50 protein-coding genes and 1 tRNA gene (2 of these 51 only partly in view) are annotated in these 56,768 nt (G+C 67.1%); 23 read left to right on the top strand and 28 right to left on the bottom strand.

From position 1 onward, the window contains the following. Window positions 1-81, bottom strand: the beginning of a protein-coding gene (locus LZD57_RS12480; protein ID WP_233718875.1) for a DUF177 domain-containing protein. The gene continues 498 nt to the left of window position 1, outside the view; only the first 81 of its 579 coding nucleotides appear in the window; the start codon lies at window positions 79-81; its stop codon lies beyond the left edge, outside the window. Between the two features lie 17 nt (window positions 82-98). Continuing rightward, on the bottom strand, window positions 99-617 hold the full coding sequence (locus tag LZD57_RS12475; protein ID WP_233718874.1) for a ubiquinol-cytochrome C chaperone family protein: 519 nt from the start codon (window positions 615-617) through the stop codon (window positions 99-101). Between the two features lie 119 nt (window positions 618-736). On the opposite strand from LZD57_RS12475, the gene LZD57_RS12470 reads away from it, so the two are divergent. Further along, complete coding sequence (locus LZD57_RS12470) at window positions 737-1,270, top strand: outer membrane protein assembly factor BamE (RefSeq protein ID WP_420844769.1); 534 nt, start codon at window positions 737-739, stop codon at window positions 1,268-1,270. 101 nt (window positions 1,271-1,371) lie between these two features. Here LZD57_RS12470 and LZD57_RS12465 read toward each other — a convergent pair whose 3' ends face one another. The 3 genes from LZD57_RS12465 to LZD57_RS12455 form a co-directional block, all read right to left on the bottom strand. Continuing rightward, entirely contained in the window at window positions 1,372-2,493 is a 1,122-nt protein-coding gene (locus tag LZD57_RS12465; protein ID WP_233718872.1) for an anhydro-N-acetylmuramic acid kinase, read from the bottom strand. A gap of 88 nt (window positions 2,494-2,581) precedes the next feature. Further along, the gene (locus LZD57_RS12460) at window positions 2,582-4,378 is read right to left on the bottom strand and encodes a TRAP transporter permease (protein WP_233718870.1); all 1,797 of its coding nucleotides are present in this window, start codon (window positions 4,376-4,378) and stop codon (window positions 2,582-2,584) included. 157 nt (window positions 4,379-4,535) lie between these two features. Further along, window positions 4,536-5,498, bottom strand: a complete 963-nt coding sequence (locus tag LZD57_RS12455) for a TAXI family TRAP transporter solute-binding subunit (protein ID WP_233718869.1) — start codon at window positions 5,496-5,498, stop codon at window positions 4,536-4,538. Window positions 5,499-5,808: 310 nt separating this feature from the next. Between LZD57_RS12455 and LZD57_RS12450 the strand changes: the two genes are divergently transcribed. Further along, window positions 5,809-5,885, top strand: a tRNA-Arg gene (locus tag LZD57_RS12450). 518 nt (window positions 5,886-6,403) lie between these two features. On the opposite strand, the gene LZD57_RS12445 is transcribed toward LZD57_RS12450, so the two are convergent. The 5 genes from LZD57_RS12445 to LZD57_RS12425 form a co-directional block, all read right to left on the bottom strand. Beyond that, complete coding sequence (locus tag LZD57_RS12445; RefSeq protein WP_233718867.1) at window positions 6,404-7,264, bottom strand: aldo/keto reductase; 861 nt, start codon at window positions 7,262-7,264, stop codon at window positions 6,404-6,406. 586 nt (window positions 7,265-7,850) lie between these two features. Then, window positions 7,851-8,420, bottom strand: a complete 570-nt coding sequence (locus tag LZD57_RS12440) for a peroxidase-related enzyme (protein ID WP_233718865.1) — start codon at window positions 8,418-8,420, stop codon at window positions 7,851-7,853. A 210-nt stretch (window positions 8,421-8,630) separates the two neighbouring features. Beyond that, window positions 8,631-9,725, bottom strand: a complete 1,095-nt coding sequence (locus tag LZD57_RS12435) for an ABC transporter substrate-binding protein (RefSeq protein ID WP_233718863.1) — start codon at window positions 9,723-9,725, stop codon at window positions 8,631-8,633. After that, complete coding sequence (locus LZD57_RS12430; RefSeq protein WP_233718861.1) at window positions 9,722-11,182, bottom strand: sensor histidine kinase; 1,461 nt, start codon at window positions 11,180-11,182, stop codon at window positions 9,722-9,724. The genes LZD57_RS12435 and LZD57_RS12430 overlap by 4 nt, the downstream gene beginning before the upstream one ends. Before the next feature lie 80 nt (window positions 11,183-11,262). Continuing rightward, complete coding sequence (locus LZD57_RS12425) at window positions 11,263-11,934, bottom strand: response regulator transcription factor (protein ID WP_233718860.1); 672 nt, start codon at window positions 11,932-11,934, stop codon at window positions 11,263-11,265. A 273-nt stretch (window positions 11,935-12,207) separates the two neighbouring features. Here LZD57_RS12425 and LZD57_RS12420 point away from each other — a divergent pair, with 273 nt between their 5' ends. The 6 genes from LZD57_RS12420 to LZD57_RS12395 all read left to right on the top strand — a co-directional run bounded on the left by LZD57_RS12420 (window position 12,208) and on the right by LZD57_RS12395 (window position 17,610). Beyond that, the gene (locus tag LZD57_RS12420; RefSeq protein WP_233718859.1) at window positions 12,208-13,176 is read left to right on the top strand and encodes a Bug family tripartite tricarboxylate transporter substrate binding protein; all 969 of its coding nucleotides are present in this window, start codon (window positions 12,208-12,210) and stop codon (window positions 13,174-13,176) included. A 141-nt stretch (window positions 13,177-13,317) separates the two neighbouring features. After that, complete coding sequence (locus LZD57_RS12415; RefSeq protein WP_233718857.1) at window positions 13,318-13,758, top strand: tripartite tricarboxylate transporter TctB family protein; 441 nt, start codon at window positions 13,318-13,320, stop codon at window positions 13,756-13,758. 8 nt (window positions 13,759-13,766) lie between these two features. After that, window positions 13,767-15,290, top strand: a complete 1,524-nt coding sequence (locus LZD57_RS12410) for a tripartite tricarboxylate transporter permease (protein ID WP_233718856.1) — start codon at window positions 13,767-13,769, stop codon at window positions 15,288-15,290. Then, complete coding sequence (locus LZD57_RS12405; protein ID WP_233718855.1) at window positions 15,287-16,333, top strand: AbrB family transcriptional regulator; 1,047 nt, start codon at window positions 15,287-15,289, stop codon at window positions 16,331-16,333. Before LZD57_RS12410 ends, LZD57_RS12405 begins: the two co-directional genes overlap by 4 nt. Before the next feature lie 30 nt (window positions 16,334-16,363). Beyond that, window positions 16,364-16,525: a hypothetical protein gene (locus LZD57_RS12400; RefSeq protein WP_338034690.1), complete on the top strand. Its 162-nt coding sequence runs from the start codon at window positions 16,364-16,366 to the stop codon at window positions 16,523-16,525. A 203-nt stretch (window positions 16,526-16,728) separates the two neighbouring features. After that, window positions 16,729-17,610, top strand: a complete 882-nt coding sequence (locus tag LZD57_RS12395; protein ID WP_233718851.1) for an ADP-polyphosphate phosphotransferase — start codon at window positions 16,729-16,731, stop codon at window positions 17,608-17,610. Window positions 17,611-17,688: 78 nt separating this feature from the next. Here the strand turns inward: LZD57_RS12395 and LZD57_RS12390 are convergent, their stop codons facing one another. The 10 genes from LZD57_RS12390 to LZD57_RS12345 all read right to left on the bottom strand — a co-directional run bounded on the left by LZD57_RS12390 (window position 17,689) and on the right by LZD57_RS12345 (window position 26,458). Further along, window positions 17,689-18,540, bottom strand: a complete 852-nt coding sequence (locus LZD57_RS12390) for a F0F1 ATP synthase subunit gamma (protein WP_233718850.1) — start codon at window positions 18,538-18,540, stop codon at window positions 17,689-17,691. Continuing rightward, window positions 18,537-20,093: a F0F1 ATP synthase subunit alpha gene (locus tag LZD57_RS12385; protein ID WP_233718848.1), complete on the bottom strand. Its 1,557-nt coding sequence runs from the start codon at window positions 20,091-20,093 to the stop codon at window positions 18,537-18,539. Before LZD57_RS12385 ends, LZD57_RS12390 begins: the two co-directional genes overlap by 4 nt. Before the next feature lies 1 nt (window position 20,094). After that, the gene (locus tag LZD57_RS12380; protein ID WP_233718847.1) at window positions 20,095-20,835 is read right to left on the bottom strand and encodes a F0F1 ATP synthase subunit delta; all 741 of its coding nucleotides are present in this window, start codon (window positions 20,833-20,835) and stop codon (window positions 20,095-20,097) included. A 10-nt stretch (window positions 20,836-20,845) separates the two neighbouring features. Next, window positions 20,846-21,088, bottom strand: coding sequence for a F0F1 ATP synthase subunit C (locus LZD57_RS12375; protein ID WP_233718845.1), 243 nt, complete (start codon window positions 21,086-21,088; stop codon window positions 20,846-20,848). A 12-nt stretch (window positions 21,089-21,100) separates the two neighbouring features. After that, window positions 21,101-21,793, bottom strand: a complete 693-nt coding sequence (locus LZD57_RS12370; protein ID WP_233718844.1) for a F0F1 ATP synthase subunit A — start codon at window positions 21,791-21,793, stop codon at window positions 21,101-21,103. Next, window positions 21,790-22,089, bottom strand: coding sequence for an ATP synthase subunit I (locus LZD57_RS12365; RefSeq protein ID WP_233718842.1), 300 nt, complete (start codon window positions 22,087-22,089; stop codon window positions 21,790-21,792). The genes LZD57_RS12370 and LZD57_RS12365 overlap by 4 nt, the downstream gene beginning before the upstream one ends. A 7-nt stretch (window positions 22,090-22,096) precedes the next feature. After that, window positions 22,097-22,429 carry an AtpZ/AtpI family protein gene (locus tag LZD57_RS12360; protein ID WP_233718841.1) on the bottom strand — a complete coding sequence of 111 codons (333 nt, stop codon included), beginning with the start codon at window positions 22,427-22,429 and terminating at the stop codon, window positions 22,097-22,099. Further along, entirely contained in the window at window positions 22,426-22,857 is a 432-nt protein-coding gene (locus LZD57_RS12355) for a F0F1 ATP synthase subunit epsilon (RefSeq protein ID WP_233718839.1), read from the bottom strand. The genes LZD57_RS12360 and LZD57_RS12355 overlap by 4 nt, the downstream gene beginning before the upstream one ends. Beyond that, complete coding sequence (atpD, locus tag LZD57_RS12350) at window positions 22,854-24,287, bottom strand: F0F1 ATP synthase subunit beta (protein WP_275949677.1); 1,434 nt, start codon at window positions 24,285-24,287, stop codon at window positions 22,854-22,856. Before atpD ends, LZD57_RS12355 begins: the two co-directional genes overlap by 4 nt. A gap of 839 nt (window positions 24,288-25,126) precedes the next feature. Continuing rightward, the gene (locus tag LZD57_RS12345; protein WP_233718836.1) at window positions 25,127-26,458 is read right to left on the bottom strand and encodes a hypothetical protein; all 1,332 of its coding nucleotides are present in this window, start codon (window positions 26,456-26,458) and stop codon (window positions 25,127-25,129) included. A gap of 57 nt (window positions 26,459-26,515) precedes the next feature. Here LZD57_RS12345 and LZD57_RS12340 point away from each other — a divergent pair, with 57 nt between their 5' ends. From LZD57_RS12340 to LZD57_RS12325, 4 genes are all read left to right on the top strand, one after another. Beyond that, window positions 26,516-33,244: a cupredoxin domain-containing protein gene (locus tag LZD57_RS12340; RefSeq protein WP_233718835.1), complete on the top strand. Its 6,729-nt coding sequence runs from the start codon at window positions 26,516-26,518 to the stop codon at window positions 33,242-33,244. Between the two features lie 14 nt (window positions 33,245-33,258). Next, window positions 33,259-35,139: a hypothetical protein gene (locus LZD57_RS12335; RefSeq protein WP_233718833.1), complete on the top strand. Its 1,881-nt coding sequence runs from the start codon at window positions 33,259-33,261 to the stop codon at window positions 35,137-35,139. Continuing rightward, window positions 35,136-35,756 carry an SCO family protein gene (locus tag LZD57_RS12330; protein ID WP_233718831.1) on the top strand — a complete coding sequence of 207 codons (621 nt, stop codon included), beginning with the start codon at window positions 35,136-35,138 and terminating at the stop codon, window positions 35,754-35,756. The genes LZD57_RS12335 and LZD57_RS12330 overlap by 4 nt, the downstream gene beginning before the upstream one ends. Before the next feature lie 146 nt (window positions 35,757-35,902). Next, complete coding sequence (locus tag LZD57_RS12325) at window positions 35,903-37,081, top strand: c-type cytochrome (RefSeq protein WP_233718830.1); 1,179 nt, start codon at window positions 35,903-35,905, stop codon at window positions 37,079-37,081. A gap of 31 nt (window positions 37,082-37,112) precedes the next feature. On the opposite strand, the gene LZD57_RS12320 is transcribed toward LZD57_RS12325, so the two are convergent. The 5 genes from LZD57_RS12320 to LZD57_RS12300 form a co-directional block, all read right to left on the bottom strand. Continuing rightward, window positions 37,113-38,054 (bottom strand): DUF6963 family protein, encoded by a 942-nt coding sequence (locus tag LZD57_RS12320; protein WP_233718828.1) that lies wholly within the window; start codon window positions 38,052-38,054, stop codon window positions 37,113-37,115. Beyond that, window positions 38,051-39,757, bottom strand: coding sequence for an ABC transporter ATP-binding protein (locus LZD57_RS12315; protein ID WP_233718826.1), 1,707 nt, complete (start codon window positions 39,755-39,757; stop codon window positions 38,051-38,053). The genes LZD57_RS12320 and LZD57_RS12315 overlap by 4 nt, the downstream gene beginning before the upstream one ends. Beyond that, entirely contained in the window at window positions 39,757-40,647 is an 891-nt protein-coding gene (locus LZD57_RS12310) for an ABC transporter permease (RefSeq protein ID WP_233718824.1), read from the bottom strand. The genes LZD57_RS12315 and LZD57_RS12310 overlap by 1 nt, the downstream gene beginning before the upstream one ends. Before the next feature lie 3 nt (window positions 40,648-40,650). Then, entirely contained in the window at window positions 40,651-41,574 is a 924-nt protein-coding gene (locus LZD57_RS12305) for an ABC transporter permease (RefSeq protein ID WP_233718823.1), read from the bottom strand. A 78-nt stretch (window positions 41,575-41,652) separates the two neighbouring features. Then, the gene (locus LZD57_RS12300) at window positions 41,653-43,212 is read right to left on the bottom strand and encodes an ABC transporter substrate-binding protein (RefSeq protein ID WP_233718822.1); all 1,560 of its coding nucleotides are present in this window, start codon (window positions 43,210-43,212) and stop codon (window positions 41,653-41,655) included. Here LZD57_RS12300 and LZD57_RS12295 point away from each other — a divergent pair. Beyond that, complete coding sequence (locus LZD57_RS12295; protein WP_233718821.1) at window positions 43,205-43,489, top strand: hypothetical protein; 285 nt, start codon at window positions 43,205-43,207, stop codon at window positions 43,487-43,489. The two genes, LZD57_RS12300 and LZD57_RS12295, sit on opposite strands and share 8 nt — an antisense overlap. Before the next feature lie 53 nt (window positions 43,490-43,542). Here LZD57_RS12295 and LZD57_RS12290 read toward each other — a convergent pair whose 3' ends face one another. After that, window positions 43,543-44,388 carry a MurR/RpiR family transcriptional regulator gene (locus LZD57_RS12290; protein WP_233718820.1) on the bottom strand — a complete coding sequence of 282 codons (846 nt, stop codon included), beginning with the start codon at window positions 44,386-44,388 and terminating at the stop codon, window positions 43,543-43,545. A 426-nt stretch (window positions 44,389-44,814) separates the two neighbouring features. On the opposite strand from LZD57_RS12290, the gene LZD57_RS12285 reads away from it, so the two are divergent. The 5 genes from LZD57_RS12285 (at window position 44,815) to hpxZ (ending at window position 50,200) form a co-directional block, all read left to right on the top strand. Beyond that, the gene (locus LZD57_RS12285; protein WP_233718819.1) at window positions 44,815-47,178 is read left to right on the top strand and encodes a xanthine dehydrogenase family protein molybdopterin-binding subunit; all 2,364 of its coding nucleotides are present in this window, start codon (window positions 44,815-44,817) and stop codon (window positions 47,176-47,178) included. Beyond that, complete coding sequence (locus LZD57_RS12280; protein WP_233718818.1) at window positions 47,175-48,005, top strand: FAD binding domain-containing protein; 831 nt, start codon at window positions 47,175-47,177, stop codon at window positions 48,003-48,005. Before LZD57_RS12285 ends, LZD57_RS12280 begins: the two co-directional genes overlap by 4 nt. Further along, window positions 48,002-49,165, top strand: a complete 1,164-nt coding sequence (locus LZD57_RS12275) for a 2Fe-2S iron-sulfur cluster-binding protein (RefSeq protein WP_233718817.1) — start codon at window positions 48,002-48,004, stop codon at window positions 49,163-49,165. The genes LZD57_RS12280 and LZD57_RS12275 overlap by 4 nt, the downstream gene beginning before the upstream one ends. Window positions 49,166-49,227: 62 nt before the next feature. Beyond that, window positions 49,228-49,764, top strand: a complete 537-nt coding sequence (locus LZD57_RS12270) for a MarR family winged helix-turn-helix transcriptional regulator (RefSeq protein WP_233718816.1) — start codon at window positions 49,228-49,230, stop codon at window positions 49,762-49,764. A gap of 52 nt (window positions 49,765-49,816) precedes the next feature. Further along, window positions 49,817-50,200, top strand: a complete 384-nt coding sequence (hpxZ, locus tag LZD57_RS12265) for an oxalurate catabolism protein HpxZ (protein WP_233718815.1) — start codon at window positions 49,817-49,819, stop codon at window positions 50,198-50,200. A 63-nt stretch (window positions 50,201-50,263) separates the two neighbouring features. Here hpxZ and speB read toward each other — a convergent pair whose 3' ends face one another. Continuing rightward, on the bottom strand, window positions 50,264-51,229 hold the full coding sequence (gene speB / locus LZD57_RS12260; RefSeq protein ID WP_233718814.1) for an agmatinase: 966 nt from the start codon (window positions 51,227-51,229) through the stop codon (window positions 50,264-50,266). Between the two features lie 11 nt (window positions 51,230-51,240). Continuing rightward, window positions 51,241-51,873 (bottom strand): DUF1989 domain-containing protein, encoded by a 633-nt coding sequence (locus LZD57_RS12255; RefSeq protein WP_233718813.1) that lies wholly within the window; start codon window positions 51,871-51,873, stop codon window positions 51,241-51,243. 516 nt (window positions 51,874-52,389) lie between these two features. Here LZD57_RS12255 and LZD57_RS12250 point away from each other — a divergent pair. The 5 genes from LZD57_RS12250 to LZD57_RS12230 all read left to right on the top strand — a co-directional run. After that, window positions 52,390-53,244, top strand: coding sequence for a transporter substrate-binding domain-containing protein (locus LZD57_RS12250; protein ID WP_233718812.1), 855 nt, complete (start codon window positions 52,390-52,392; stop codon window positions 53,242-53,244). A gap of 38 nt (window positions 53,245-53,282) precedes the next feature. Next, window positions 53,283-53,933, top strand: coding sequence for an amino acid ABC transporter permease (locus LZD57_RS12245; RefSeq protein ID WP_233718811.1), 651 nt, complete (start codon window positions 53,283-53,285; stop codon window positions 53,931-53,933). After that, window positions 53,930-54,583, top strand: a complete 654-nt coding sequence (locus tag LZD57_RS12240) for an amino acid ABC transporter permease (RefSeq protein WP_233718810.1) — start codon at window positions 53,930-53,932, stop codon at window positions 54,581-54,583. Before LZD57_RS12245 ends, LZD57_RS12240 begins: the two co-directional genes overlap by 4 nt. A 22-nt stretch (window positions 54,584-54,605) precedes the next feature. Then, window positions 54,606-55,382, top strand: coding sequence for an amino acid ABC transporter ATP-binding protein (locus LZD57_RS12235; RefSeq protein WP_233718809.1), 777 nt, complete (start codon window positions 54,606-54,608; stop codon window positions 55,380-55,382). 389 nt (window positions 55,383-55,771) lie between these two features. Further along, on the top strand, window positions 55,772-56,768 hold the 5' portion of the coding sequence (locus tag LZD57_RS12230; RefSeq protein ID WP_233718808.1) for an ABC transporter substrate-binding protein. It continues 617 nt past the right edge of the window; only the first 997 of its 1,614 coding nucleotides appear in the window; its start codon is at window positions 55,772-55,774; its stop codon lies beyond the right edge, outside the window.

The following is a 56,768-nucleotide window of genomic DNA, read 5'->3' as shown; positions in this document are numbered from 1 at the left end:
ATAGGCGATTTGCCCGCCGTCCCGCGAAAGGGACGCGACCTGCAGCGACAGACGAAGCGGCGACGTCTGGTCCCCGTCCATGATTCAATCTCCGAAATTCAAGCGCCGAAGCTGAGGGTGCCCGACAGGATGTCGTCGGCCGAAACCGCTTCCAGCCGATCGGCCGTCTCCTGCATGTAGGTCGCGAGCACCGCCGCCGCATCGGCATCGTCCCCCACGGCACGGCCTTTCAGCGCGGCTGCGAGGGCCGCGGCAGGATCCGCGGCGGCGAAGGCCGCGTCATAGACCCGCACCCGCTCGTAGAAGACACCCGCCAGCTTGCGCATGCGTTTGGGCACCGACTGATCGCCGACCCCGAGTTCGCGGATCGAGGTGTCGACGTCGGTGACGAAGCGGTCGACCACCTCCTGGGCGACCGGCTCCAGCCGCGCCTCGCCGCGGCAACGGCGCAGGAACAGGAAGACGTGGATCGCCAGCGCCTCGAACCGCCCCGAAAACGTATCGGCGATGCCGCAGTGCTCGTAGAGCTTCGGCTGGCGGGTCTCTGCCACCAGGCTCTGATACAAATCCTCGACGATCGCGCGATTGCGGCGTGCGATCCTCCAACGATGAAACATTGTCGATCCGCAGTTGGTCGCCCGGGCCGAGGCGGTGCCACAGCTTCGGCGCGATTGCAACGGCGCGCGAGGTGGATTACCAACGCCTCGAAGGCGTGTGGCGCGGCTGCCGCCTCGATATGGCCGCGGAAGACGGGCATTCAAGGAAACGATCGTTCGGCTGGACCGGGAGAAGACAAAGCGTGCCCAAGAAGACTCGCCTGACGCTGGCTTTCGCCCTCGGGGCGGCGGTGCTTTCCGTTTCGACCCTGTCGGCCTGCACGACCCAGGAAGTCCTCAATCAGGGCTACATCGTCGATCCGAAGTCGCTCGAGCTCGTGCCGCCCGGCTCGTCCAAGGAACAGGTGCTGCTCGCCCTCGGCTCGCCCTCCACCAAGGCGACCTTCGACAACGAGGTGTTCTACTACATCTCGCAGAAGCGCGTGCGGCCCGTCGCCTTCCTGCAGCCCCGGCTCGTCGATCAGCGCATCCTCGCCGTCTATTTCGACAAGGACAGCCGCGTCGAGCGCATCGCCGACTACGGCCTGAAGGACGGCAGGGTCTTCGACTTCATCTCCCGCACCACGCCCACCGGCGGTAAGGACGCGAACTTCCTCGGCCAGGTCCTCAGCGACACCGTGTCGGACAACGGCGGGCCCACGAGCCTGTTCTGATCGGCAGGGGGTCGTCACCGGGTGGGGGCCTCCCCCTTTCCTGATCGTTAGCCGCCCTGCGGCCTCACCCCCCTCTGCCCTGCCGCGCCGATTCCGGCTCTTCAAGAACGATTGACGACACCGCCGGTCATCGGCCGCGGCACGCCCGTCGTCAGCGGAAAGCTGATCGGCAGATCGGCGAGCCGGCGCATCGCCAGATGGGCGAAACACTCGGCCTCGACGGCATCGCCCCTCAGGCCGACGGCGTCGGCATCGACCACGGCGGCGCCGGCGCGCGCTTCGATCGCCGCCATGATCGCGGGATTGTGCCGGCCGCCGCCACAGACGACCAGCCGCTCGGGCCGCGACGGCAGGAGGTCGAGCGCCCGGCCGACCGCCCCGGCGGTGAACGCCGTCAGGGTCGCGGCCCCGTCCTCTAGCGACAGCCCCTCGGCCATCGCCATCTTGAAGCTGAAGCGATCGAGCGACTTCGGATAGGGCCTCGCCAGCCAGGGATGGTCGAGCAGCCGCGCCAGCCGGACCTCGTCGACCGTGCCGGCGAAAGCCAGCCGCCCGTCCCGGTCCATCGCGCCGGCCCCATGGGCCTTGATCCAGTCGTTGATCGGCGCGTTGGCCGGCCCGGTGTCGAAGGCGATCAGCGTCTCGCCGTCGCAATAAGTGAGATTGGCGACGCCGCCGAGATTGAGGATCGCCGTCTCGGTCCCGGCCCCGATCCGCTCCAGCATCGCCCGGTGATAGATCGGCGAGAGCGGTGCCCCCTGCCCGCCGGCCGCAACGTCCGCCGAGCGGAAGTCGTGGACGACGGTGATCCCGAGCATCCGCGCCATCAGCGCCCCGTCGCCGAGCTGGCGCGTGCGGCCCGGAACGCCCGGCTCGGGCGGGCGGTGCAGGACCGTCTGGCCGTGGAAGCCGACGGCCGCGACGTCGCGGCGGGATAGCCCGTGGCGCTCGCAGAAGCCGGCGACCGCTTCGGCCTGCGCCTCGCTCAGGCGCCTTTCGGCGGCCGCGAAACTCGCCGGCTCGTCGCCCTCGAACTGCCAGTCGAGCGCGTCCTTCACCGCCGCCTCGATCAGCGGCGTGACGGCCGCCTCGTAGGCGACGAGCTCATAGGGCCCGAACTCTTCGATCGTCTCGCCGTCGGTGCGGATCGCGGCGACGTCGATGTGGCCGTCGAGCACCGTTCCGGTCATCAGGCCGATGGCCCATCGGCTGTCGGTCGTCATTGGCTTTCCTTCACAACGGGCCTTCGCGCGGGGCGAGCCCGGCGCGGTCGAACGCGAACTTTCCGTTCCCTTGATACCATCCCCGAGCTTAAAGCGGCGACGGCAGCAGGCAAACCGTCAGGCCGAGGCCGCCGAGAACGACACGCTTCGCCGGCCCGGCGGTCGAGACCAGGCCGTAGGACAGCAGCCACAGGCCGACGGCGATCTGAACGAAGGCCGCGCCGGCCGCGGCCGGGCGGTCGGCGAGGTGGATGATCGCCGGATTGAAGATCATCGCCAGCGGGATGACGTAGAGACCGACGCCGAGCCGCATCGCCGAGCCGGCGACCTTCAGCCAGTTCTCGCCGGCCATGCCGGCGGCGATGAACACCGCCCCGCAGACCGGCGGCGTGATCGTCGACAAAAGCGCGAACCAGAAGACGAAGAGATGGGCGAGCAGCGGCTCGATGCCGAGGCGTTGCAGCGCCGGCCCGGCGACCGTCACGCAGATGACGTAGGCGGCCGTCGTCGGCACCTCCATGCCGAGCAGGATGCAGGCGAGCGCGGTCAGGAGCAGCGCCGGCACGAGCGATTCGCCGGCGAGCGCCAGGATCGCCGAGGTGACTTTCACCCCGAGCCCGGTCATGCCGAGAACGCCGACGACGATCGAAGCGCAGATGATGATGGCGGCGATCACCGCGATCTGGCGCCCGGCCTCCAACGCCGCCGTGCCGGCGCGATCGACGAAGCGCCGAACCGAAAAGCTGAAGGCGGCATCGAAGAACAGGAGCAGCGCCGCCGCAAGGATGGCGAGGCAGGCGGCATATTGCGGCGTCAGCGCCGCGACGAACATCGCATAGAGAAGGACGCTGAAAGGGACGAGAAAGAACAGCGTGGTGATCAGGACGAGGCGCGGCTTCGGCCGGTCCGCCTCGGCGATGGAGGCGAGATCGTAGCGCCGGGCGAAGAGGTCGATGCCGATCCACACCGTCAGGAAGTAGAGGATCGCCGCCGGCAGCGCCGCGACGATGATGTCGCCGTAGGGCGTGCCGGTGAGTTCCACCATGACGAAGGCGCCGGCCCCCATCAGCGGCGGCATGATCTGCCCGCCCGACGAGGCGACCGCTTCCACCGCCCCCGCCAGCGCCTTCGGATAGCCGAGACGCTTCATCGCCGGGATGGTCACCGCGCCGGTCGAGGCGACGTTGGCCGAGGCCGAGCCCGAGATCGAGCCGAACATCGCAGAGGACAGCACCGAGACCTTGCCGGCCCCGCCTCTCAGTCGGCCGGCTGCCGCCGCGGCGAGGTTCATGAAACCCTGTCCGGCCTCGCCGGCATTCAGAACGGCGCCTAAAATGACGAAGATCGCGACGATGCCGACAGAGACCCCCGTCAGCGAGCCCCAGAGCCCGCCCTCGGTGATCGTCATCGTGCCGAGGAAGCTTTCGAGCGGAAAGCCGGGATGGCCGTATTCGCCGGGCACGTATTGGCCGAACAGCCCGTAGGCGAGGCAGAGGGCGGCGACGAGCGGCAGCGGCCAGCCGATCGCCCGGCGCGCCGCCTCCAGCGCGACGACGATCAGCGAAACCGCGACGGCGATCTGGAACGGCGTGTCGAGATAGCCGTACTGATCCGACAGGGCGTCGGCATCGAGCGCGACGTAGAGGCAGCCGAACTCGCCGACGAGGAGAAACACCCAGCCCGTCAGCGCCTGGAGCCGCGACCGGCAAGCGAAGACGAACAGCCAGGGCAGCGCCAGCGCCATGTGCAGCGGCCGCGCGAAGAGCGCCGGAACGAGGCCGGAAAAGACCAGCGCGAGATGAAAGCCGATGGAGACGAGCCCGAGGCCCTGCCAGAGGAGCGGCCGGCGCGCCGGCGCCGCGGCTGCTGTGGTCGAAAGGCTCATGGGATCGTCCGGGAAGGAAAGGGTCGGCAGCGGGCGGCTCGACCGCAGCGCGATGTCGGGGCCGGCTGCCGAACGGTGGGAAAGAGGAGGTCGTCCCCTCCCCTTCGGCCGGCCTCGGCGTCTTGCGGCGGAACGTTTCGCCCCGCCGCTCACGACGTCACTTCAGGGCGTCGGGGACCTTCACGCCGGCTTCCTCGTAATAGCGCAGGGCGCCGGGATGGAGCTTCACCTCGCCCTCGCCGAGAAGAGCGGGATCGACGGCCTTCCACCAGCGCGATTCGCCGGACAGCTCGGCCTTTTCCTCCCAGAAGGTCTTGGTGAGGAGATAGGCGGTGTCATCGCTCATCGCCGTCGTGGAAAAGGCGAAGACCGGCAGCGAGGTCGTCACCGTATCGGCGTCGACCCCGGCATAGGTGCCGGCGGGAATCACCTGGCGGCTGCGGCCGGTCTTTTCCACCTGACCGTCGTCGAGGGAAAGGAGCGCGATCGACCCGCCTGCCGCCGCCTCGATGACGTTCGGCGCCGGGAACGAGCCGGCTGTGACGAAGCCGTCGATCTGGCCGTTCTTCAGGGCGTCGGCGGCGTTGCCGAGTTCGGCGTCGGCGACGGTCACCGCGTCCTTCAGGCCGAAGAGATCGAGATATTTCTCGCCCTCCGTCGCCCCGAAGCTGCCCTTGCCGAGGAGGATGGTCTTTCCCTCGAGATCGGCGAGGGTCTTGGCATCGCCGCCGCCGGCGACGACGAAATGCATGGTCAGCGACGGGATCGGAAACAGCGCCCGGATCTCGGCAAAGCGCGGATTCGGCCGCTTTTCGAAGGGCCCGGTTCCGGCCGCGGCCGAGGAGACCAGCCCGGGCGGCGCGGTGAAGACGTAGTTGCCCGGCCGGGCCGCCGCTTCCATGACGTTCTGCACCGAGCCCTGGCTTTCCTCGACGGTGAGGATCGCGGCGCCGTCCGTCCCGGCCTTCACCGCATTGGCGAGCTCGACGCCCATCTGGTAGTAGGACGTGCCGCTCTTGGCCGACTTGTAGGCGATGCGTTCCTCGGCATCGGCGCCGGACGCCGCCCCGGCGACGATGGCGAAGACGCCCGCCAGCGCGGTGATCATGGCCTTGTTCATCAATTTCCTCCCTTTGGGCACGGTCCGGCGCTCGTTCGATCGGCCCGGCGTCGTTTTTCTCAGCGTCACCTGTCTCGGCGGCGAGGAGGACCATGTCAATCCTTCGCGTTCCGGGTCTGTGCACCGACCGCCCACGCCGCAGCGCCTCTGAGAGGACATCGGGCCGGCACCCGGACCCCGAGAGGTCCGCTTCGGGCGCCGACGAGAAAGATTGCAGATCGATGACGAAAGGGTGCTTGCAATCGGCGCCGCGAGCGGCTACCTAGCCCGCCAACGAGGAAAGCCGTTCGGCTCGTTTCTCGCTTCAAGGGCGCCCGTAGCTCAGCTGGATAGAGCACCAGACTACGAATCTGGGGGTCAGAGGTTCGAATCCTTTCGGGCGCGCCATTTCATGCTTTGTCCCAGCGAACCAATGTCTAACACTTTGGACGTGTTGGGTGTTTTCACGGTCCTACGATCCGCGCTCCGGTGATGGGGCGCTTGCCCGAAAACACCGGTTTCAGGACGACCTGCCGATCTTCGGGACGGGTCGAAATCCCGAGATCTAGAAGCGTCGCCGGGTATAATCGCGCGAGAGTGAAAGGCAGACGCTCCAGCGCTGCCATCTCCTCCTGAAACTCGGCAGACCGAGAAGCTCCCGCTCGCGGCTTTCGCACCAGATCCGTCGAAAGTCGGATCGTGTCCACGAAACCGGGGAGAACCGAAAGCAAGAGTTCGCCTCCTCGTGGCCATCGCGGGCCGGGCGGCGGTCTGCCGATCCGCGACGGGGTCGGGCGTCCGACGCAAACGACAGGCGGCGTGGTCGAGGCCGTCTTCTCTCGTCTCGAGTCACGTCGCTCGCACCGAACGGCGATGCGGGCTCGACCGTCCCAGCGGCGCGGGACGGTCGGCATTCGTGCCGGCGATCAGATCTTGCCGGCGAAGACCGGGAAGGCGCCCGCGTCGCCATAGTCGACGTGCTCGATCCCTTTCAGGGTCGCCATGTCGGCGTCGGAGATCTCGAAGTCCACGTCGGCATTGTCGCGCATGTGGTCCGGATTGGCCGTCTTCGGCAGCGGCAGCAGGCCGAGCTGAAGGCAGTAGCGGATGCACAATTGCGGAATGCTGACGCCGTACTTCTCCGCCAGCTCGGCGACGTCGCCATTGTTGAGGATCTTGCCGTGCGCGACCGGCGAATAGGCCTCGACCAGCAGGCCCTTGCTCTTGGCATAGTCGATCAGGTCGAACGGCGTGTTGCCGACATGAGCGAGGACCTGATCGAGCATCGGCTTCACCGAGGCGGCGTCGAGGAGATTGTCGAGATCGGCCTTCTGGAAGTTGGAGACGCCGATGGCACGCAGCTTGCCCGCTTCGTAAGCCTCTTCCAAGGCGCGCCAGGCCTGGCGATTGCCCTCGAAGAAGCGGTCCTCGTCGCCGAAATTCTGCCAGGGCTGCGGGCTGTGGATGATCATCAGGTCGATCTGATCGAGCCCGAGGGTCTGCAGCGAGCCGTCGATCGCCCGTTTCGCGCCGTCATAGGTCTTGATGCCGGCGTCGAGCTTGGTGGTGACGAAAAGCTCGTCGCGGGCAACGCCGCAGCTGCGGATCCCTTCACCGACGCCGCGTTCGTTCGCATAGGCCTGCGCGGTATCGATGTGCCGGTAGCCCAGCTTCACGGCGTCCTTGACGGCCTGACCCACCTTGTCGTCGTCGATCATCCAGGTGCCGAGGCCGAGCTTGGGGATCTCAACGCCGTTCGGCAGAACAAAGGTTTCTTGCAGGATCATGTCGTCGTTCCTTTCGTCCATGGCTCCGGAGAGCCGCTCGTCATATCGGATGGGGCGCGACTGCCGCGGGCAGTTGACGGGAACGACCCCGCCCCGACGCCGCCGCATCCAAATCTCGTCGGCGCCCTCTCCGGCTTTCTTCGCCTCGAATGTAGGTCGCCGACACCGCGGTGATTATCGGCGTCCGATCGCTTGCACTCATGAGTGCAGCACATGAATGATCGGACATGGCGTTCGCGCTCCGACCGACAGACCAGTGCAGGACTGCGGCCGTCGCTTCGGCCGATACCAACGGCTCCGAAACGACGGTTGACAGATCAATCCGGAAAAACGCCCGCGTTGCTCGGCAAAGCGGTTCGAGCAACAACGTCACCGCACCGGCAGTCATGGGGCTGGTCCCTCCGGGCGAGATAGCGAGCAACGGATCGATCCGTCTCGACGACCGGGAAATGCCGGGCGCGCCGGATTCCGTCCTTCGGAAGAGGCGCGGCTTTCATCCTTGCGCACGGCCTCCGCCTCTTCGGGGGAGAGGGACGAGACGACCGCGTCGGCCTCGCCGGAGGCTCCACGCAGCCCTCGCCATGGCCTACCGTCCCATCGCGTAGAATTCGGCGTTCGGGCGCATGCTGGTCACGTTGGCCAGCCGGTTCGACATGCCGAAGAACGCCGAAATCGCCGCGATGTCCCAGACGTCCTCTTCGCTGAAGCCGTGGCTCTTCAGCGTCTCCAAGTCCGCGTCCCCGACCTCGTGGGCGCGCTGTGAGACCTTCATGGCGAAGTCCAGCATCGCCTTCTGGCGGTCGCTGATGTCGGCCTTGCGGTAGTTGATCGCGACCTGATCGGCAATCAGCGGATCCCTGGCGCGGATGCGCAGGATCGCCCCGTGGGCGATCACGCAATACTGGCACTGGTTCACACTGGACGTCGCAACGACGATCATCTCGCGCTCGGCCTTGGTGATCGGCCCGGGCTTGTCCATCAGCGCGTCGTGATAGACGAAGAAGGCGCGGAACTCGTCCGGCCGGTGGGCGAGCGTCAGGAAGACGTTGGGCACGAAGCCGGACTTTTCCTGCACCGCGAGGATACGCTCGCGAATGTCTTCCGGCAGGTCCTCGATCTTCGGCACTTTAAAGCGGCTGATCGGCTGATCGGTCATGATGGAGTCACTCCCTCGTTCGGCCGCGGTGGCGGCGATGGTCTTGCAACGAGCTTCGAACGCCTCCGGTGCCTCTGCAACACGGGGGGCGTTCCCGAAGCGGCGGCTCGGCCAGCGGACGTCGATCAGGCTTTCCCCGCATCGGGCACGACCTGTAGCCGGGGCCTCTTCGCCCCGGCGCCACGTCGCGGATCAGGTGCCGGACTCGGCTCAGGTTTTCTTCGGCGCGGCCTCCCGATCGTCTTTCGGAGGCCCTTTGATCGACGCCTTCCAGTCGTGCAGGAACTTCGCCTTCTTCCTTTCGTCGAGCCAGGTCAGAAGGCTCGGCCGCAGGCGGATCGGCAGGAGCGAGGTGCTTCCCTCGAAGCGGGTCTCGAAGAAGGACTGGCCTTCGCGAAAGCTGGCGACCAGCGGGAACAGCGACGAGCTTTCGTCGATCAGCGCCTGGCCGGCATCGGAAAGGAGAAACCGGACGAAGTCGCCGGCCGCCGCCTTGTCGTCCGAATCCTTCGTCACCAGGACGGATCGGGTGAAGACGAGGGCGTAGTCGCTGAGGAGGAGGATGCCGAGCCGCGGATCCCTTCGCACCCGTTCGAGCGCGTAGGAGCCGATGACGTTGTAGGCGAGGACGAGGCGGCCGGAGGCGACGTCTTCCACCATGTCGTTGGTGCAGCAATAGGTCTTCGCCTTCGCCCGGCCGAAGGATTCGACGAGGCGGGGAGCCTGGAATCCGCGCTGGGCGTCCTGGGTCGCGAACATGTAGCCGACGCCCGATAGGGCGACGTCGTAGGTGCCGACGCGGCCGTCGAAGAAGGACGGCTCGTCGCGGATCATGCCGGCGAGTTCGGAGCGCGTGCTGGGAAGCGGCCGTTTCGAGAACGCCTCGCGATTGTAGACGAGCGCCACCGGCTCCTGGGTGAAGCCGAAGAGTTCCTCGCGCCAGCGCGACCATTCCGGCGTCTCGGGCACGTCGGCGACGGGGCTCGCCAGGCCGCGATTGACCAATTCGACCTGCAGATCCATCGCCGAGGAGACGACGACGTCGGGCTTCTGCCTCGCCGCCAGCACGGCCTCCCGGAGTTCGGAGGTGTTGTATTCCGTGTAACGGATCGCAATGCCGGGATGAGCGGCCTCGAAGCCGGCGAGGATCTCCGCCATGGCCGACCTGTCGGTGGCGCTCCAGACGTCGATGACGGTGCGCTGCGGCGCGTCCGGGCGGTGACCGAAGACGAGCACCGGGACGACCGCGACGGCGAAGAGAGCGGCGATGGCGCCGAAGACGACGATGCGGGATCGGGCGGTCATGGCATGCTGACCGGGCCGGGCGGCGGCGTTTCGGGCAATGTGATGGTGGCGCTCAACCCATTCGGCTGACGGTCCGACAGGTCGAAGCGGCCCTTGTGACTTTCGGCGACGGCCGCGACGATGGCAAGACCGACGCCGGAGCCGCCGCCCGGCCCGCTCGAATAGAACCGCTCGACGACCTTCGGCTTGTCGGCCGGGGCGATGCCGGGGCCGCAATCCTCGACCCCGATCGCATAGGCCGGCCGGCCCGCGAGCGTCGTCGCGGTCACGCGCAGGGTGATCTGGTTGTCGGGTGGTCCGTGGCGCACGGCGTTGTCGACGAGGTTGCGCAACGCCTCGCGGATCGCGATGGGATCGCCCGTGACGCGGGGCGCGATCGGCGGCGGCGGCATTTCGACCGCGAAGTCGATGCCGCCAGCCGCATCGTCCCGGACGATCTCCTCCATCAGCCGCCGGACCAGTTCGCCGAGATCCGTCGTCTGGAACATCTCCTTGTCGGCACGGTGGATCACCATCGCGTGGCTGAGAAGCTGGTTGGTCAGCCGGACGGTCCGCCGCGCCTGGTCGCGGGCCCGCGCGACGGCGCGTGAGCCGGCCTCGCCCGGCCTGTCGGCGGCTTCGAGATGGCCGTAGAGCGCCGCGAGCGAGGTCCGCATCTGATGGGCGACGTCGGCGATGAAGGATTCGGCCTGGCCGCGCGACACGTCGAGGCGGCGCATGAAGCCGTTGATGGCGGTGATCAGGCTTTCCACCTCGCGGGGTGGCGCCGTGCCCAGCGGCTCGAGATCGTTGGGCTGGCGTTCGCGGATGTCGCGCTCGATCCCGGCGAGCGGACGCATGGCAAAGCCGATGCCGGCCCTGGCCATCGCGACGCCGGCGATCGACAGGGCCGCGAGCGGCACGAGGCCCTTGAGGATCAGGTCCGCTTCCATGGCGTTGCGGGCGATGCGCGTCTGGCCGATCTGGACACCGATCCATTGCGGCCTGTCGGCACTCAGCAGCGTCCGTCCGTTGACGACGAAGCGCACCGTCTCGCCGCTGTAGAGACTGTCGAAGAAAATCGGCTCCTGCAGCGGCAGGGACCGTTCGAAGAAGCCTTCCGTCGGCAGGTCCGGCGTCCCGGTCAGCGTCGTGCCCCGGGCGTCGACGACGCGGTAGAACACCCGGTCCTCCTGGTCGAGCGCCAGGATCTCCAGGGCCGAGGGCGGCAGGTCGATGTCGATCCCCTCGGGCGTCACCGCGATGCGCTCCAGGATCGCGATCGCCGCCCCGCGCAGGAGGAGATCGTAGGTCTGGTTCGCGGAACTGCGGGCATAGGTCCACAGCCCCGCAGAAAGCAGCGCGATCAGGACCGCAAAGGCCGCCATCGATGCGGCCATCAGCCGGCGGCGCAGCGAATAGGGGCGGCGCTCGCTCCCAACCGCCGACGTCCCCGCCAAGACCCGCGCCCGGCTCATCTCGGCGGCCCCGGCACATGGCTCTTCATCGTTCGCTCGGTCGTTCCGGGTGGCAGCTTCGCATTCTGGTGACGCATGGATCAGGCGTCGCGGATGCTGGCGATGTAGCCGAGACCGCGGATCGTGCGGATCGCGATCGGTGACCCGTCGAGCTTCTTGCGCAGCCGCGTCATCGTCTGCTCGACGGCATTGAGGCTCGGCGCTTCGTCGAAACTGTAGATCCGGTCGGCGACCTCGTCCTTGGTCAGGACCCGTCCGAGATGGCTGAGGAACAGCTCCAGCACCTGCACCTCGCGATGGCGCAGTTCGAGATCGATGCCGCCGAGCGACGCGCGCCTGGCCCCGCGATCGAACTGGAAGGTCCCTTGCACGAAAACGTTGCTGGCTTCGCCCGAGCGCCGTCTCACCAGGGCCCGGCATCGCGCCGATATTTCGCGGAAGTCGAAGGGCTTCACCATGTAGTCGTCGGCGCCGATGTCGAGGCCGACGATCCGATCGTCGATTTCGGATCGCGCCGTCAGCACCAGCACGGGCGTCCGGTCGCCGCGCGCGCGCATCGCCCGCAACACGTCGTAGCCGTTCATCGACGGCAGGTTGATGTCGAGGATCACCACGTCGAAGCTGGCGTGGCGCAACAGCGATTCCGCCTCGGCCCCGTCGGTTTCGAGGTCGATCGCATGGCCCTCGCCGCGAAACCGTTCGAGAAGACCTTCGGACAGGTCGCGGCTGTCTTCGACGAGTAAAATCCGCATTGTGATCGAGGCTTAGCCCGCCCCGACCGGTTTGAGAAGCGCGCGGATGTGACGCGCTGCAGCATCTTTCGGCCGGCAGCCGGTGTCAGCCTCCTGTCAGTTTCGGGTCAAGCCGCGGTCAGGCTCGGCTTCTAAGTCCAGCATGGGAGAGAGGAACGTGCCGTGCCCGCGAAAGGGCTCGCACGGCTGTACGGACGGCACGGTGGAGGAAACCAGCGGCGGACATTCGGCAGGCCTCTCTCACCGGTCAAAATCCGATGGGAGGACCCAAACGTGACATTCGTCAGAACCGCATCCGCCTTGCTGCTTGCCAGCGTCGTCATCACCCCGGCTTTCGCCCAGGAGATCGACCGGCCGGAATGCGTCGCCCCGGCCAAGCCCGGCGGCGGCTTCGATCTCACCTGCCGCATCGCCCAGCAGGGCCTGGAAAAGCAGTTCGACGGCCCGATGCAGGTGACCTTCATGCCCGGCGGCATCGGCGCCGTGGCGATCAATCTGTTCAACACCACCCGCACCGACGATCCGAACGCCATCGTCGCCTTCTCGTCGGGCTCGCTGCTCAACATGGCGACCGGCAAATACGGCCAGTGGGGCGCCAACGACGTGCGCTTCCTCGCGACGGCCGGGACGGACTACGGCGCGGTGATCGTGCGTGCCGACAGCCCCTATCAGAGCCTCGAGGATCTGATGGCCGACCTGAAGAAGAACCCCGGCGGCGTGGTCATGGGCGCCGGCGGCTCGGTCGGCTCGCAGGACTGGATGAAGGCCGCCATCCTGATGAAGTCGGAGGAGCTCGATCCGCGCCAGATGCGCTACGTCGCCTTCGACGGCGGCGGTGACGCGATCGCCGGCCTGCTCGGCGGTTCGATCCAGGTCTATACCGGCGACGTCGGCGAAATGGTCTCGCATCTCGACACCGGCGAAATGCGCATCCTCGCCGTGATGAGCGACGAACGGCTGCCCGCCCCCTTCGCCGAGATCACGACCGCCAAGGAAGCCGGCTACGACGCCGTCTGGCCGATCGTGCGCGGCTACTACATGGGCAAGGACGTGCCGGACGAGGCCTACGACAAGTGGGTCGAGGCGTTCGAGGCCGCCTACGCGACGGACGAATGGGCCGCTCTCGTCAAGGACAAGGGTCTTCTGCCGCTCGACCTTTCCGGCAAGGAAATGGACGCCGACATGAAGCAGCGCGTCGAGCGCATGACCGGCATCGCCAAGGAAGCCGGCCTGATCGAATAGTCCTCCCGGACTGGCGCGGGGGCTGCGGCGGGTTCTCGGACGGAACCGCCGCGGCCCGTGCGTATACCCGATTGCACAAAGGCGAGTGGCCGCCGAACGACGCGGCGCAACGAACTCGCGCTCTCGATTTCGGAGCATTTCATGGCCGACCGGATCTTTGCCGGCGTGCTTCTGCTGGTGGCGATCGGCTACACGGTCATCGCCTTCACCGTGATCCACGCCCCGTTCCAATACGACCCGCTGGGGCCCGAAAGCTGGCCGCGCATCCTCGGGGTCGTCGCGATTCCCTGCATCCTGTTCGTTCTCGCCAAGCCGGACGTCGCGCGCCTCGGCCTGCCGGGCAAGACCTGGCGGCGGCTGGCGGCGCTGATCGTCATGCTCTTCGCCTATGCCTATCTGTTCCAGCCGCTCGGCTTCATCCTCGCGACCTTCGCCTTCTGCATGGCGCTGTCGCTGATGCTCGGAGCCAGACTGGTGCCGGCTCTCGCCTTCAGCGCGGGCATCGGCATCGTCGGCTACTTCCTCTGCACCAAGCTGCTCGACCTCAACCTGCCGGCCGGCGTCCTGACGATTTTTAGGTGAACCGAACCATGGACGCTGTCCTTTCCGGTCTTGCATCCGGCTTCGAAGTCGCGCTCGACCCCTTCAATCTCTTCCTCGTGCTGGCCGGCTGCTTCGCCGGCACGCTGATCGGCGCCCTGCCCGGCATCGGCCCGATCAACGGCGTCGCCATCCTTTTGCCGATCGCCTACGGCCTCGGCTTCAAGCCGGAATCGGCCATCATCCTTCTCGCCGGCATCTATTACGGCGCCGAATATGGCGGTCGCATCTCGTCGATCCTCCTCAACGTCCCCGGCGACGCAGGCGCGGTGATGACGACGCTGGACGGCAACCCGATGGCGCGCAACGGCGAGGCGGGCAAGGCGCTCTCCTTGTCGGCGGTCGCCTCCTTCATCGGCGGCTCCTTCTCCGTCATCCTGATGAGCTTCTTCGGCCCGGCGCTCGCCTCCTACGCGATCCACTTCTCGCCGTCGGACTACGTGGCGCTGATGGTCTTCGCCTTCGCCTCGCTCGCCTCGCTGGTCGGCTCGAATCCGGTGAAGACGCTGCTCGCGGCGATCATCGGCCTGATGCTCGCCTCGATCGGCATCGACGCCAATACCGGCGTCGCGCGCTATACTTTCGGCATTCCCGACATCCTCGCCGGCATCGACTTCCTCGTCGTCGTCATCGGCCTGTTCGGCATGGCCGAGTTGATCCACCTCGTCGAGCAGCAGGCCGCCGGAACGCTGAAGACGCTGAAGATCGACAAGAGCTTCGTGACGCTGAAGGATCTCGCCTTCGTCAAATGGACGATCCTGCGCGGCTCGGTGATCGGCTTCTTCATCGGCATCCTGCCGGGCACCGGCGCCTCCGTCGCCTCGGCGGTCGCCTACGGCACGGAGAAGCGGGCGGCGCGCGATTCCTCGAAGTTCGGCGAGGGCGACATGCGCGGCCTCGCGGCGCCGGAAGCGGCCAACAACGCCTCGGCCGGCGGTGCCATGGTGCCGATGCTGACGCTCGGCATTCCCGGCTCCGGCACCACGGCGATCCTCCTCGGCGCGTTGCTCCTCTTCAACGTCACGCCCGGCCCGCTGATGTTCCAGCAACGGCCGGAGATCGCCTGGGGCCTCATCGCCTCGATGTATATCGGCAACGTGGCGCTGCTCATCATCAACCTGCCGCTGGTCGGGCTGTTCGCCCGGATGCTGACCATCCCGCAGCAGTTCCTGACGCCGCTGATCGCCGTTCTCGCCTTCATCGGCGTCTATTCGGTCGTCTCGAACCCGCACGATCTCTACATGATCACCGCGCTCGGCGTCTTCGGCTGGTTCCTGCGCAAACTGCAGTTCAGCCTCGCTCCGGTCATCCTCGGCTTCGTGCTCGGCGGCCTGTTCGAGGACAATCTGCGCCGCGCCCTGTCGATCTCCGGCGGCGACTGGACGATCCTCGTGACCTCGATGAACAGCATCATCCTCTACGTCCTGGCGCTGCTCGTCGTCGCGGTGCCGATCGTCGTCGGACGGATGCGGCGGAACCGGGCGGAAGACCAGTCTCCGGAAGCGCCTGCATGATGTCCGCCTATCGGCCGGTTCTCCTCGCCATCGGCGCCGCACTTTGCGGCGCCGCGCTGTTTCAGGCCCTCGGCGTTCCGGCCGGACCGCTCGTCGGCTCCACCGTCGCCGTGACGGCCCTCGCGGCCACCGGCCTCTCCCCGAGGGTTCCTCCGACGCTGCGCAATCTCGGCTTCACCGCGATCGGCGTGACGCTCGGGGCCGGCGTCACCACGCATTTCCTGACCGACGTCCTGCGCTTTCCGGCGAGCCTCGTCGCTCTGACCCTCACCATGGTCGCGGTGATGCTGATCTCGTCCAACGTCCTCAAGCGCTTCTTCGGCGTCGCGGGCGGCACGGCGGTTCTCGCCACCTCCCCGGGCGCGCTCTCCTACAGCCTGTCGCTCGCCGCCGACCGGCCGGCGGCGAAGATCGACATTCCCTTCGTCATGGTCCTGCAGAGCCTGCGGCTGCTGATCATCACGATCGCCCTGCCGCCTCTCGTGGCGCTCGTCGAGCGGGGCGCCGGTGGCGGCGGCGCAGTCATCGTCCTGCATACGCTCGGCATTCCCGCCAGCCTCGTCCTGATCGCCATCGCGGCGCTGGGCGGATACCTGTTCGAGCGGCTGCGCATTCCCGCCGCCTTCCTGCTCGCCGGGGTCGCCATCAGCGGAATTGGCCACGGCGTCGGCTGGCTGGAAGGACGCCCCTCGCCGATCCTGACCTTCATCGGCTTCTCGCTGGCCGGCGCCGTCATCGGCGCGCGCTTCGCCTCGGTCACCCGAACGCAGCTGCGCGACCTCCTCCTCGCCGGTCTCGTCGTCACGACGATTGCGGTGGTCTTTTCCGGTCTCGCCAGCTTCGTCGTGGCGGAGTTTCTCGCTCTGCCCTTCGGCCAGGTCTGGGTCTCTTTCGCGCCCGGCGGCGTCGAGGGCATGAGCGCCATGGCGCTGTCGCTCGGCTACGACCCGGCCTATGTCGCGACCCATCACATCTTCCGGCTGCTGCTCCTCATCGCCATCCTGCCGATGTTCATGCGCGCGCCCCGCTCGGACGAGCTTTAGCGTCTTTCGGCATCCTGTTCCGGCGGCCCGATTTCGGGTTTCGGTGCGAACTTCATCGACGGAGCCGCAAACATGAAGGCCGACTGGATCGAGGCGATCAGCGGCAAGCCCGCCGCTCCCGGCTCCCTGGTGGTCGGCAGGGACCTCGCAGCGACGCGGGGAATGGTAGTCTTCCGCAACCGGCTGATCTAACTGAAGCCGGCCCGTGATCGAGAACCGCATCTTCGACGAGATCGCGGTCGGCGATGCGGCACGCGGGATCACCAGCAGGGTGATCCCGGTCGACAGCGGCGAGCACGTTCTCGCCCGAATGCCGCCGGCGGGCGGGCCGCAGGCCGGCAGCCCCGGCCCGCATCGGGCGGTCTGCGGGAAAGCCGAAGGAGGAAGACTGGGACATGAACATCAAGGCGAACAAATTTCGCGTCGCCGAGGGGACGCTGGTCGATCTCGATCGATGGCCGACCGACGTCGATCCGGTCTACAAATCCAAGCACGACTACAAGGCGATCCTCGACGAGCATGTGTCGCGGCTGTCTGCCCTGCAGCAGATGCTCTACTCGTCGGGTCGCCATGCGGTACTCCTGATCTTTCAGGCGATGGACGCAGCCGGAAAGGACGGTGCCATCAAGCACGTCATGTCCGGCGTCAATCCGCAGGGCTGCCAGGTCTTCAGCTTCAAGCATCCGAGCGCACGGGAACTCGAACACGACTTTCTCTGGCGCACGACGCGCAACCTTCCCGAACGGGGGAAGATCGGCATCTTCAACCGCTCCTACTACGAGGAAGTGCTGATCGTACGCGTCCATCCGGAGATCCTGTTGAGCGAGGGCTTCTCGAATGCCGAACTCGCCAACGACGCGGTCTGGTCCGAGCGCTACCGCTCGATCAACAATCTGGAGCGGCATCTGAGCGCCAACGGCACGCGGATCGTGAAGTTCTTCCTGCATCTGTCCAAGGAGGAACAGCGCAAGCGATTCCTGGCGCGGATCGACGAACCCCAGAAGAACTGGAAGTTCAGCCTCGCCGACATCGAGGAACGCCGGTTCTGGGACAGCTACATGAACGCCTATTCGGCATGTCTCAGTGCCACCAGCAAGACCGCCGCGCCCTGGTATGTCGTGCCCGCCGACGACAAGAAGAACGCGCGTCTGATCATCTCCAAGATCATTCTGGAGACCCTCGACGGCCTCGGCCTCAGCTATCCGGCGACATCGGACGAACGGAGGCAGGAGCTTCTGGCGATCCGCAAGCAACTCGCCGCGCCGGACGAGCCCTGAAGGCGCGATACCATTCATCCTGCGGCCGCGTGGAAGCGACGGCTCCGAGCGCCCGCCGCTCTCGTGCTCGCCTCGGCCTCATCTCGGTGATCCGCCGGCCGCAGCCGCCGAGCCGGCGGCGAGCTCGACGATCTCGGCCGTGATCGCCTCCTGGCGGACGCGGCGGAAGACGGCTTCGAGTTCGCCCAGCCGGCGGTCGATGTCGCGGCGCGCGCCGGCCATGGCATTCATGCGTGCCTGGTTTTCGGCCGCGAAGGCGTGGAGCGCCGCCCGTGTCAGTCGCGCCGTCAGGAACTCCGCCGTGATCTCGGCGACGAGGGCGTCGGGCCGAAGGTTGAGAAGCGGCGGCACCGGCTCCTGCGCGGCAGGAATCGCATTCGGGTCGAGCGGCAGCAGCTGTCGCCGGCGGATGGTCAACTCGCCCGAAAGCGACGCCTCGGCATAGATCGTCTCGACGCGGTCGACCGCCCCCAGGGCGATCCGCTCATAAAGCGCGTCGACGAGGTCGCTCGCGAGCTTCGGAATGCCGGTGGACTGGGCGGGCAGCGGCCGCTGCCAGGAAGGGGCGATGCCCCGCTCGGCCGCGAGAACGGCGCCGCGCGTGCCGACGAGAAAGACCGGGCTGGTCTCGTCGGCGATGTCTGCCAGCACCTTTTCCGAAAACGCCCCGGCAAAACCCTGTTCGCCGGCAAAGACGACGAGAGCCGTCGCGCCCTCGCCCGCGGCCGGATCGGGAGACGAGGGCGGCAACAGCGCCAGAGCCCGGCCGAGTGCTTGCTCGATGGTGGCCGAATAGGCGTCGACGGCCTTCAACTCCGCCCGGGCCTTCTGCATGCGCGCGCCGGCAATGCCGCGCATGGCGTTCACCACGCTGCCGAGCTGGTGGATGCCCTCGATCCGGGCGGAGACGTCGGAGAGGCGTTCGCTCATCGTCCCTGGCCGGCGCCCTCCGGCGCATTTGCGGAAAACTCCCGAACGAGCCGTCCGAGCCAATTCCTCAGCGCAGTCTCTCCCGCCTCGTCCAGAGTTCCCTCCCCTTCCACCTGACGGACGACCTCCTGAGCTTCGGCCCCCATCCGTTCACGGACCGCCTCGGCAAAGGCGGAGATCGCCTCGATCGGCACGTCGTCGGCGAGGCCCGACTGCACCGCCGAGACCAGCGCCACCTCCTCGGCCAACCGGTAGGGACGAGATGGCCGCTGACCGAGGATCGCGCGGATGCGGGATCCGCGCGCGAGACGCCCGCGCACGCGGGCGTCGGAGAGACCGCCGAAGCGGGTGAACATTTCGAGTTCGAGGAACTGCGCGTAGTCGAGGCGCATGGTGGAGGCCGCCTCGCGCAAGGCCTTGGCCTGCGTCTTGCCGCCGACGCGGCTGACGGAGGTGCCGACGTCCACCGCCGGCTTCTGCCCCTGGTTGAAGAGCTTCGCGTCGAGCACGATCTGTCCGTCGGTGATCGAAATCAGATTGGTCGGGATATAGGCCGACAGGTTGCCGGCGTCGGTCTCGGCGATGGGAAGCGCCGTCAGGGAGCCCCCGCCCCGCTCCTTCGACAGCATGGCGGCGCGCTCCAGAAGCCGTGCATGGACGTAGAAGACGTCGCCCGGATAGGCCTCGCGTCCCGGCGACTGGCGGGTCAGCAACGCGATCTCGCGGTGGGTCGCCGCGTGCTTGGTCAAATCATCGATCACGATCAGCGCATGTCCGCCTCGGTCGCGGAAATATTCGGCCATGGTCATGGCGGCGAAGGGCGCGATCCATTGCAGGCCCGGCGCATCCGAGGGGCCGGCGACGACGACGATCGTGCGCTCCGGTGCGCCATGGGCCGCGATCGCCTCGATCGCCCGGCGCACGTTGCTGCTCTTCTGGCCGATGGCGACATAGACCGAGACGATGTCGCTCTGCTTCTGGCTGATGATCGCATCGAGCGCGACCGTGGTCTTGCCGGTGGCACGATCGCCGATGATGAGTTCGCGCTGGCCGCGCCCCAGCGCGAACAGCGCGTCGAGGACCAGCGTTCCGGTCTGCACCGGCCGAGTGACCGCGTCGCGGGCGACGATCTCCGGCGCCGGCGGCTCGATCGGCTCGAGCCTGGCACCGGCGATCTCGCCCTTGCCGTCGAGGGGGCGTCCGAGCGGATCGACGATCCGGCCGAGAAGCCCCTCGCCCACGGGGACACGCAGCACGTCGCCGGTGCCCGAAACCCGATCGCCGGCCTCGATGCCCTCGCCCGTATCGAGCAGCACGCAGCCGACGTGGTCCTCCTCCAGCACCTGGGCGAAACCGAAGCGCCCGCCACCGAAATCGAGGAGTTCGTCGAGCCGGGCCTCGGCGAGGCCGGAGACCAGGGCGATCCCGTCGCCCACCTCCTCCACCCGGCCGATCTGCCGGGCCTTCGGCCCGACCGCGGCGGCGTCGACCCGTTGCCGGATGCGATCCAGCCACGGGGTGGCGCGAAGATCGCCTTGCGTTTCGCTTGCCATATCAGTGAACTCCTCGATCGAGTTCCGCGCGGACGGCTTCGAGATCGGCCCGCCAGCTATTGGCGACCGACAGATGCTCGCCCTTCAGTTCGAAGCCGGCGATCAGCGACGCGTCGGTCTCGAAGGTAAGGTCCGGTGCCCGACCGAGCGCCTCTGCGAGACGGTCGCGGCAGAGAGCCCGGTCGTCCTCGCTCAACGGGGCGGCGCTGACCGCGGTGAAACGGACGCCATCGGCGGTCAGCGTCCGGCGTTCGGCCTCCGGCAGGCGGCGGATCTCCCTCACGAGATCGTCGAGAAAAACCCGGGTGAGCGCCTCGCCCTCCAGGCGGCGGAGAAGCCGCTCGGCGATCGAGACGGCGAGATGGCCGGCATCGGCTTCGAGAGCCGTGCGCTCGGCTTGCCGCTTGGCCAGGATGTCAGCCTTCGCCACCTCCAGATGCCGGGCGGCCTCCGCTTTCGCTGCCTCGATCATCCCCGCCCGCACCGCCTCGGCCTCGCTTCGGGCCTTTTCGACGAGCGCCGAATGCTCCGCGGCGAAGCCGGCCCTCGTTTCCTCGATGGCCCGAAGTTCTCGTCTGGCGTCGGTTCGGGCCGCCTCGGCCTCGTCGAGGATGCCAGCCGCCGCGGCCTTGCGTGCCGTGATCATGTCGGACAGCGGCTGGAAGAAGAAGTGGCCGAGCAGCCAGATCAGGATCAGGACGTTGACGGTCTGAAACCCGAGCGTCCACCAATCGATGGTCATGTTTCCGACGTCAGACGAAGGGGTTGGCGAAAAGAAGAAGCAGCGCGACGACGAGGCAGTAGATCGCGGTCGTCTCGATCATGGCGAGACCGACGAAGAGCGTCCTCGAAATGGTCGAGGCCGTTTCCGGCTGGCGGGCGATCGCATCGAGCGCCGCGGCGACGGCGCGGCCTTCGGCGAGCGCCGGGCCGATCGCTCCGAAGGCGACGGCGAGCGCCGCCCCGATGATGCTGGCAAAGGCGAGCCAGTTCATGGTGTTTTCCTTTCAGGACTTTTCGGAAGACGAGGCGGCGTGGGGCCGCCCCTCGGAAACCGTGCCGGCGATGAAGACGGCCGCGAGAACCGCGAAGATGTAGGCCTGGACCGCACCGGTCAGCAGATCGAGCGCCATCAGCGGGATCGGAACGAACAGGCCGGCGAGCGACAGGACGATGCCGACGATGAAGACACCGCTCATCACGTTGCCGAAGAGGCGGACGAGGAGCGAGAGCGAGCGGGTGATCGTCTCGACGAGGTTGAGCGGGATCATCAGAAAGGTCGGCGCGGCGAAGCTCCTCAGATAGCCGAGGACGCCATTCGCCCTGATGCCGAAGACGATCACCGCGCAGAAGACGAGAAACGCCAGTGCCGCGTCGGTTTCGAGATGGGCCGTCGGCGGCTCGACACCCGGCACCAGCGACGACCAGTTGGCGAAGAGGATGAAGACGAAGAGCGTGCCGACGAACGCGCGATAGGGGTCGGGCTCGGCCTCCATGATGTCGCGCATCTGCCCGTCGATCGTCTCGACGACCATTTCCAGCGCGGCCTGCAGGGTCGATGGTTTCATGGAGAGCCTGCGCGTGGCGAGGATCGAGCCGAGAACGAGCAGCGCCATCAGCGCCCATGTGACGACCACCGGCGCGGAGATCGCAACGGGTCCGAGCATGAAGAGCGGCTCGGTCGTCAGCGGCGCGTTCATGGGTCGGCCCTCTCCACCCGGCGCATCACCAGCCAGCGTCCGATCATGACGCCGAGCGCGAGCGCGAGAAGCGGTCCTGCCCCGAGAAGACTTGCCGCGACGAAGCCGGCGACGAGCACGGCGAAACGAGCCAGAACCTCCGCCGCCGCGCGGCTCGGCCGGACTTTGCCCGCAAGCGCCTGCGCCTGCCGCCAGAGCGCGCCGAAATGCGCGAGGCCGAGCGCCACGCCGGCGAGAAGACAGAGCGGGAGTCCCGCCACGACCGTCCATTCGGGAAGAGCGACGTCGAAGGCCATGTCCGTTTCATCCCTCGCTTCGGTTCATCCATTTCCAGGCAGACCATGCGCCCAGGCCGGTCCCGGCCATCAGCAGCGCGCCGGTGAACGTCAGACGAGAGCCCAGCGCCTGATCCATCCAGCGTCCGACGAACAGCCCGATCAGCATCGGCGTCACGACCATCCAGCCGAGGACGCCGATCTGTGCGAGGCGATGAGCGATCGGCGGCTCGCCCTCTCGCCGCCAGCGCCGGTGGCGCTCGGCGCGCAGCTCGACGGAGTCGGCCAGGCCGTCCTTCGGCCTCGGCGCGAGGGGCTTTTCGCCCCCTTCTTCGCCGATCTCCTCGGGCGTCTCGCTCATCCGCGCGCTCCGTCGCGGAACCCATCCCCCAGATGCCGCATGATCTGGCGTATGGCGGCGAGCTCCAGCCGCTTTGCTTCGACCCGCTCGCGGCGTTCGTCCTCCAGATCGGCCTCGAAGCGGGCGAGCACCGTTTCATGAAGGCTCGAAAGGTCGTCGCCGAGAATGGCCTCGCGGGTCGCCACCGTCACGCGCCCGCCTTTTCCGCCGTCGCCCCGCTCGGCCGTCAGGACGCCGCGACGCACGGCGCAGTGATGCCGCCCGCCGTCCCGGCTCGTCCAACTGACGACCGAAAGACCAAGTGCGGTCAGGAAATCCGCGTGGCCCGGCAGGATGCCGAAGGAACCGGAAGCGTCTTCCGCACGAATGGCCGCGACGTCCTCCTCGTCGAGGATCACCGCGAGCGGTGCGACGATCATCAGCTTCATGCCGGCGCGTCCTTCGTGCCGCCGGGGGTTTTCGAGGCAGCGTCCTTCCTGGCGGCATCGTCCAGCGTGCCGACCATGTAGAGGGAATCCTCCGCCCAATCGTCGGCCTCGCCATCGAGAATGGCCTTGACGCCCGCCAGCGTGTCGGACCGCGCGACGGTTCGTCCCGCCATGCCGGTGAAAGCCTCCGTCACCACGAAGGGCTGGCTGAAGAAGCGCTGCAGGCGGCGCGCGCGACGCACGGTCGTCCGGTCTTCGGGCCCCAGTTCCTCGACGCCGAGAAGCGCGATGATGTCCTGCAGCTCCTTGAACCGCGCGAGCGCCTGGCGCGCGCGCTCGGCAAGGGCGTAATGCTCGTCGCCGACGATCTCGGGATCGAGCAGCGCCGAGGAAGAGGCGAGCGGATCGACCGCCGGATAGAAGCCTTCCGCCGCCAGGGCGCGCGACAAGACGATGACGCTGTCCATGTGGCTCGAAATCGCCGTGACGGCGGGATCGGTGAAGTCGTCGGCCGGCACGTACACCGCCTGGATCGCCGTGACCGCGGCGCCCGAAGCCGAGGCGATCCGCTCCTCCAGGGCCGCCACCTCGCTCGCGAGCGTCGGCTGATAGCCGACGCGGGAGGGCAGCCGCCCGAGAAGGCTCGATATTTCCGACCCCGCCTGAAGGAAGCGGAAGACGTTGTCCATGAGCAGGAGCACGTTCTGGTGCTTCTCGTCGCGGAAATGCTCGGCGATCGCGAGTGCCGTCATCGGCACGCGCCAGCGCGCCCCCGGCGGCTCGTTCATCTGACCGTAAGTGAGAACGGTCCTGGCCAACACGCCGGAGCGGTCCATCTCGGTGAGCAGTTCCTGGCCCTCGCGGGAGCGCTCGCCGATGCCGGCGAAGACCGAGATGCCGCGATACTTTTCGACCATGGCGTGGATCAGCTCCATCACCAGAACCGTCTTGCCGACGCCCGCACCGCCGAACATCGCGGCCTTGCCGCCCTGCGAGAGCGGGGCGAAGAAGTCGATCACCTTGATGCCGGTCTCGAACAGGCCGCCGCCCGCGCTCTCCCCGGCCTGGATCAGCGGCGGCGGCCGATTGTGGATGGCGCGCCTCGGCGTATCGGCGGCAAGCGCCGGGCCCGTGTCGCGGATCGCCCCGCGCACGTCGAGAAGCCGCCCGAGCACGGCCTCGCCCACCGGCACCGTGATCGGCGCACCGGTTGCGCGAACGGCGACATGGCGCCTCAGCCCCGCCGTCGCCTGCAGCGCGACCGCCCGGACGGTGCGCGGGTCGAGATGGCTGTGAACCTCGAGAACCATCGGCTCGGCACCCGGCTTTTCCGCCGCGACGACGAGAGCGCTTTCGATCGGCGGCAGCCTCTCGTCAAAGCGAACGTCGACCACCGCGCCCCTGACGGCGACGACTTCGCCCGTTTCCATCTCTTCCGGCATCGTGACGCGACCCGGCCCTTCAAAAAACGCGGCCGTCCCTGTGATCGAATGTTGCGCCGCATCCTAAGAGGGGAAAACCGACCGACCTTGATCCGGATCAATCGCTCCGGACCGGCGGCGGATCCGCCGAAAACGCAGGGGCGGACGATCAGCCACCGCGTTGCTCGAAAGCGCGGAGGCGGGCGAAAAGAACGACGACACAGATCGGCCCGATCCGTCTCGCGATGATCCCGGAGAGCGTCACCGGCATGACGAGAGGGTGCTCGATCGTCCCGCGCTCGCGGGTCGGGGCGGCGGCAGGTCACGCCGAGGATCAATTCGCCGACAGGACGAAGACTTTACGTGCCTCAACGGCAGGCATCGGTCGCCGCAAGTCGTCGTCGGCCAACCTCCCTTTCCGACCCAACCGGCACGGCTCGAACCGGGTATGGCCGGCAGCTTCCGATCAGGCGACAGGACGAAAGCTGTCCTCTCAAGTCTCTGAATTTTCAGAGAGTTCGACAGACTCGAAAGCATCGAGGGCCGCACGACCGTTTTCTTGTGGACGGAAGGGCACGCCAGCCACGCGTCGGAAAGACGACGCCGGAGGATCTCCGCCCGATCGAATGAACGCGATTTTCCGCGTCATATCGCAGCAAACGATGCCCCAATTCTCGGCAGCTTCGCTTGACAAGACAACCTGCCATAGAGAAACTCATATTCCCTTGCGGGAGAAAACGCCGATGGTTGCAGCATCCTCGACCAGGCATGCGGGAGCGCTGTTCGTCCTCGCCCTCTGCCTTGCTCCGATCACACCGGCTTCGGCGGAAGAAGCCCCGCAAGCGACATCATCGCAGTTTTCCTGTGAGAGCCTGTCGGGCGCCGGGTCCGGACGGCGCATCGTTTGTGCCGATGTCGCGGCGCTCGACCATATGCTGGTCTACAATCGCTTCGGCTCCTTCAATCCGTTCGGCATGATCTTCGCGCTCAGCCGCGACGTCGTCAAAATCGACGATCGTGGCAGCGAACCCCAGCCAGATGCGCAACTGTGCGACATGCGCGTCAATGACGAGACGGCAGAAAGTGGGCGGCTCCTGCCCAATTTGAACCCGGATGGGCTGGAGGCCGGAAAAGTTCGTCTGCGCGACTGCAAGCGGCCCCGGCCGCTCGTCTTGCGAGCCAATGCCGGAGACGTGCTCGTTCTGCGCGTGCGCAATCTTCTGCGCGACATGCAACCGGGTTTGTCGAAGACCTTCTGCCAAAACGGCGAATGGACGCGCGACGGGCTGCGGAGCGCGGTCCGGCCTGCAGTGTCCGAAGGCGATGAAGAGCTCCTGCGCCACGGCGAGGCCCTCTGCCGGGAAAACTCGGCCGAGACCGGGATGAAGGATGCCGACAAAACGGATCTGAATTGGCCCAGAACCCGAGGAGTGGCGTTCTCGATCGACGGGCTGGTTGCCGTGGCCGGTCGCTTCCCCGGAGCCGGCCCGTCGATCGAGGCCTTGCGCGCCTGTCGCGGCCTTCAGGCCATCGCGCCGGGCAAGGCGGTCGACTGCCAGTTCGAGGTGGACCGTGAAGGCACCTACTTCATGGCCTCCGATGCCGCGCCCGCCGGCGGCGAGGGGAATGGCGGCTCGATCACCCACGGCCTGTTCGGCGCCGTCGTCGCCGAGCAGCGCCACACCCGCTGGTATCGTAGCCAGGTGCCGGCCGGCGTCTTCGATGCGGCCTGGGCTCCGGCCGGTCCGGAGCCGATCCGCCACGCCCGCAACGGTGCGATCGACTACGAGGCGGTCGACCGCAACGGCGATCCGCTGCTGAACCTCGCCAAGCCGACCCGGCCGCTCGTTGGTGCGAATTCGTCCGAGCAGCTCGTCTCTCAATCCGACTTCGATCGCGCGAGATGGATCGAAATCGTCCACTCCGATCTCAACGCCGTCGTCTTTCGCCCGGCCGGAACCTACTCGCCGGATCGGGGGTTCGCGGCAGGCCCGCAAGGCCTGAGCGTTCACACCGCAACGATGAGCGAGGAGGGGCGCGCGGCTTGCGCCGCCGGCGGAAATCCAAGACATCAGGCGGAGTTCTGCGAGGTCAAGTTCCGCGAGTTCTCGGTCTTCTTCCACGACGAACTCAAGACCTTCTATACCCGCAATTTCGAGGAACTCGGCCAGTTCGGCCAACTCGCCGGCGTCCGCGACGGTTTCGCGATCAACTACGGCTCGTCGGGGCTCGGCGCGATGATCCTCGCCAACCGCAAGAATATCGGGCCGGCGGCCGACTGCGCCGAATGTCTCTACGAGGAGTTCTTTCTGACCTCCTGGGCGAACGGCGATCCGGCGCTGCTCGAACAGTTCTCGGACGATCCGTCGAACGTCCATCACTCCTATCTCAACGATCCCGTCAGCTTCCGCAATTTCCACGCCGGGCCGAAGGAGACGCACGTCTTCCACCTGCATGCCCACCAGTGGTTCGCCGGCAACGACCAGGGCCGCGGCACCTATCTCGACAGCCAGACGGTCGCCCCACGCCAGGGCTTCACCTACGACATCTATCACGGCGGCCTGATGGCCTATGCGCCGGGCCAGCAGCCTTCGGGCAAGGGGTGGTGGGAGACGATGGGCTCCGGCAACCGCAACCGGACCATCGGCGACTCGATCTTCCACTGCCATCTCTACCCGCATTTCGCCCAAGGCATGTGGGAGCTGTGGCGGGTCCACGACGTCCTGGAAGACGGCACCCGCAAGCTGCCGGACGGTCAGGCGGAAAAAGGGCTTTCGTTGGCGGAGCGCGCGCTCGACGGCCTCAAGCGCCGTCCGGGCAGCGTCGATCCATGGACCGGCGCATGGGTCGCTCCCGACGCCGGCGGCAAGGCGGGCGACACCGTCGGGACTCCGATCCCGGCCATCGTGCCCCTGCCGAACCAGCCACTGCCGCTGCTGCCGACATACGAAGGCGAGGAGACGGTCTCGGCGGTGGTGGATAAGGCGAAGAATCCGCCTGCGGAGATCGTTCCGGCTGCGGCATCCCCTGGCACCACGGCGGAGACGAAAGCTGCGGCCATGCCCGGCTATCCATTCACCCTGGCCGGGCGTCCCGGCCACCGCCCGCCCCAGGCGCCGATGGACATTGCCCGCAAACGCAACGGGGCGGACGAAGTTACCGGGGCCTATGCCGATGCCGGCCTGCCGCGCCATGTGGTGCAGGACGGGGCGACACGGAAACTGGGGATCGGTGAGCTTCCGCCCCAACTCTCGCAAGAGAATGCAGAACCAGCGAAGCTTCCACTGCCGACGACGGAAGACGGCTCAACGCCAAGAAACGCCGAAGAACGCAAGCGCGAACGCGTCTGGTCGCAACTTGTCGCCAAGATGCTCGCTCTCGGCGACTTCTCAGCCCATCTTGAAAAGGCGAAACTGGAACTCCTGCCCTATGATGGAACGCCGCTCGAACGCGCGGCGATGGGGTTTCATTTCAACGGCGAGGCATGGCCCTCGCGCGACACGGACGGCAAGCACAAGGCCGGCACGGCGCTCGAGCTGAGGAAGGCCGACGGTTCGCCGTCCGGCCGCCCGCTGGTCGGATCCTACGAATCCCTTCGCTCGCCCTCCCTCGGCTCGCTCACCCAGTCGACGGACCTCTTTGCCGTCAACGGCGCGCCGCCGAAGCCGGGGGCCCCCTTCGCCGATCCCTGCGGCGGCACCGCCGGCAGCGGCAAGCGCCCCCAGGCAGATCCCCTGGTCGCCGGCGCTCCCTACCGGGCCGGATTGACCGAATTTCCCTTCGATGTCGGCCTCGCGGGTTTCCGGCGCTTCGAGGTCTCGGCCGTCCAGCTCGACCTCGTGACCAACCGGGCCGGCTGGCACGACCCGCAGGCGCGCATCGCCGTGCTGACCGAAGCGTCCGACCGGTTCAAGGACGACGAAGAGGCAGGCTTTCCCGGCGCCTCGATCTCGCCGCTCGTCTCGGCGCGCGAGGAGCCGTTCTTCTTCCGTGCGCTGTCGGGTGAATGCGTGGAGTTCCGCCACACCAACGAACTGCCGAAGGAACTCGAACTCGACGACTTCCAGGTCAAGACGCCGACCGACACGATCGGCCAGCATATTCATCTGGTGAAGTTCGACGTCACCTCTTCGGACGGCTCCGGCAACGGCTTCAATTACGAGGACGGCACCTTCGCCCCCGACGAGGTGGCGAGCCGCATCTGCGCGGCGGAATCGGTATCAGGCGGCGACATCGTCACGACCCGCAACCCTGGCGCACTTGATCTGCTTCGACCATCCGATCTTTGCAAAAGCGACGAGGGGCCGAGCGAACCCGCCAATAAGAACTGGTGGCGCATGAAGCGCTCCACCAACGAGGATCGCTTCCAGACCACCGTCCAGCGCTGGTTCGCCGATCCGATCCTTTCCGACGACGGGGAAGGCGGCGTGGTCGACCGCACCATGCGCACAGTCTTCAGCCACGACCATTTCGGCCCCTCGTCGATCCAGCAGCACGGCTACTACACCGCTCTGGTGATCGAACCCCGCGGGTCGCAATGGACGAAGCCGGACGGGACGAGCGAAAGCCCGCAGCGGGTCGCTGGCGATCTCGGCCTCGTCAACGGCTCGGAGATCGACATCGGCACGCGGAAGCGCGTGGTGAACGCGGCCGACCAGAAGGTGCATCCCGACTTCCGCGAATTCATGCTCGCGATCGCCGACTTCGCGCTGCTCTATGACCCGCGGGACAGTGAAACAAAGAAGGATCTCTTCCCCCAGAAGCGGCCGGGTTACGCTTCGGAGTGGGAGGAGTTCAGCGGCGCAGGCATGGCGACGCTGACCTGCGAACTGATGTTCAAAGACCAGCCAAAACTCCTCGACGACGTTTGCGGCTCGGCGATGAAACAGTCCGGCGGGGAATGGTTCGCCGACGAAAACGTCCCGCCGTCCTGGCACGCGGGCGGTCGAATCAAGGACACGCATCAGGGCTCCTATCGTCCCGGTCTGCTGACCGCCGAGGATCAGTCCAGACTGTCCGAGCATCTGCTGGCCTATAGGCGCGGCGCCGCCGGCGAGAAGCCGGATTCGGATGCGGACGAATTCGCGTCTCCCGTGGCGCCGCCCGAACGGCCGGAGTCGATCTCCGTCGATCATCACGACCCCTATCTCGTCAACTATCGCGGCGAGCCGATTCCGCTGAGGGTCGGCACCAAACTAGCGAACAATGGAGGTCTGACGGACTGCCGTCTTCAGCCGCTCGCCCAGCCAGACATGGCGCTGGCGCCTGTACCGACTGACGCTGTCCCGATAGGGGACGGCCTTTACGAACGAACGCTTGCCGACGGCACCGTCGTTCGCTTCGACCCGAGGAAGGCATCAATCGGAGCACCTCGGCTCGAAGGAAATTTGACCGTCGGTGGAGCCGATTTCGGCAACAAGGCAGGCGTCGAGGATATCGCCGCATTCCGAGATTGTTCGGTGGAGTACCAGCGAACCGACGAGCAAGGCGACATGGCGAACGTCTTCTCGTCGCTCCAGCATTTCGATCCCGCGACGCCGATCCTCGAGACCTATTCCGGCGAGCGCAACGTCATTCGCCTGATCCAGGGTGCGCAGGAGGTGCAGCACACCTTCAATCTCGAAGGCGTCGTCTGGCGGCGCAACATCGACCAGGCCTTCCCCTCGATGATGCGGCTGTGGGACTCGATCTGGCGGGGCGACTGGCCGCAGGGCGTGAAGGCCTATGCGACCATGCACCAGACCTGCCAGGAATTCGGGGCCGCCCGCGAGGGGCGTCCGCGCGAATATGCGCAATGGTCGTCGCGCGGCTGGCAGTCCTTCCCCGACAATTCGCCCGAGCAGAATTTCTGGCGCGCCTACACGCACCGGATCGCCGAATGCGACAATCAGGAAGGCGTCGTCACGGCCCAGGAAGTCGGGATCTCGGAGCATTTCGAGTTCGGCGGATCCTCGCGAGGAGGAGTGAATTCGGGTCTCCAACCCGATCTCTCCAATCCATCGCGCGATGGCGACGGCATGAGCGAAGGACAGGCGACGAGCCCCGGCGGACGTCTGGCGAGCGGCGATTATCTTTATGATTTTGGATCGCAAGATGCGCTGTGGAACGGTGCCTGGGGTCTGCTGAGGGTGTACGGAGCCCCTGAACGCGACGAGTACGATCCGAATGGCAATTCCAGGTTTCCTGATCCGGACACGACCGCTTGTCTTCTAGCCAAGGATAACCTGTCTTCCGTCGACCCGGTCGGCTATGCCAAAGCATGTGACCGTGGAATGGGCAACCGCCGCAAGATCAGCGACCGCCTCGCAGCACTACCCAAGAAGCCTGACGACACACTCGAGAACGGTGTTTTCGGACTACAACCCTCGGCAAATTCAGCCAACTCCGTCAGCTGTCCAGCCGACGCGCGCCACGTCTACGCGCTGGCCGTGGCGCAAAACGATGCTGATCGCGCCTACTCCCGCGATTTGCGGGATCCGGACGGGCTCCAGTTTACCTTGATCAAGCCTGCCGACGTTTTCAGAAACTACGACGACCCGAACAAGAAGCCGATCGACCAAGCCAAGCTCGGCGACTTCATGATGAAGTTCGGGGAAGGTGGCCGCAGGCAGCTGGGAGCGCCCATTCGGATTTCCGCACGAAAGCCAGCCCACACCCCCTTTGTGTTGCGCGTTCGCGCCGGCGATTGCGTCCATCTGGCGGTCGTTAACGCGCTTGAGGACGCCCGGCAGGAGGGCGCCCCTCTAGCAGAGGAACAGCAAAATACATCGTCCACACATTCCCAGTCGCCAGACTATGGGTTTCCTGTCCTTGCGGATGAAATGGGCGACGCACGCATGCCGCCGATCGTTCCACTGAATGTCGATCCGCGGTGGAACGAGGACGACAGACAGAGCTGCCCAGTCGGCGATGCATCCTGCCAGAATCGGTCCGTTACCTGGATTGCCGACCTGACGAATGCCGAGATCGACGAGCACAAACGTCTACTGAGCCCTTCGGCGAGTTTGGCGCTTCGGCTGCCCATTCTGACACTGACGCCGATTGATCGCCTCGCCGCACCCCATGGCAGCAACAGGATGCCACCTCTCCGACCACAGTCGGAGACCGCACTCACAGGTGAGGGTGGCCCGGAGGCCGAATTCATCACGTTCTACGCGGGTCGCGGGGCCGTCCCGGAACTGAGTGAGAGGGAGAAGCGAGAGATTGCCGAGCAGTATCTGGCGGGCATTGGAGGCGGCTCTGGCGGCCGGCAACTTCGGAAGACCTTAGCTCCACAACCCATAGTCGTAGTTGCCGGAACCGGGTTTGAGGAACTTCCGCCGGCATTGTCCGACCCGCAAGAGGCGATCGCTTTCGTCGAAGAGGAGGTTCGTTCTCTTCCGGTTACCGGCGAACCCGTTCCAGTCGGTCGAAACCGGGCCTTGGCAATCGAGGGCGCGCTCAACACTCTCGCCGATGCGAGCCGCGCGACCGACTCGCAGCTTCCGGAACCACTTCGTCAACCCGATAAGAAATTCATAGCTGATATGTTTGCGGAAGGCGTGATCAGCAGAGAGAAATTGCTGATGGCGACACGCGCGGCCGATCGAGTGACTGCGTTCGTCCTCGAAAATCGCGAACAGCCGCAGGTGGCGCGATCCATGCCGCCATCCATTCGGGACTTCACTGGAGGGACCGGTTTTGGGGCTCCGGGAGCAGCGCCCCCGTCTGCCCCCGAATCGAGGGGCGCTCCCGGCGACGCCGATTCTCCGCCAACCATCGTCATAAATCTCGCGCGAAGGGGCTGCGCACTGTCCGATCCGCGCGACTCCGATGGTTCGACCGACAACGTCGATTCCGTCGCAACCTGCGTTCCCTATGCGTTCGGGGCCTTGCCGATCAAGTCCTTTGGCGACGTGATCGGCCATGGGTCCCATGGGCTTCTGGGAGCGCTGGTGATCGAGCCGGCCAATTGGCATCCGCAGTCTGGGGATCACGCATTTTCCGCGATCGGAACCAACGCGATCCGCGGCGCGGTCAGAGCCCGCATGCTCGAATTGGGGGCAGCTCTCGATAGCGAGCCCACAGCAGGCGCGGAAGCTGACACTTGGGCACAAGCCAAAGCCCGGGCCGAAGCCGAAATCGGTGCAGCGCCGGTCCTGCTCGGTCCGGGCGATCCGCCGGCCGGCGATCCTCCGACCGGCATCTATTCTGGCGCCTCCTTTTCCGCCGTTTTCGAAGGCGGAACGCATCGGGTGCGCGAGCACGTCGTCTTCTGGCGCGACGGCATGAACCTTTGGGACCGTGCCTCGAAGGATCAGTGGCGTACCAAGGGCTCGGAGTCCGAAACGAACGGGCTTCCGGCGCAAGGCGGTCCCGTCGCCGACTGCCCGGTCTGCGACGACAGCTACGATTTCGGCGAACAAGGCGTGAACTACCAGTCGGCGCCGTTCCACATCAGGCTGCGCGGCGACACAACGGGCAAACGCGACGACGACGGCGCCCCGGCGCGGAACCCGGAGACGATCGAATCGCACTACGATCTCAATGCGCTTGAATTCGATCCGGAGTTCTACCGGACGAAGCAGGGGACCAGGGAGGAAGGCAGTGGCGGCGCCTCCGCCATGCCGATCCTCAGAGCCGAGGTCGGCGAGGAGGTGGTGATCCGGGTTCTGCATCCCTCGGGCCGCGCACGGCAGCGGGCGTTCGTCACGACCGCGCTCGACTACGACGATCTGTTTCCGGGGTTCGGTTTTCCCCATGCGGCGCTCCTCGCGCCGGGCAAGGGGATAACCGCCTCCATAGCGCGGCCGGTGCGCGAAGGCTGCTATCTCTGGCAGGACGGGCCCGCCCCGCTTCGCGCCGGCGGCACCTGGGGGCTGCTCGACGTCGTGGAGAAGGGGAGGATCGACGATCCTGACGCCACCAAATGCCGGCGCAGCGACGCCGCTTCTCTGACGACGGGCACGGAACCCGCGGCAGAATGAGGCGCGAGATCGGAATGCCCATCTTGCGCCTCGCCGCCGCCATCGTCCTGGCGGCGACGCCCGGCGTGGTGCACGGGGAAGATGGCGGTTCCCGGCCCGGGGCGTCAGCTTTGCCCGCCCGTGCCGACGACCTGAAGGCCGGGCTCGACGTCAAACTTCACCTCATGAAGCCTGACGGGACGGCGGTCGAACGGCCCGCTTCGGGCGAGGCTTTCCGTATCGGGTTGGATCTGACCGATGCGGCAACCCGACGGCCCGCCGGCGAGCTGCATCCGGCGGCCTGGCTGCGGCCGATCGAGAGGTCGAACCTCGCCTGCAACCGCGCCGCCGAAACCTTCAACCGCACCGGCCGCTTGCCGATCGGCGCCATCGACCTCAACGGCGCCCTCGTCGCCGTCCTCCATGACGACGCCCATGTGTCCATGGTCGATCCGCGGCTCGATCTCGCCACCAGCAACATCGTCTCGATCGCCGATCTCGGCGCGGTGCCGACGCGTTTCCTCGCCGATCAGGCGGCGATGCAGGTAATCGCCGACGATGGCCGGCGAATGCGCACCGTCCTCACCGACGGCAGAACGGATCCATCGGGGATCGGCGGCGAGGCCGCGCGGCATCTGGTGGCGACCGATCTCGCCACATGGGCGGGAGCCGGCGGCACGATCAGGCGCATTTCACCGGCAGGCGACGCGATGCCGATCGAAACGGGCTCGACGATCGCCCGCATGCGGGCCGCGGCGCTGCCCCCCGACCCCGAGGACGGTCGACCTCAGCCCGGCGAGCCGGACATCCTGGCGATCGGCGAGGACGGGACGGTCTCTTCGATCGCCGTCGACGGGACGACGCGCCGCTTTCCAGGTGGAGCAAGGGTGGACGACGCGGTCTTCGCACCCAAGGCTTCAGGCGTCCTTGCGCTGCGGGACCGGGAGGCCGTCGAATTGCGTCGCGCCGACGGCGGCGTCAGCAGGCCGCTGGCGCTCCCCGCGCCCGCCACGCGGCTTGCGATCGGCTCGCTGGAGCGCGTTGCCGTCGCCTGGATGCCCGGCACCGGCGCCATGAGCTTCGTCGAGATCGCCAGCATGATGCTTGCCGGGGCGGTTTCCTTCGAGCGGCCGATCCGCGAACTCGAAGTCGCCGGCACGACGGCCTACGCCCTTCTCGACGATCTTTCCGCGGTGATGGTGATCGATCTTGCAGCCGTCGCACCGGGCGAGGCGCCCAGCGTCGAGAACGTGCGTCTGGGTCCGGGCGCCGAACTGCCGCCGGACAGCGGCCCCTATCTCCTGCCGCTCTCCCATGGTGGCGGGGTTCTCGCCCTGCAGCGTCCGACCCAGACCGTGTTCGTGGTTCAGGCCGGACAGGGGGAAGGCATGCCGCCGATGACGGCCTTTCGCATCAAGGGCGGCATGCCCCGAGCCATGGCGCTGTTCGACCGCAGCCTGCGCGAGGTCACGCTCGGCCGCTATGAAACCACGGTCTCGGCGCCGGCGGGCGGCGCGTGGGAGCTGGTGGTCACGACGGGTCTCGCGGCGCTCTCGGCTTGTTTCCGCATCGACGTCGAGGGCCCGACCACCGCATCGAACCAGCGAACCCTGACGATCCTTGCCGAGCCGGTCCGGCTCGGCAAGGATCGGACGGCCGATCTCGTCATTCGGCTCGATTTCGACGAAACCGGCGGGAGACTGCGCGACGAACTCCCTTTCACGGTGATGGCGCTGGACCGGCCATGGCAGATGCCGGTCGTCGCGGTGCGCGAGGCACGGAGCAACCGCTACACGGCGCGGCTGACGCTGCCGGGGCCCGGTCAGTATCCCGTCATGCCCGGCTTTGCGCTGCAAGCCGGCGACCGCATCGTGCCCGGTCTCGTCCGCGTCGAGAACAAGGGAGAAGACCCATGACTGCGCGGCTCGAAGCTCTCGTCGTCGTCGCGGCGGCCCTTGCTGCCGCGATCCCGGCAGCCCGTGCCCATGATGCCCACCGACGCGACACGGGCACCGAGGTGCAAAGCCAGCGGCTGTCGCAGGTGCCGATCCCGTCACTGGAGGCGCGATTGGTGGACACGTCCGGCAAGGCGACCGGACTGAGCGAGCTTCTGGGGGAGCGGTCGTTCATCCTCTCCTTCTCCTACCTCGACTGCCCGGAGCAATGCCCGGTCTCCGATCTCGTGATGCACAAGCTCGCCCTCGACCTCGGGGGAAGTCCCGCCATGCCGAGCCTCGTCACCCTGACGCTGGATCCCGAGAACGACAGCCACGATCGTCTCGCGGCGCATCATGCCGATTTCGGATCGCCTGCGAACTGGCACTGGGCGACGGGGAGACCGGCGGAGGTGCACGGATTGCTGCGCCGGCTCGGCGTCGAGACCGGCGCACCGCTGGCCGAGCATGACGTCATGTTCTTCGTCGGCAGCCTCGGCTCCGGGAAGATGACCCCGATCACGGGTCTCGCCATGCCGGAGACGCTCGTTGAAATCGCCCGGCAGTACGAACCGACCGGCGATGCCGACACGCCATGAGGCGACGATTTCAGCATCCCGTCGGCAGGACGGTGGCCTGCACATTGCGGCTCTGCGTCGTCTCGCTGCTGATGCTCTCCTGCCTCAGAACGATTGCGCGCGCCGAAGACGAGGCAGCCCTCGGCCGTTCGATCTATCGCGGTGAGGTGGCCTCGGCCGGCGAAGCATCCATCCTGGGCATGGCGGCGCCCCTCGAGCGCCTGGCCTGCGCCGGCTGTCACGGCGCAGATGCGGAAGGCGGGCGCGAGGGCAGCCGCCCGGCCCCTGCCCTGCGGCTCGATCGGCTCGCCGGGCGAGACGCTGCCTATGCCGCTCCGACGGCGCTGGCCGAGACGCTGCGGTCCGGGATCGCGCCGGACGGGCGAACCCTGTCGCCAACCATGCCGCGATTTCATTTCGGACCTCGGGCCGTCACGGCGCTCCACCAGTGGCTCGCAGTGGTGGCGACCGACGAGAGGCGGGGATTCGGTCCGAATGCCATTCACGTGAAAATTCGTGGCGGCGACGAACTCGTCGAGGCATTGCGGGCCGAACTCGACCGCGTCCTCCCGAACGGCCTCTGGGGCCTACCCTTCAGGCTTACGCTTGCAGAAGAGGTGGCGCCGCCGACAAAGACGGCTGCCGTGGGGGGGAAGCGGGAAAGGACAGCCGACGCACCTTGCTTCGTTGCGATCGGCGGGCCGGTTTCCGGCTGTCCGATCACGCTCTTTCCCGCCGGCGGCCTCGTGGGCGACGAGCCGCCTGACATTCGCGGTCTTTGGGCGAGCCTGGCAGACCAGGCGCGTGCGTTGATCCGATCGACCTCTGGCGGCGCCGTACTGACCGACGGGACGGAGACGGCAAAGCGACTCGCTCGCATCGTCGCCGCGGAGATTCCGCGCCCGGCCCGGAAGGGCGAAACGGGCTGGCGGATGGTTTCGCCCATGGAGATGCGGCCGATCAAAGCCGTGAGCGTGCTTCTTCTCTGCAGTCCCGAGGAGATACCCCGGCTGTTGTCACAGATCGACGGCCGGCCGGCTCTGCTCGCGCCGCGCCGCACCCTGGAGCCTTGGGTGCGGCCCTTGCTCGATCGGGGCTACGCAATCACCCTTGCCGATCCGATGCCGCCCTCGGCCTCGCCCGAGGCATCGCCCAACAGGATCGTGACGGTCGCGGTCGCCGTTCTCGTGTCCGCCCTGCGCGCCTGCGGCGGCGACTGCACCCGCACACGCCTCATCTCGGCATTCGACGCGCTGACGCTGCACCCGGCCGGATGGTATGCTCTGGATTATTCGCGGCAGGGCAAAACCGGCACCGATCAGGTCACGATCGAAGACTTGCCGTGACGCCACGAGGTCGCACTCGCACGGCGACGGGCTACGGACCGGGCCTGCGCGCTGACCATCGGATCGGGGCCCGGGGGCGGCCGTTCACGGAGACGATCCTTCGGCCCTCTGTTACGAGGAACGGTTCGTCGAGGCAGCAGCCGATCTTTTGTCCGGATCGCCAGACGGGGGCGCGGTAACCGCTTCCGCACGACCAGGGACCTCGGGGCTCGCCGTCGCCGATCAGCAGGACGGTCTCGATCGCGCCCATGTCGGAAAGGACGATCCCGGCCTCCTCGCCGAAGACGACGGGCGTGCCCGCTCGAAGATCGAGCGCGCCGGCGATCGGCGCTGGCGGGATCATCGCCCCGAGGATGAGTTCGGCAAGAAGCGGCGCGAGGCTTTCGCTCGGCCATATCCCGTTGTGCAGGATGGCGACGCGCGCGGTCTCGTCGTCGGATTCGCGGGTGATGCCGCCCCGATCGCCGAAGCGCGCGAGGAAAGCGGTGTCGGCGGCAAAGACGCTGCCGTCGGCCGAAAGCGCGATCAGCCCGGCATCGGCGCCGGGATTGGCTTTCACTACCGCTTCCGCGGCGTCGCGCGGCGAGGCGCCTGCGATCATCGCCGCGAGAACCGCCTCGCCGAGCGACCGTCCGTCCGGCCCCCCGTTGTTCGGAAAGCGATGGCCGGTGACGAGCCCCGTGCCGGTGGCGGCGGGCGTGAACTGCGACAGTGGCTCCGGCCGGTTCGGTCCGCTGGACATCAGGACGACGGACGGCGCTTCCAGCACGGCCTGCGCAACCCGATCACGTTCCAGAAGCGCCGTTGCGCCGCCATCCTGAATTTCGGCCCGGTGGATCTGACCGTCGGAAGCGAGCGCCGCGACGCTGACGAAGCCGCCGATCGCGCCGGAGGCAAAGCCTTCGACCGCGCGAAGGGAGGACAGGATGGCCCGGCCCGCGGCCGGACCGTGTGCGGCTATGCCGATGGTCACGCAAGAATCCAATGCTCGTCGCCGACGGCGCGCCATTCCCCCGCCGTCTCCAGGGCCGGCACTTCGATCTCAGCCGCCGCGTGACGGCGCTCGCCGCGCCGTGCCGGATCCGGGACGGGGGCGGCGGCGATCAGCGAGCGGGTGTAGGGATGTCTCGGCCGCTCCAGGACGTCGGCCGCAGCGCCGAGTTCGACGATGCGCCCCTTGCGCATGACCGCGACGCGATGGGCGATGCGCCGGACCACCGCGAGATCGTGGGTGATGAAGAGATAGGCCAGAGCCTCCGCCTCCTGCAGTTCGATCATCAGGTCGAGAATCTTCGCCTGGACCGAAACGTCGAGGGCCGAGGTCGGCTCGTCGGCGACGATGATCCGGGGATTGACGGCGAGTGCACGGGCGATCGCCACCCGCTGGCGCTGCCCGCCGGAGAGTTCGTGCGGCATGCGACCGGCCATCGCGGCGGCGAGGCCGGCCCGTTCGAGCAGGGCCCCCACCCGCTCGCGGATCTTCCGGCGGTCGGCACCGCCCGCGACGATCATCGGCTCGGCGATGGTCCGGCCGATGGAAAAGCGCGGATCGAGGGACGCGTAGGGATCCTGGAAGATCATCTGGATCGCCCGGCGCACCCGGCGCAGACCTCGGCCGGAAAGACGCGTGATGTCTTCGCCGGCGACGACGACGCGGCCCTCGTCCACCGTTTCGAGGCGCATCGCCAAACGTCCGAGGGTGGATTTGCCCGAGCCGCTCTCCCCGACGAGTGCCAGGGTCTCGCCCGCCCGCACGGTGAGACTCACGCCGTCCACCGCCTTCAGCGGCGCCTTGGCAAAGAAGAAGCCGCCGCCGCCGAAACTGCGGCTGACCGTTTCCAGCCGCAGCACCGACGAGCCGAACGCCCCGGCACCGACCCGGCGCGGCGGATCGTCGAGGGTCGGCACCGCCGCGAGGAGCCTGCGGGTGTAGTCCGCCTGCGGAGCGGCGAAAATCGCAGTGCAATCGCCCTCCTCCACCACTTTGCCGCCGCGCATCACCACGACGCGGTCGGCCATCTCGGCGACGACGCCCATGTCGTGGGTGATCAGGAGGAGGCTGGTATCGAGGTCGCGCACCATGTCGCGCAAGAGGTCGAGGATCTGCGCCTGGATGGTGACGTCGAGTGCCGTCGTCGGCTCGTCGGCGATGAGCAATGCGGGTTTCAGCGCCATCATCATCGCGATCATCACGCGCTGGCGCATGCCGCCGGAGAACTCGTGCGGATATTGGCGAAGCCGCCGGGCCGCATCGTCGATGCCGGTTCGCTCGAGCATGGCGATCGCGCGCTTGCGGCTTTCGGCTTGCGACAGCTTCTCGTGGACGATCAGCGCCTCGACGAGCTGCTCGCCGATGGTCAGGACCGGATTGAGCGAGGTCATCGGTTCCTGGAAGATCATGCCGATGCGCGCGCCCCGGACCGAGCGCAATTGCGCGTCGCCGCACTTCAGGAGATCTTCGCCCTCGAACAGGATCCGCCCCGATCGCACCTTGCCGCGCTCCGGCAGAAGGCCGACGATCGACAGCGCGGTCATGCTCTTTCCCGAACCGCTCTCACCGACGAGGGCGACGATCTCGCCCTTGCCGATGGCGAGATCGACCCCGTCGACCACCGGCGGCAACGTCTCCTCGGCACCAAAGCCGATCGTCAGGCCAGAAATATCGACGAGCGCCATCAGGAACGGTCCTTCGAGCGGGGATCCAGCGCCTCGCGCAGGGCATCGCCGAGGATGTTGAAGGCCAGGACGGTGAGCGCGATGGCGAGCCCCGGATAGAGCATCAGCCAGGGCGCGCGGTTGAAGAAGTCGCGGCCAGCCGAAAGCATCGCGCCCCATTCGGGCGTCGGCGGCTGGGCGCCGAGGCCGAGAAAGCTGAGGGCCGCCGCGGCAAGGATCGCATTGGAAAGCCCGAGCGTCGCAATGACGATCATCGTCGGCACGACATTCGGCAGAAGATGCAGGAACAGAAGCCGGGCATGGCCCGCGCCGGCGGCGATCGAGGCCTCGAAATAGGGCTTGCCCTCCTCGCCGAGGGCACTCGCGTAACAGGTGCGGGCGTAGAACGGCACGCCGGCGATCCCGACGGCGATCATCGCGTTTTCGAGGCTCGGCCCCAGCACCGCCACGAAGGCGAGCGCGATCAGCGTCTCGGTGAAGGAGAAGACGACGTCGGTCGAGCGCATCAGAAGCTTTTCGACGAAGCCGCCGGCATAGGCTGCGACGAGGCCGATCAGGGTCCCGACGGTCAGCGAGATCCCGACCGCGATGAGGCCGATCTGCAGTGTCAGCCGCGCGCCGTGGACGATGCGCGAGAACATGTCGCGACCGAATTCGTCGGTTCCGAGAAGATGCTCGAAGGACGGGCTGGTGAGCGGGCGCCCGGCGGCCATCTTGATCGGCGAATAGGGCGCGATCTGATCGGCAAGGAGCGCTATGGCGACGAGGGCGACGACGATGGCAAGACCGATCGCGCCGGCAGGCTGGCGCACCAGCCGCACGACGAACGGCGTCCGCCCCTTCCTCTCCTCGCGGCCGGGTGCATCGGCCGTATCGGTCACGTCGGTCATGGCTCAGCTTCTCCGGATGCGCGGATCGAGAAGCGCATAGACGGCGTCGAGGGCCAGCATCACGACGACGACGGTCGTGGCGAAGACGAGGATGAAGCCCTGGATCACCGGGTAGTCGCGCTGGAAGATCGCCTCGAGGGCGAGGCGGCCGATGCCGTTCCAGGCGAAGATGTTCTCGACCACGATCGCCCCGCCCATCATGAAGGCGAACTGCAGCCCCATGACCGTCACCACCGGGACGAGGCCGGCGCGCAGGACATGGCGACGCAGCACCCGGCTCTTGGGCAGGCCCTTGGCATGGGCCGTGCGGATGAAGTCCTGGCTCATCACGTCGATCATCGCCGAGCGCGTCATGCGCGCGACGATGGCGGCGTTGGAGAGGCCGAGCGTCAACGCCGGCAGGACGATGTTGAGCGGACCGCTGCCGGCCACCGGCAGAATGCCGAGATCGACGGCGAGCCAAAAGAGCAGCAGAAGGCCGAGCCAGAAATGCGGGATAGAGATCCCGGCGATCGCCGTCACCATCAGCACGCCGTCGAGCAGCGTACCGCGCTTGTAGGCCGCGAGGAAGCCGAGCGGCATGCCGATCAGGGTCGCGATCGCCATGGCGAGGGCGGCGAGCGCCAGCGTGTTCGGCAGGCGCTGGAGGAGCAGCTGGGCGACGGACTGCTGCCCGCGGATGGTGACGCCGAGATCACCCTGCAGAAGCCGACCGACGAAGTGGAGATACTGGACCGGGATCGGCTGGTCGAGGCCGAGGCTGGAGCGCATCGCCTCGATCTGCTCGGGGGTCGTCCCCTGGCTCTGGGCGTACATGATCTCGACCGGATCTCCGGGCACGAGATGGATCAGGAGCGTGACGGCAATGGTGGTGACGAAGATCGTCAGGAGCCCCATCGCCGCTCTCTGGCCGAGAAACCGCAGCATCGTTCGAGCCTCTTGCTGAGCGGCGAGACCGGGGCGAAGCGCCGCCCCGGCCTTTCGGTCGGTGACCGATACGCAGGATCAGTCCTTGTCGGCGATCTTCACGTCGCTGAAGATCGGATAGACGAAGGGAGCGACCTTGAAGCCCTCGACCTCGGGCCGGACCGCGAAGACCCATTCCCAGCCGGGCGTGTAGAGCGGCACGTGGATTGCCTTTTCCAGGAGATGGGCCATGACGTCCTCGACCGCCTTCCTGCGCTCGTCCTGATCGGTGAGGACGCGGGTCTTTTCCAGCATCGCGTCGAGTTCCGGCGAGGTGTAGCCGCGATAGGCGCCGGGCGAATGCCACAGGGCGTAGAGGATGTCCGGGTCGTACCAGGACCAGGTCATCATATCCATGGAGCCCTTGCCCTCGGGGTTCTCGTTCTCCTGGCGCACGCGGGCATTCATCGTGCCGATGTCCATCATCTGGATGTCGGCCTTGATCCCGACCGCGGCGAGCTGCGCCTGGAAGACCTCGGCGAGCTTGTCGCGCTTGCCGCCGGTCCAGACCAGGAGATTGACTTCGAGCGGCTTGTCCGGTGCGTAGCCCATCTCGCCCAGAAGCTCGGTGGCCTTTTCGGGATCGTATTGCGGCCGGTGTTTCGCACAGAACTCCTGGTCGTTGCCGAAGACGCCGCGCGAGATCGGGCACTGTTCGGGCATCGACAGATCGCCGTAGATCAGGCTGATCGCGGCTTCCGGATCGGTGGCGTAGGCGACCGCCTGGCGCGCCCGCACGTCGTCGAAGGGCGGCCGGTGCACGGCGAATTCGAAGAACACGTTCTGGCCGGTGTTCTCGGCCGTGACGACGTCGAGGTCGCCAGACTCCTTCAGCATCGCCACGTCGTCGAGCGGCGGCTCGGCGACGTCGATCGCCCCGGTCTTGAGGCCGGCCAGCCGCGCCTGCGGCTCGGGCACCGTCGTGATCAGCAGGCGATCCTCGTAGGGCGCGCCGGGATTGTCGGCGAGCTTGCCGAAGTTCTTGTAGTCCGGGTTCTTTTCGAGAACGATCTGGTCGCCCTTGGTCCAGCTGGCGAATTTCCAGGGGCCGGAGCCGATGGCGACGCTGGTGCCAAAGCCGTCCTTGCCCTCGTTGGAATTGCAGATGATCGAGGAGAAGCTGTCGGCTAGGAAGGGGATCAGCGCGACGAAAGGCTTTTCGAGAGTGAACTTCACCGTCGTCGGATCGACGACCTCGACCTTTTCGATCGGACCCCAGCTCGCCTTGGTGACGCTCGGGTTCGTCTCGTCGAAGGCCCGATCGACGGTGTATTTCACGTCGTTCGCATCGAGCGGCGTTCCGTCGTGGCAGACGGCCCCTTCATGCAGCTTGAAGGTATATTCGGTGCCGTCCGGGCTGGCTTCCCAGGATTCGGCGAGGTTGGGCACCGGCTTGCCGTCCTTGTCCGTCGCGAGCAGCGTGTCGTAGATCAGGCTCCAGACCTGGAGCGACAGCGTGCTGGTCGCACGGTGCGGATCGAGCGTGTCGATGTCGCCGTAGCGGGCCCAGACGATGTCTCCGGCCGAAGCCGTGGCGGGAATGGCGGTGCCTGCCACGAGAGCGAGCAGAGCGGAACCGAGGCGCGTTCGCATGGGCATGGGACGTGATCTCCTCAAGGAAGGCAGATACCGGGTGAAAGGGCACGAAGGATGGACGACAGAGCGCGGCGCGCCTGCCCCGGACGAAGTGGACGAACTTGACGAAGTGAAACGCGAGGACGAATGGCCCGGCCATCACGCCGTGCCCGGCGATCAGTGCCATGCGGTCATCCGCCATGGGAGGGATAGTATCGATCGCGCTTGGCGGGTCAATAAAGTTTCAGAAAAGGCGTTATTATTTTCATTTTTGATGGCATTTTCGCAGGAACGGCCATGAAAGGAGTCATATCCTGACGGCATCTCCTCCGGAGACGGCAGCAGGGCAAGGCTTCAAAGATCTTCCGTCAGGACCTCCCCCCATTCCTCGTGGATCCGATCGATGAACTGCAGTCGGTCGATCGCGTCCTGGCCGATGCGCAACGCCAGCGACGAGCAGAGGAAGCTCAGCAGCGAGACCGGGGCGACCACGCTGTCGAAGACGCTGGCCCCTTGCGTCCTGCACCGCAGAGTGATGGTGGCGGCGTCGTTGGCGGCGGGCGTCGCCTGATCGGTGATCAGGATCACCCCCGCCCCGGCGGCCCTGGCCGAGCGCATGATCGAGCGCAGCCCGCGCGACTTGCGGCCGACGCCGAGCGCGACGACGACGTCGGTATCCCGGATCGACGCGAACTCCTCGGGCACGGAAAAGCCGCCGATCGGGATCATCCGGATGTCCGGCTTGACCCGGATCAGCAGCGAGCGCGCGAAATGGGCGAGCGGATAGTTGTCCCCGAAACCGACGATCCAGAGCTTTTCGCCCCGGGCCAGCAAGGTGGTGGCGGCGCTGAGATCGTCCGAGCGCATCTGCTCCACGGAGCGCACGAGGTTCTGCATCTCCGTGGCGAGGTGCTGGCTGATATTCGTCGCGACGAAGCGCCTGTCGTCCAGCTTCGGACGACGGTGAGGCGCGTCGATCGCCTGGCGGGCCTCTTTCTGGGCCGTCTTCGAACTCGGATATCCGAGCCGCCTGAAGAACCTCGCCGTCGTCGCCTTCGAAACATTGGCCTTGGCGGAGAGCTCGGAGGCGGTGAGCAGCACCAGCGTATCGGGATCCTGCAGAAGGAGCTCCGCCAGACGGCGCTCGCTGCGGGTGAGATCGTCGATCACGTCGAGAATGCGTTGGGACAGAGTTTTCATGGACCATCGCATAAGTTTCAAAACTGAAACTGACAAGACGTGTCGCGAGGAAACTCTGCGCCGCCGGCGCCGCAACGGGCCGGCCGATCCCGCTCGGAGCAGGGCTCGCCCCGGTCGCTTCACTGCCGGACGATCTGTCCGGCACCTCTTCCATCTCACCATGGGCGTCGCGGGCACTCCCGAGGGCATGGACCGAAAGGCAGAGGCAGCGACTCGTATTGCTTGTCAGTATACCAATCATCAGTATAATGAAAAACTGGCATGACGGCCGATGGTCCGAACCGCGAGGGGCCGTCGGTTCCGTCGATGTCGATGCTGTGCCCGGCGACGGCGGCGGTCTACATGCACTCCCGCCGGGCCCGCCGAGCCAGGGGCAAGCGACGTCGCCGACGCGGTTTCCACCACGATTGTCCGAGGTCGATGCGGATGGATGACAGCTTGAACGACGCGCGGGCGAAATCGGCGCAGGGAGTCGGGGCCTCCGCCCTGCGGCTCGAGGACGAGCGCTACCTGTCCGGCCGGGGACGCTTCGTCGCCGACATCAAGCTCCCCGGAATGCTGGACGTCGCCTTCGTCCGCAGCCCCCTCGCCCATGCCCGCATCGGCGCGATCACCAAGCCGGAGGACGGCCGGGAAGACGTCTTCGTCGCCGCCGACCTCGCCGGCGTGAAGGGCATTCGGGCCGATTCCGGCCTCCCCGGCTTTCGCTCCTCGGTGCAGCCGATCCTCGCCGAAACCAAGGTCCGCCATGTCGGCGAAGCCATCGCCGCCTGCCTCGCGACCTCCCGTGCGAAGGCCGAGGATCTCGCCGACGCGGTGATCGTCGATCTGGAAGAACTTCCCGCCATCCATGAGATGACCACGGCGCGCGACGCCGAGATGCCCCTCGTCCACGAGCACTGGGACGAGAACGTCTTTCTGGAAACCGCCGTCGACTATGGCTTCGACGCCGCCATCGCCGGCGCAGCGGCGATTGTGAAGCGGACCTACCGCACCTCGCGCCAGTGCATGGCGCCGATGGAAGGGCGGGGCGTCGTCGCCACTTGGGACAATCAGGCCGAGCAACTCGTCGTCTACACCGCGACGCAGATGCCGCATATCGTGCGCACCGGGCTTTGCGAATGCCTCGGCCTCGCCCATGAGAAGGTGCGGGTGATCCCGCCGGATGTCGGCGGCGGCTTCGGATACAAGGGCATCCTGTCCAGCGAGGAGGTGTTCGTCGCCTTCGCGGCGATGACGCTGCGCCGGCCGGTGCGCTGGATCGAGGATCGCCGCGAGCATCTGACCGGCAACGCCAACTGCCGCGAGCACCACTACGAGATCACCGGCTATGCGGCCGCCGACGGCACGTTGCTCGCCGTCGACTGCGAGGCGATCGTCGATTCCGGCGCCTATTCGATCTATCCGTTCTCCGCCTGCCTCGAGGCGGCGCAGGTCGCCAGCATCCTGCCCGGCCCCTACCGCATGGCCGGCTATCGCTGCCGCACCTGGTCTGTGGCGACCAACAAGCCGGCCATCCTGCCCTATCGGGGCGTGGCGCGCACCGGCGTCTGCTTCGCCATGGAGCTGATGATGGACGCGCTCGCCCGTGAACTCGGCATCGAGCCGCATGCGATCCGGGCGAAGAACCTCGTGCCGCCCGAGGCCATGCCCTTCACCAACATCACGGGCAAATATTTCGACAGCGGCGATTATCCCGAGGCCCTCAGGCGCGCCGTCGAAGCGATCGACGTTCCTGCCGTCAGAGCGCGGCAGAAGGCCGGCGAGCGCGTCGGCGTCGGCTTTTCGATCTTCTGCGAACAGGGCGCCCACGGCACGTCCGTCTATGCCGGCTGGGGCATCCCGATGGTGCCGGGCGCCGAACAGGCGAGCGCCCGACTCACCCCCGATGGTGGGCTGGAACTCCGCGTCGGCGTCCAGAGCCATGGTCAGAGCCTCGAGACGACGCTCGCCCAGATCGCCCACGAGCAGCTCGGCGTGCCGATCGCCCGGGTGCGCCTCGTTCACGGCGACACGGCGCTGACGCCCTATTCCACCGGAACCTGGGGTTCGCGCTGCGCGGTCATGGCCGGCGGTGCGGTGGCCGCCGCGACCGCCAGGCTCGGCGAACGCATCAAGACGATCGCCGGCCATCTCCTGCAGGTGCCGGCCGGCGAGATCGTCTTTGCCGGCGGCATGGCCCGCACCGTCAACGGCCAGGGCGAAGTCTCCCTCGCCGAGATCGGCCGCCTCTGGTATCTCGGCCCGCAGCATCTGCCCGCAGGCGCCGAGCTCGCCGGCCTCGAAGTCACCGAGGCCTACAAGCCGGCCCGCGACACCGGCACCTTCTCCTATGCCTGCCACGCGGTCGTCGTCTCGCTCGATGCGGAGACCGGCTCGGTGCGGCTGCTCGACTACGTGATCGTCGAGGATGCCGGCGTGATGATCAATCCGATGGTCGTCGACGGCCAGGTTTTCGGCGGGGCGGCACAGGGGATCGGGACGGCGCTCTACGAGGAGATGGCCTTCGACGCCTCCGGCCAGCCCATGGCCGCGACGTTCGCCGACTACCACCTGCCGGGGGCCGCCGAGATCCCGGCGATCCGCATCCAACACATGGAATCGCCGTCGCCGCTGACCCGCTTCGGCCAGAAGGGCATCGGCGAATCCGGCGCCATCGGCCCGCCCGCCGCCATCGCCAATGCCGTGAACGACGCGCTCGCCGATCTCGGCGTCAGCATCGGCGAAGTGCCGATCAAGCCGGAACGGGTGTTGCGCGCCATTGCCGAGCGGAAGGGACAGGGAACATGAAGCCGGCGCCCTTCGACTATTCTGCGGCCACCTCCTCCGCGGATGCACGGCAGCAGCTCGTCGCGGGTGGCGGGGCGGCGAAGATCCTCGCCGGCGGCCAGTCGCTCGGGCCGATGCTCAACCTCCGGCTCGCCCGGCCGGGCCAGCTCGTCGACCTGTCGCGCGCCGGCGATCTGCGAAGCGTCACCGACGAGGGCGACACGCTGCTTTACGGTGCGGCTTTGCGCCACGCCGAATTCGAGGACGGCGACGTCGCCGACGCGACGCCGGGCTGGTTGCCGGCCATCGCGCGCGGCATCGCCTATCGCGCCGTGCGCAATCGCGGCACGATCGGCGGAAGCCTCGCTCATGCCGATCCGGCCGCCGACTGGGTGGTGACGCTGACCGCGCTCGGCGCCGAGGTGGTGATCGCCGGCCCGGATGGTGCGAAAACGCTGCCGATGACCGACTTCATCCGGGGGCCGCTGTCGACGGCGCTCGAACCCGCCGACGTCCTCACCGGCATCCGCTTGCGCAAACGACTCCCCGGCGCCCGCTGGGGCTATTGGAAATTCGCCCAGAAGGCCGGCGAGTTCGCCAAGGCCAGCGCCGCCGTGCTGATCGACGCCGAGCGTGGCGAGACCCGCATCGTCGTCGGCGCGATCGAGCGGGCGCCGATCGTCCTCGACGATCCGCAGGCGGCTCTCGCCGATCCCGAGACCGTCCTGCCGCTGCTAAAGCGCCTCACCGCGCCGAACCCGCCGGCGACCCTGGCGCTGCACGCAGCCGCGGTCCGCCGCGCCTGCCTCGCGGCGACGGCACCGAAAGACGAGGACATGCCGTCGTGACCGCCATTTCCCTGACCGTCAATGGCCGACGCCATGCCGCCGAGGTCGAGCCGCGCACCCATCTCGCCGATTTCCTGCGCGAGGATCTTCTCCTGACGGGAACCCATCTCGGCTGCGAACACGGGGTGTGCGGCGCCTGCACGCTGATGGTCGACGGCCGGCCGGTGCGCTCCTGCCTGACCTTCGCGGCAACATGCGACGGCGCCGAGGTGCAGACGGTGGAAGGCTTCGGCGAGGATCCGCTGATGACGCGGCTGCGCGGCGCCTTCAGCCGCCACCACGCACTCCAGTGCGGCTTCTGCACGCCGGGGATGCTGACCACCGCCTACGACATCGTGTGCCGGCTGCCGGAGGCCGACGAGGCGCGCATCCGCGAGGAACTCGCCGGCAATCTCTGCCGCTGCACCGGCTATGCCGGCATCGTCGCGGCCATCGCGGACGTCCTCGCCGACCCGACGCCCGCCTCGCTGCAGCCGCGGGAACGGCCGGCACTTCGCTCCAAGGACGACGGGGAGCCATCGACCGCACCTGTCAAAGCGCCTGCCAGGACAGCGGAAACCTCCTTCGCCACGTCGCTGCCGATCCCCGAGCGGATCGACGGTGGGGTGTCCCTGGAGAGGCGGCTGGCTCTGGACATCGCGCCGGACCGGCTCTGGGCGCTGCTTCAGGATTTCGAGAGCGTGGTCGGCTGCCTGCCGGGCGCCGCACTGGAAACGCCGTCGGGCTCGCCCGACGCGCCGGTGACGGGAAGCTTCACCGTCGCGATCGGGCCCATGCGGGCCAACTTCCGGGGCCGCGCCCTCGTCGCCTACGACGACGCGCGCCGGTCCGGCCGTGTCCGCGGCGCCGGCGGCGACCCCGTCAGCCGTTCGCAGGGCGAAGGCGAGATGCGCTTTGCCGTCGAGGCCGGCCAGCAGCAGAAGAAGAGTGTCCTCGTCGTCGCCCTCGTCTACCGGCTGAAAGGGCCGCTGTCGCAATTCGGCCGCCCGGCCATCGTCGCCGACGTCGTCGACAGGCTGCTCGCCCGCTTCGCCGACAACCTGGCGGCCCTCGCCGAAGGCCGGGGCCTGGTTCACGCCGCGCCGATGTCCGGCTTCGGGCTCCTTTACCAAACGATGTCGAAGAGCATGCGGACCCTGTTGGCGAAGCTGCGCGGTTGATCCACGTTGCGGCCAACGGATTTTTTCCTGACGATCTCCGTTCAGATCTGCTTGATGACATCATGACACAGGTTTCTTCAGACGATTCCCCCGAAACGGCCATCGACGATCCGGCCTTTACGGGCGAAAGCGCCGAAAGCCCGGCACTGGCCGCCCTGCGCGAGCGCCCGGGCTTTCTCATCCGGCGGCTGCACCAGATCCATGTCGCGCTGTTTGCCGAGGAATGCGCCGGCGAGAACATCACGCCGGTCCAGTTCTCCATCCTCTCGGCGCTGGAAGAAACCGGAAGCTGCGAGCAGACCACCCTCGGCCAGGCGGTCGGCCTCGACCGCACCAACACGGCCGACGTCCTGGTCCGGCTGCAGAAGCGCGGGCTGATCCGCCGGCGCGTCGCGGCCAAGGACCGCCGTCGCAAGCTCGTCAGCCTGACGACCGTCGGCCAGGCGACGCTCGAGCGGATCAAGGCGGCCGCCGCCCGCGCCCATGACCGGACCGTGCAGTCGTTGCCGGCGGAGGAACGCCGGCGCTTCGTCGACAGTCTCGTCACACTGGTCGAAGCCAACAACGACGTCGGCCGCGCCCCCCTGCGGCTCACCTGACGGCGACGCGAGGGGGCCTCGGCACCGCCACGGCGAAAACGGAGTGCAGATCATGACGTTCGAAGTGAACCGGCCGGAGATCGTCGCCGAAGTCGAGGCCGCCTTTGCAAGATACGAGGCGGCACTGACCTCGAACGACGTCGCCGTCCTCGACGAACTGTTCTGGCAGAGCGGCCTGACGGTGCGCTACGGCGCGTCGGAAAATCTCTATGGTTATGCCGCGATCCAGGCATTCCGGGCCGCACGCCCGGCCAAGGGCCTCGAGCGCGAACTCTCGCAGACCGTCATCACCACCTTCGGCGCGGACTTCGCCACCGCCTCGACCCTGTTTCATCGCACCGCGACCAGCCGCATCGGCCGGCAAATGCAGACCTGGGCGCGCATGCCGCAAGGCTGGCGGATCGTCGCGGCGCATGTTTCGCTGACCGCGGATTGAGGCGACGGCCGCGACATCAATCGCGCCCGTCGCTTTTTGGTGAACGGCTTGCGCCCGGCTCGGTCAGAGGCCACCGCGCGATTTGCGGGCATGGAAGATCCGGCCGATCGCATTGAGCAGAACCTGCGCCGCGAGGATCGCGGTGACCTCCGCCGGATCATAGGGCGGCGCCACCTCGACGAGATCGATGCCGACGATCTCGCCCCGCGCCGCCAGCCCGGCGATCAACTCCAGCACCTCGTAATAGAGAAAGCCGCCATGGCTCGGCGTTCCGGTTCCCGGTGCGATCGAGGGATCGAACCCGTCGATGTCGAGGGTGAGATAATAGCGCTTGCCGGCGGGAATGCGCTCGAGCACGGCGGCGACGCCGAGCCGGCGGAGGTCGCGCACCGACAGGATGTCCGATCCCATGGCACGGGCCGCCTCGTAGCCTTCCCTGGCGGTGGAGGAGACGTTGCGGATGCCGATCTGCGTCAGCCCGGTGACATGGGATTGCTCCGCCGCCCGACGCATCGGATTGCCGTGGCCGTATCGGACGCCGTGGCGCTCGTCGACGAAGTCGAGATGGGCATCGATCTGGACCAGATGCACCGGCTCCTGATCGGAAAAGGCGGCGATGCAGGGGATGTTGATCGAGTGATCGCCCCCCAGCACGACGGGCAACGCCCCGGCGGCGAGGATCTTGCGCACCCCCGCCTCGATATTGGCGTGGCTCGTCGCGGTGTCGGTGTGCACCATGTCGGCATCGCCGAGATCGACGATCCGCACGTCGTCGAGATAGGTGACGTCGTCCTCGTGATCGTATGCGCCGGCATGGCCGAAGGAAAACAGCGTCGAGGCCTCGCGGATGCCGCGCGGCCCGAAGCGGGCGCCGGAGCGCCACTGCGTCCCCATGTCGAAGGGAGCGCCAAGGACGGCGACATCGGCCTCGATGGCGTCCCAGTCGCCGACATAGGGGCTTTTCGCGAAGGTGGAGATGCCGACGAAGGGAAGGTTGAGCCGGCCCGAGGCGTATCCGTGTTCAGCCATGACGGGATCTTTCAGAGCGAAGCGGCGCGGATGACCTCGACCTCGATCGGCGTCGGCTTACCGCCAGCCGCCGGATTGTGTTCCTGCGGACAGTTGGACAGAACCGCGAGCACCGGCCGCTCCGCCTTCAGCACCACGTGGTCGCCGGCTTTCGAGATGCCGTCGGCGATGACGACATGGCCGTCCTCTTTGAAGGGGACCCGCATGAAGAAGTTGATGTTCGAGACGATCTCCGAGGGACCGAGCCCCCATTTCGACAGCTCGGCGATGAAGTTGGCGCGGCAGCTCGCCGTGGTGTCGACGTCGTAGCGAAGCTTGTTGCTCTCGTTGCTGCAGCAGCCCGCCAGCGTGTCGTGATAGCCGCAGCTGTCCTCCTCGACCGTGAACAGGACGCGGGCGTGATCGGAATAGATCCGGCAGCCCCTGGTCACGTAGAGCGACTTGTTGAGCTTGATCGTGTTCGGAAGATTCATCCTGTCGAGCGGCATGTCGGCGCCGTAGCAGAGGAAATCCACCGCCTGCTGGCCCTCGATATCGGTGATGCGCAGCCGGTCGCCGGCTTCCAGCCGGCCGGACCAGCGCCCGCCGGGGGGAACGATCTCGGTCGATGCGGCGGCGGAGGCCGGTCGGGTGGGGGATGTCATGGCAAAGCTCCAGAATGGCTGATCGGATGGGTGCGACCGCGACGGCCGCGTCGTGCGGGACGCAAGCAAGCGGCGGGCCATACGCGGCAGCGAGGCAATTGTGCAGCACACTGAAAGTAACACCCTGCCGTCGGCATTTGGCGCGTATCGATCGCCGACCGTCATGGCGCCGACCCAAGAGCGCAGATACCATCAGCATACTGACGATTTGCGCCTGAAAGCTAGGCAGAGATCTCGCCTGTTGCCCAGTTAATGGGCGAAGCCGCCGCGACCGTGTCGGCCGGCGACAGCGGGCGCTTCCGGTCGCGATTGGAGGGATTCCAACGGAACAGCCGCGTCCGGCACCGTCCGGGCGGCTTGGCACGACACTTGCTCAGCATGCTTACGATTGGCCGTCCGTCACGCCCTCGACGCCAGCCCGGCTGGCGAAAGACGGCGCCTTTCGGCACGGCGTCGATCGTCACCCCAGCAGCCCCGCCGGCTGCGCCTTTTCAGCCTGATGAACAGGAGCCCCCAATGCGCCTCGACCGTGATCTTCTTCCGCGCTTCGCCTTGCGGCGTCTCGCGCTTGCAGCCGTCCTCCTGGCGCCTCTGGCCGGTGCCGGCGTCAGTGATGCGAAAGCCGCGGATCTGGAGGCGATCAAGTCGAGCGGCACGATGCATGTCGCCACCGAGGACGATTTCCATCCATTCGAATTCATCGAGGACGGCAAGCCGAGCGGTTACGACAACGCACTTCTCGATCTCGTCCGCGAGAAGGCGCCGTTCGAGATCGAGCAGGACATCATCCCCTGGGCGGGCATCCTGCCGGGCGTGACGACGGGCAAGTACGACATGGCCGTCACCGCCGTCCTCGTCAACGACGAGCGCAAGCAGACCCTCGCCTTCACCAGCCCGGTCGCCGAATCCACCAGCTTCTACGTGATGAAGAAGGGACAGGACGGCATCGCCTCGGCGAGCGATCTCAGCGGCAAGACCGTCGGCGTTCAGGCCGGCAGCGCCATGCTCAAGCACCTGCAGACCTTCGACGCGAAGCTGAAGGCGGACGGCGGCGCGGGCATTGCCAGGATCGTCGAATATCAGAGCTATCCGGAAGCCTATCAGGATCTCGCCATCGGCCGCACCGACGCCGTCGTCAACACGCTGATCAACGTCCAGGCGCTGGTCAACGAGAAGCCCGACGTCTTCGAACTCGGCGAAGCGGTTTCGGAACCGGTCTACATCGCCTGGGCGACGGCCAAGGGCAACGACGCGCTGGTCGAATACGTCAGTTCGGTCCTGCTCGAGGCCCGCAAGGACGGCACGATGTACGAGCTGCAGAAGAAGTGGTTCGGCGCGTCGTTCGAGGACATGCCGGAAGCCATCAAGTGATCCGAGCGGTGTGAGTTGAAAGGACGCCGGATCGCCGCATGACCTGGTACGACGTCTACGCCATATTTCAGGGCGCCGTGTTCACGGTGTCGATCTCGCTCGCGAGCATCGTCATCGGCCTGCCGCTCGGCCTCGGCTTCGCCCTCATTCGCTGGTCCAGCGTCCCCGTTCTCGACCGTTTCGTCGTCGTCTATGTCAGCGTCATCCGGGCCTCGCCCGCGGTGACGCTGGCGCTCCTGATCTTCTTTGCCCTGCCGGTGGTGGGGATCTCGCTCGGCGCCGTCACCGCCGCCGTCGTCACGCTCACTTTGTCGACGGCGGCGTTCAACACCGAGATCTGGCGCGGCGCCCTGATGAGCTTTCCGCGCGAGCAGCTCGAATCGGCCCGTGCCTTCGGCATGACGAGGGGCCTGCGCTTCCGCCGTATCGTCTTTCCCCAGCTCGTCCATTCGGCCCTGCCGGCGCTCGTCAACGAAATGACGCTGCAGGTGAAGTCGAGCCCGGCGATCGCCGTCCTCGGCCTCGTCGACATCACCCGCGCCGCCTCCCGCGTCGGCGCACGGACCTACGATCCGCTGCCGCCCTTCGTCGTCGCCCTCGTCCTCTACAGCCTGATCGTCGCGGTCTTCGTCATGACGCAGCGGCTGATCGAGCGCCGTCGCGCCGCCGAAATGGAGGCGCTGCGATGAACGGTTTCACCATCGTCTGGGACAATCGCGACGTCCTCCTGTCGGGCTTTGCCAACACCATCGCCCTGTCGGCCATCGCCGCCGTCGTCTCGCTCGTCCTCGGCGCGCTTCTCGCCATGGCGCTGATGGCGCGCAGCAAGGCGGCCCGCATCGGCGCGACCGTCTATGTCGACGCGATGCGCTGCGTGCCGTTCCTGCTGCTCGCCTATCTGATCTATTACGGCCTGCCGAGCTTCGGCATCAGGATGAGCAACTGGACCTCCGGCCTCATCGCGCTGATCGTCTACAACGTCGCCTACATGGCCGAATTGCTGCGCGCCGCCTGGGCGAATCTTCCCAAGGAATCGATCGAGGCGGGCCACGCCTTCGGCTTCCACGGGCTGAAGCTCGTGCGGCGGATCATCCTGCCGCCGGTGTTCTTCGCCGCCGTGCCGATGATCGGCAACCAGACGATCCAGATCATCAAGGACAGCGCCTTCCTGACGATCATCGCGGTGGCGGAACTGACCCAGGCGGCGATGGCCATCCAGACCACCTATTTCGTGCCCTTCGCCTCCTTCGTCGCGGCGATCGCCCTCTACTGGATCACCTGCATGGCGATCGAGACCGGCGTCGCCTTCGTCGGACGCGTCGCGAAGGCCCGGCAATGACGGAGCTGCAATGACCCCGCCCATGGATGACGCCGAAGCGCCGGTGGTGCTCGCCGCGCACGGCGTCTCGAAGTCTTTCGGCGCCAATACGGTTCTCACCGACATGGAGCTGACCGTCCGAAAGGGCGAGACCGTCTGCCTCCTCGGCCCCTCCGGGTCGGGAAAATCGACCTTCCTGCGCTGCCTCAACTGGCTCGAGGAGCCGGACGCCGGCTTCATCGTCCTGAAGGGCCAGAGGATCGGCATCCGCCCGTCCGGCAACATCGTCATGAACGACAGGGAACTCGCCGCGATCCGAACGCGCATCGGCATGGTGTTCCAGCATTTCGCCCTCTGGCCGCACCTGACCGTGCTCGAAAACGTCATGGAAGCGCCGATCCACGTGCAGCGCCGGGACAAGGCGGAGGTCCGGCGCGAGGCGGAGGCGCTGCTCCAGCGGGTCGGCATCGCCGACAAGGCGGGGCAGTATCCGGCGCGACTCTCCGGCGGCCAGAAGCAGCGGGTCGGCATCGCCCGGGCACTGGCCATGAAACCCGATCTGCTGCTGTTCGATGAGCCGACCAGTGCGCTCGACCCGGAACTCGTCGGCGAAGTGCTGGCTGTGATGAAGGATCTCGCCCGCGAGGGCATGACCATGGTCGTGGTGACCCACGAGATGGCCTTTGCGCGGGACGTGGCCAGCCGGGTGGTGTTTCTCGACCAGGGCCGGATCGTCGAAAGCGGGGCGCCCGAAGAGTTCTTCACCCGGCCGAAGACCGATCGTGCCCGGCAGTTCCTGCTGCGCTACTCGGCGCAATAGCGCCGGATCCGGCGAAGATCGAAGACGGCGCACGACCCGACCGGCGCGACCGAAGCCCATTTCCAACGGCTCTCGCCTGGAACGCCGGCCGTAGCTGGGCGCGCGCGACCCAAACGCCGGCCATCCGCGCCGGGTGAGCGAGGCCTTGCGGCGACCGACGTCGACGCCGCGCCGCGTGCCCCCTTCGATGCCCGAAGTTTCGCGCCATCGCACAGGAAACAGGCAGTGACCTTCGGGCGAAAATTCTCATCCCACTGAAAATCCTGCACTTTCGTCTTGGCACGATGATTGCATGCAATTTCACGACATAACCGACTCCGGCCCCCAAAGACCATCTCGTTCGCTCCAAGGCCTTTTCCATTTCCATCCCAAGCCAGCAAGGACAGATCATGGATCGCAGAACATTCTTCAAGGCCACCGCCGGCGGCCTCGCCGCGGCCAACCTTCCCTTTCTGCGCAACCTCGCCCATGCGCAGGGCCGCCAGCAGGCCGTCGTCGTCACCGGCGGATCGATCAACAGTCTCGACATCCATCGCACTGGCACCAACCGGCCGAGCTATCAGGTGGCGGTCAACGTCTACGACCGGCTGGTGAGCTTCGGGGTCAATCAGCGCGAGGACGGCTCCTATACCTTCGACTATTCGCAGGTCGTGCCGGAACTCGCCGAAAGCTGGGAGAGCGCCGAGGACGGCAAGTCGATCACCTTCAAGCTCAGGTCCGACGCGAAGTTCTGGGACGGCGCGAAGGTGACGGCCGAGGACGTGCGCTGGTCGTTCGAACGGGCGCTCGCCCTCGGCGGGTTTCCCAAATCGCAGATGGGCGCCGGCGGGTTCACCGATCCGGCTCAGTTCGTCGCCGTCGACGAGGCTACCTTCCGGGTCGACCTGAAGGAGCCGTCGAAACTGTCGCTGCCCGATCTCGGCGTGCCCGTCGCCATCGTCATCAATTCCAAGCTCGCCCTCGAAAACGCCACCGACGCCGACCCCTGGGCGAGCGACTATCTCCACCGCACACCCGCCGGTGGCGGCGCCTTCAAGGTGGAACGCTGGGATCCCGGCCAGCAGATCGTCTATGCGCGCAACGAAGCGTGGACCTGCGGCCCGGTCCCGGCGATGGAGCGGGTCATCGTCCGCGAGGTTCCGAGCCTGTCGACCCGGCGTGCCCTCGTCGAGCGCGGCGACGTGACCCTGTCCTTCGACATCCCCAACAAGGATGCCAAGGATCTCAAGGATTCCAAGACCGTGAAGGTCGTCGGCTCGCCGATCGCCAACTGCATCCACACGCTCTGCCCCAATCTGACCTTCGAGCCGTTCAAGGACAAAAGGGTGCGCCAGGCACTGGCCTGGGCGCTGCCCTATCAGCAGCTCTTCGATCAGGCCGCCTACG

The organism is Jiella avicenniae, from assembly GCF_021390325.1.
In the GTDB taxonomy this organism is placed as follows: Bacteria; Pseudomonadota; Alphaproteobacteria; order Rhizobiales; family Rhizobiaceae; genus Jiella; species Jiella avicenniae.
This window is presented reverse-complemented; position numbering and strand designations above follow the sequence as displayed.

Excerpts from the sequence above, each read along its gene's own strand:
- LZD57_RS12475 (WP_233718874.1), bottom strand. The coding sequence starts at position 617 with ATGTTTCATCGTTGGAGGATCGCACGCCGCAATCGCGCGATCGTCGAG.
- LZD57_RS12470 (WP_420844769.1), top strand. The coding sequence starts at position 737 with ATGGCCGCGGAAGACGGGCATTCAAGGAAACGATCGTTCGGCTGGACC.
- LZD57_RS12465 (WP_233718872.1), bottom strand. The coding sequence starts at position 2,493 with ATGACGACCGACAGCCGATGGGCCATCGGCCTGATGACCGGAACGGTG.
- LZD57_RS12460 (WP_233718870.1), bottom strand. The coding sequence starts at position 4,378 with ATGAGCCTTTCGACCACAGCAGCCGCGGCGCCGGCGCGCCGGCCGCTC.
- LZD57_RS12455 (WP_233718869.1), bottom strand. The coding sequence starts at position 5,498 with ATGAACAAGGCCATGATCACCGCGCTGGCGGGCGTCTTCGCCATCGTC.
- LZD57_RS12445 (WP_233718867.1), bottom strand. The coding sequence starts at position 7,264 with ATGATCCTGCAAGAAACCTTTGTTCTGCCGAACGGCGTTGAGATCCCC.
- LZD57_RS12440 (WP_233718865.1), bottom strand. The coding sequence starts at position 8,420 with ATGACCGATCAGCCGATCAGCCGCTTTAAAGTGCCGAAGATCGAGGAC.
- LZD57_RS12435 (WP_233718863.1), bottom strand. The coding sequence starts at position 9,725 with ATGACCGCCCGATCCCGCATCGTCGTCTTCGGCGCCATCGCCGCTCTC.
- LZD57_RS12430 (WP_233718861.1), bottom strand. The coding sequence starts at position 11,182 with ATGAGCCGGGCGCGGGTCTTGGCGGGGACGTCGGCGGTTGGGAGCGAG.
- LZD57_RS12425 (WP_233718860.1), bottom strand. The coding sequence starts at position 11,934 with ATGCGGATTTTACTCGTCGAAGACAGCCGCGACCTGTCCGAAGGTCTT.
- LZD57_RS12415 (WP_233718857.1), top strand. The coding sequence starts at position 13,318 with ATGGCCGACCGGATCTTTGCCGGCGTGCTTCTGCTGGTGGCGATCGGC.
- LZD57_RS12410 (WP_233718856.1), top strand. The coding sequence starts at position 13,767 with ATGGACGCTGTCCTTTCCGGTCTTGCATCCGGCTTCGAAGTCGCGCTC.
- LZD57_RS12405 (WP_233718855.1), top strand. The coding sequence starts at position 15,287 with ATGATGTCCGCCTATCGGCCGGTTCTCCTCGCCATCGGCGCCGCACTT.
- LZD57_RS12395 (WP_233718851.1), top strand. The coding sequence starts at position 16,729 with ATGAACATCAAGGCGAACAAATTTCGCGTCGCCGAGGGGACGCTGGTC.
- LZD57_RS12390 (WP_233718850.1), bottom strand. The coding sequence starts at position 18,540 with ATGAGCGAACGCCTCTCCGACGTCTCCGCCCGGATCGAGGGCATCCAC.
- LZD57_RS12385 (WP_233718848.1), bottom strand. The coding sequence starts at position 20,093 with ATGGCAAGCGAAACGCAAGGCGATCTTCGCGCCACCCCGTGGCTGGAT.
- LZD57_RS12380 (WP_233718847.1), bottom strand. The coding sequence starts at position 20,835 with ATGACCATCGATTGGTGGACGCTCGGGTTTCAGACCGTCAACGTCCTG.
- LZD57_RS12375 (WP_233718845.1), bottom strand. The coding sequence starts at position 21,088 with ATGAACTGGCTCGCCTTTGCCAGCATCATCGGGGCGGCGCTCGCCGTC.
- LZD57_RS12370 (WP_233718844.1), bottom strand. The coding sequence starts at position 21,793 with ATGAACGCGCCGCTGACGACCGAGCCGCTCTTCATGCTCGGACCCGTT.
- LZD57_RS12365 (WP_233718842.1), bottom strand. The coding sequence starts at position 22,089 with ATGGCCTTCGACGTCGCTCTTCCCGAATGGACGGTCGTGGCGGGACTC.
- LZD57_RS12360 (WP_233718841.1), bottom strand. The coding sequence starts at position 22,429 with ATGAGCGAGACGCCCGAGGAGATCGGCGAAGAAGGGGGCGAAAAGCCC.
- LZD57_RS12355 (WP_233718839.1), bottom strand. The coding sequence starts at position 22,857 with ATGAAGCTGATGATCGTCGCACCGCTCGCGGTGATCCTCGACGAGGAG.
- atpD (WP_275949677.1), bottom strand. The coding sequence starts at position 24,287 with ATGGAAACGGGCGAAGTCGTCGCCGTCAGGGGCGCGGTGGTCGACGTT.
- LZD57_RS12340 (WP_233718835.1), top strand. The coding sequence starts at position 26,516 with ATGATCCTCGCCAACCGCAAGAATATCGGGCCGGCGGCCGACTGCGCC.
- LZD57_RS12335 (WP_233718833.1), top strand. The coding sequence starts at position 33,259 with ATGCCCATCTTGCGCCTCGCCGCCGCCATCGTCCTGGCGGCGACGCCC.
- LZD57_RS12330 (WP_233718831.1), top strand. The coding sequence starts at position 35,136 with ATGACTGCGCGGCTCGAAGCTCTCGTCGTCGTCGCGGCGGCCCTTGCT.
- LZD57_RS12315 (WP_233718826.1), bottom strand. The coding sequence starts at position 39,757 with ATGGCGCTCGTCGATATTTCTGGCCTGACGATCGGCTTTGGTGCCGAG.
- LZD57_RS12310 (WP_233718824.1), bottom strand. The coding sequence starts at position 40,647 with ATGACCGACGTGACCGATACGGCCGATGCACCCGGCCGCGAGGAGAGG.
- LZD57_RS12305 (WP_233718823.1), bottom strand. The coding sequence starts at position 41,574 with ATGCTGCGGTTTCTCGGCCAGAGAGCGGCGATGGGGCTCCTGACGATC.
- LZD57_RS12295 (WP_233718821.1), top strand. The coding sequence starts at position 43,205 with ATGGGCATGGGACGTGATCTCCTCAAGGAAGGCAGATACCGGGTGAAA.
- LZD57_RS12300 (WP_233718822.1), bottom strand. The coding sequence starts at position 43,212 with ATGCCCATGCGAACGCGCCTCGGTTCCGCTCTGCTCGCTCTCGTGGCA.
- LZD57_RS12290 (WP_233718820.1), bottom strand. The coding sequence starts at position 44,388 with ATGAAAACTCTGTCCCAACGCATTCTCGACGTGATCGACGATCTCACC.
- LZD57_RS12285 (WP_233718819.1), top strand. The coding sequence starts at position 44,815 with ATGGATGACAGCTTGAACGACGCGCGGGCGAAATCGGCGCAGGGAGTC.
- LZD57_RS12280 (WP_233718818.1), top strand. The coding sequence starts at position 47,175 with ATGAAGCCGGCGCCCTTCGACTATTCTGCGGCCACCTCCTCCGCGGAT.
- LZD57_RS12270 (WP_233718816.1), top strand. The coding sequence starts at position 49,228 with ATGACACAGGTTTCTTCAGACGATTCCCCCGAAACGGCCATCGACGAT.
- hpxZ (WP_233718815.1), top strand. The coding sequence starts at position 49,817 with ATGACGTTCGAAGTGAACCGGCCGGAGATCGTCGCCGAAGTCGAGGCC.
- speB (WP_233718814.1), bottom strand. The coding sequence starts at position 51,229 with ATGGCTGAACACGGATACGCCTCGGGCCGGCTCAACCTTCCCTTCGTC.
- LZD57_RS12255 (WP_233718813.1), bottom strand. The coding sequence starts at position 51,873 with ATGACATCCCCCACCCGACCGGCCTCCGCCGCCGCATCGACCGAGATC.
- LZD57_RS12250 (WP_233718812.1), top strand. The coding sequence starts at position 52,390 with ATGCGCCTCGACCGTGATCTTCTTCCGCGCTTCGCCTTGCGGCGTCTC.
- LZD57_RS12245 (WP_233718811.1), top strand. The coding sequence starts at position 53,283 with ATGACCTGGTACGACGTCTACGCCATATTTCAGGGCGCCGTGTTCACG.
- LZD57_RS12240 (WP_233718810.1), top strand. The coding sequence starts at position 53,930 with ATGAACGGTTTCACCATCGTCTGGGACAATCGCGACGTCCTCCTGTCG.
- LZD57_RS12235 (WP_233718809.1), top strand. The coding sequence starts at position 54,606 with ATGGATGACGCCGAAGCGCCGGTGGTGCTCGCCGCGCACGGCGTCTCG.